The organism is Acinetobacter sp. ANC_7588 (genome assembly GCF_056783995.1).
The window spans coordinates 1-57671 of record NZ_JBWYIU010000013.1 but is presented as its reverse complement, the minus strand read 5'-3'; the positions used below and the strand labels follow the sequence as shown (position 1 = coordinate 57671).

At 39.1% G+C, this 57671-nt stretch carries 55 protein-coding genes and 2 pseudogenes (1 of these 57 running past the window's edge); 24 read left to right on the top strand and 33 right to left on the bottom strand.

Features of this window, described 5'->3' with window-relative positions; all coding sequences use genetic code 11:
* From AC1M9J_RS12390 to AC1M9J_RS12365, 6 genes are all read left to right on the top strand, one after another.
* Positions 1–508: the 3' portion of a PLP-dependent transferase gene (locus AC1M9J_RS12390; protein ID WP_481952407.1), read on the top strand. 695 nt of this gene lie to the left of the window's left edge; 508 of the gene's 1203 nt are visible here — the last part of the coding sequence; the start codon falls outside the window, past its left edge; the stop codon is at positions 506–508.
* 12 nt (positions 509–520) lie between these two features.
* Positions 521–2104 (top strand): helicase HerA-like domain-containing protein, encoded by a 1584-nt coding sequence (locus tag AC1M9J_RS12385; protein ID WP_481952406.1) that lies wholly within the window; start codon positions 521–523, stop codon positions 2102–2104.
* Between the two features lie 149 nt (positions 2105–2253).
* Positions 2254–3015, top strand: a complete 762-nt coding sequence (locus tag AC1M9J_RS12380) for a globin domain-containing protein (protein ID WP_481593800.1) — start codon at positions 2254–2256, stop codon at positions 3013–3015.
* 106 nt (positions 3016–3121) lie between these two features.
* On the top strand, positions 3122–3568 hold the full coding sequence (locus tag AC1M9J_RS12375; RefSeq protein WP_179999260.1) for an RrF2 family transcriptional regulator: 447 nt from the start codon (positions 3122–3124) through the stop codon (positions 3566–3568).
* Positions 3569–3654: 86 nt separating this feature from the next.
* A complete protein-coding gene (gene yihA / locus AC1M9J_RS12370) occupies positions 3655–4509 on the top strand; it encodes a ribosome biogenesis GTP-binding protein YihA/YsxC (RefSeq protein WP_481952405.1) in 855 nt (284 codons plus the stop codon).
* 132 nt (positions 4510–4641) lie between these two features.
* Complete coding sequence (locus AC1M9J_RS12365) at positions 4642–5586, top strand: metal-dependent hydrolase (protein WP_481952404.1); 945 nt, start codon at positions 4642–4644, stop codon at positions 5584–5586.
* Between the two features lie 55 nt (positions 5587–5641).
* Here AC1M9J_RS12365 and AC1M9J_RS12360 read toward each other — a convergent pair whose 3' ends face one another.
* Both AC1M9J_RS12360 and AC1M9J_RS12355 read right to left on the bottom strand, forming a co-directional pair.
* Positions 5642–6895, bottom strand: a complete 1254-nt coding sequence (locus tag AC1M9J_RS12360) for a dicarboxylate/amino acid:cation symporter (protein WP_481952403.1) — start codon at positions 6893–6895, stop codon at positions 5642–5644.
* Positions 6896–7063: 168 nt separating this feature from the next.
* The gene (locus AC1M9J_RS12355; RefSeq protein WP_481952402.1) at positions 7064–7936 is read right to left on the bottom strand and encodes an acyl-CoA thioesterase; all 873 of its coding nucleotides are present in this window, start codon (positions 7934–7936) and stop codon (positions 7064–7066) included.
* 301 nt (positions 7937–8237) lie between these two features.
* Here AC1M9J_RS12355 and plsB point away from each other — a divergent pair, with 301 nt between their 5' ends.
* Entirely contained in the window at positions 8238–10811 is a 2574-nt protein-coding gene (gene plsB, locus AC1M9J_RS12350) for a glycerol-3-phosphate 1-O-acyltransferase PlsB (protein WP_035265057.1), read from the top strand.
* Between the two features lie 36 nt (positions 10812–10847).
* Here plsB and AC1M9J_RS12345 read toward each other — a convergent pair whose 3' ends face one another.
* Entirely contained in the window at positions 10848–11645 is a 798-nt protein-coding gene (locus AC1M9J_RS12345; protein ID WP_481952401.1) for a Rossmann-fold NAD(P)-binding domain-containing protein, read from the bottom strand.
* Positions 11646–11698: 53 nt separating this feature from the next.
* On the opposite strand from AC1M9J_RS12345, the gene recG reads away from it, so the two are divergent.
* Together recG and AC1M9J_RS12335 are read left to right on the top strand one after the other, a co-directional pair.
* Positions 11699–13744, top strand: a complete 2046-nt coding sequence (gene recG / locus AC1M9J_RS12340; protein ID WP_481952400.1) for an ATP-dependent DNA helicase RecG — start codon at positions 11699–11701, stop codon at positions 13742–13744.
* A gap of 67 nt (positions 13745–13811) precedes the next feature.
* The gene (locus AC1M9J_RS12335; protein WP_481586779.1) at positions 13812–14444 is read left to right on the top strand and encodes a ComF family protein; all 633 of its coding nucleotides are present in this window, start codon (positions 13812–13814) and stop codon (positions 14442–14444) included.
* Positions 14445–14461: 17 nt separating this feature from the next.
* Here AC1M9J_RS12335 and AC1M9J_RS12330 read toward each other — a convergent pair whose 3' ends face one another.
* Both AC1M9J_RS12330 and AC1M9J_RS12325 read right to left on the bottom strand, forming a co-directional pair.
* Positions 14462–14863: an NUDIX hydrolase gene (locus AC1M9J_RS12330; RefSeq protein WP_481586778.1), complete on the bottom strand. Its 402-nt coding sequence runs from the start codon at positions 14861–14863 to the stop codon at positions 14462–14464.
* The gene (locus tag AC1M9J_RS12325) at positions 14860–15459 is read right to left on the bottom strand and encodes an LOG family protein (protein ID WP_481952399.1); all 600 of its coding nucleotides are present in this window, start codon (positions 15457–15459) and stop codon (positions 14860–14862) included. Before AC1M9J_RS12325 ends, AC1M9J_RS12330 begins: the two co-directional genes overlap by 4 nt.
* 155 nt (positions 15460–15614) lie before the next feature.
* On the opposite strand from AC1M9J_RS12325, the gene AC1M9J_RS12320 reads away from it, so the two are divergent.
* Complete coding sequence (locus AC1M9J_RS12320; protein ID WP_035265042.1) at positions 15615–16628, top strand: CorA family divalent cation transporter; 1014 nt, start codon at positions 15615–15617, stop codon at positions 16626–16628.
* Between the two features lie 110 nt (positions 16629–16738).
* Here AC1M9J_RS12320 and AC1M9J_RS12315 read toward each other — a convergent pair whose 3' ends face one another.
* The 8 genes from AC1M9J_RS12315 to dxs form a co-directional block, all read right to left on the bottom strand.
* A complete protein-coding gene (locus tag AC1M9J_RS12315; RefSeq protein WP_481592050.1) occupies positions 16739–17026 on the bottom strand; it encodes an STAS domain-containing protein in 288 nt (95 codons plus the stop codon).
* Positions 17027–17038: 12 nt separating this feature from the next.
* A complete protein-coding gene (locus AC1M9J_RS12310) occupies positions 17039–17671 on the bottom strand; it encodes an MlaC/ttg2D family ABC transporter substrate-binding protein (RefSeq protein ID WP_035265038.1) in 633 nt (210 codons plus the stop codon).
* A gap of 19 nt (positions 17672–17690) precedes the next feature.
* Complete coding sequence (gene mlaD, locus AC1M9J_RS12305; RefSeq protein ID WP_180028249.1) at positions 17691–18371, bottom strand: outer membrane lipid asymmetry maintenance protein MlaD; 681 nt, start codon at positions 18369–18371, stop codon at positions 17691–17693.
* Entirely contained in the window at positions 18371–19150 is a 780-nt protein-coding gene (gene mlaE / locus AC1M9J_RS12300; protein ID WP_481592051.1) for a lipid asymmetry maintenance ABC transporter permease subunit MlaE, read from the bottom strand. The genes mlaD and mlaE overlap by 1 nt, the downstream gene beginning before the upstream one ends.
* Complete coding sequence (locus AC1M9J_RS12295) at positions 19147–19965, bottom strand: ABC transporter ATP-binding protein (RefSeq protein WP_035265033.1); 819 nt, start codon at positions 19963–19965, stop codon at positions 19147–19149. The genes mlaE and AC1M9J_RS12295 overlap by 4 nt, the downstream gene beginning before the upstream one ends.
* A gap of 424 nt (positions 19966–20389) precedes the next feature.
* The gene (locus AC1M9J_RS12290; protein WP_481596539.1) at positions 20390–22204 is read right to left on the bottom strand and encodes a DEAD/DEAH box helicase; all 1815 of its coding nucleotides are present in this window, start codon (positions 22202–22204) and stop codon (positions 20390–20392) included.
* A 408-nt stretch (positions 22205–22612) separates the two neighbouring features.
* Positions 22613–23443, bottom strand: coding sequence for an inositol monophosphatase family protein (locus AC1M9J_RS12285; protein WP_035265030.1), 831 nt, complete (start codon positions 23441–23443; stop codon positions 22613–22615).
* A 118-nt stretch (positions 23444–23561) separates the two neighbouring features.
* Positions 23562–25466, bottom strand: a complete 1905-nt coding sequence (gene dxs, locus AC1M9J_RS12280) for a 1-deoxy-D-xylulose-5-phosphate synthase (protein ID WP_481952398.1) — start codon at positions 25464–25466, stop codon at positions 23562–23564.
* A 317-nt stretch (positions 25467–25783) separates the two neighbouring features.
* Here dxs and ribA point away from each other — a divergent pair, with 317 nt between their 5' ends.
* Entirely contained in the window at positions 25784–26386 is a 603-nt protein-coding gene (gene ribA / locus AC1M9J_RS12275) for a GTP cyclohydrolase II (protein WP_180028265.1), read from the top strand.
* An 86-nt stretch (positions 26387–26472) separates the two neighbouring features.
* Here the strand turns inward: ribA and hemN are convergent, their stop codons facing one another.
* Positions 26473–27843 (bottom strand): oxygen-independent coproporphyrinogen III oxidase, encoded by a 1371-nt coding sequence (hemN, locus tag AC1M9J_RS12270; RefSeq protein WP_481596516.1) that lies wholly within the window; start codon positions 27841–27843, stop codon positions 26473–26475.
* Positions 27844–28088: 245 nt separating this feature from the next.
* Here hemN and hemF point away from each other — a divergent pair, with 245 nt between their 5' ends.
* The 5 genes from hemF to AC1M9J_RS12245 all read left to right on the top strand — a co-directional run bounded on the left by hemF (position 28089) and on the right by AC1M9J_RS12245 (position 33340).
* Positions 28089–29030, top strand: a complete 942-nt coding sequence (gene hemF / locus AC1M9J_RS12265; RefSeq protein ID WP_035265021.1) for an oxygen-dependent coproporphyrinogen oxidase — start codon at positions 28089–28091, stop codon at positions 29028–29030.
* A gap of 242 nt (positions 29031–29272) precedes the next feature.
* The gene (locus AC1M9J_RS12260; protein ID WP_481596517.1) at positions 29273–29485 is read left to right on the top strand and encodes a hypothetical protein; all 213 of its coding nucleotides are present in this window, start codon (positions 29273–29275) and stop codon (positions 29483–29485) included.
* A gap of 84 nt (positions 29486–29569) precedes the next feature.
* Entirely contained in the window at positions 29570–30358 is a 789-nt protein-coding gene (aroE, locus tag AC1M9J_RS12255; protein ID WP_481596518.1) for a shikimate dehydrogenase, read from the top strand.
* A 380-nt stretch (positions 30359–30738) separates the two neighbouring features.
* Positions 30739–32562, top strand: coding sequence for an acyl-CoA dehydrogenase C-terminal domain-containing protein (locus tag AC1M9J_RS12250; protein ID WP_481952397.1), 1824 nt, complete (start codon positions 30739–30741; stop codon positions 32560–32562).
* A gap of 172 nt (positions 32563–32734) precedes the next feature.
* Positions 32735–33340, top strand: a complete 606-nt coding sequence (locus AC1M9J_RS12245) for an SRPBCC family protein (RefSeq protein ID WP_481596520.1) — start codon at positions 32735–32737, stop codon at positions 33338–33340.
* Positions 33341–33399: 59 nt separating this feature from the next.
* Here AC1M9J_RS12245 and AC1M9J_RS12240 read toward each other — a convergent pair whose 3' ends face one another.
* Complete coding sequence (locus AC1M9J_RS12240; RefSeq protein WP_481596521.1) at positions 33400–33735, bottom strand: hypothetical protein; 336 nt, start codon at positions 33733–33735, stop codon at positions 33400–33402.
* A 205-nt stretch (positions 33736–33940) separates the two neighbouring features.
* Positions 33941–35095: a radical SAM family heme chaperone HemW gene (hemW, locus tag AC1M9J_RS12235; RefSeq protein ID WP_481596522.1), complete on the bottom strand. Its 1155-nt coding sequence runs from the start codon at positions 35093–35095 to the stop codon at positions 33941–33943.
* Positions 35096–35207: 112 nt separating this feature from the next.
* Here hemW and AC1M9J_RS12230 point away from each other — a divergent pair, with 112 nt between their 5' ends.
* From AC1M9J_RS12230 to AC1M9J_RS12215, 4 genes are all read left to right on the top strand, one after another.
* Positions 35208–35669: a DMT family transporter gene (locus AC1M9J_RS12230; RefSeq protein ID WP_035264998.1), complete on the top strand. Its 462-nt coding sequence runs from the start codon at positions 35208–35210 to the stop codon at positions 35667–35669.
* A gap of 99 nt (positions 35670–35768) precedes the next feature.
* Positions 35769–37073 (top strand): MATE family efflux transporter, encoded by a 1305-nt coding sequence (locus AC1M9J_RS12225; RefSeq protein ID WP_481952420.1) that lies wholly within the window; start codon positions 35769–35771, stop codon positions 37071–37073.
* Between the two features lie 144 nt (positions 37074–37217).
* The gene (locus AC1M9J_RS12220) at positions 37218–38510 is read left to right on the top strand and encodes an ABC1 kinase family protein (RefSeq protein WP_481952419.1); all 1293 of its coding nucleotides are present in this window, start codon (positions 37218–37220) and stop codon (positions 38508–38510) included.
* Between the two features lie 77 nt (positions 38511–38587).
* Positions 38588–38839, top strand: coding sequence for a type B 50S ribosomal protein L31 (locus AC1M9J_RS12215; RefSeq protein ID WP_035264993.1), 252 nt, complete (start codon positions 38588–38590; stop codon positions 38837–38839).
* Positions 38840–38912: 73 nt separating this feature from the next.
* On the opposite strand, the gene crcB is transcribed toward AC1M9J_RS12215, so the two are convergent.
* The gene (gene crcB / locus AC1M9J_RS12210) at positions 38913–39293 is read right to left on the bottom strand and encodes a fluoride efflux transporter CrcB (protein WP_481596525.1); all 381 of its coding nucleotides are present in this window, start codon (positions 39291–39293) and stop codon (positions 38913–38915) included.
* 119 nt (positions 39294–39412) lie between these two features.
* On the opposite strand from crcB, the gene AC1M9J_RS12205 reads away from it, so the two are divergent.
* Positions 39413–39745, top strand: coding sequence for a HopJ type III effector protein (locus tag AC1M9J_RS12205; RefSeq protein ID WP_035264987.1), 333 nt, complete (start codon positions 39413–39415; stop codon positions 39743–39745).
* A 24-nt stretch (positions 39746–39769) separates the two neighbouring features.
* On the opposite strand, the gene AC1M9J_RS12200 is transcribed toward AC1M9J_RS12205, so the two are convergent.
* Both AC1M9J_RS12200 and AC1M9J_RS12195 read right to left on the bottom strand, forming a co-directional pair.
* Positions 39770–40996, bottom strand: coding sequence for a TIGR03862 family flavoprotein (locus AC1M9J_RS12200; RefSeq protein WP_481596526.1), 1227 nt, complete (start codon positions 40994–40996; stop codon positions 39770–39772).
* Positions 40993–41658, bottom strand: a complete 666-nt coding sequence (locus AC1M9J_RS12195; protein ID WP_481596541.1) for a class I SAM-dependent methyltransferase — start codon at positions 41656–41658, stop codon at positions 40993–40995. The genes AC1M9J_RS12200 and AC1M9J_RS12195 overlap by 4 nt, the downstream gene beginning before the upstream one ends.
* Positions 41659–41742: 84 nt before the next feature.
* Here AC1M9J_RS12195 and AC1M9J_RS12190 point away from each other — a divergent pair, with 84 nt between their 5' ends.
* Complete coding sequence (locus AC1M9J_RS12190; protein WP_035264978.1) at positions 41743–41922, top strand: DNA gyrase inhibitor YacG; 180 nt, start codon at positions 41743–41745, stop codon at positions 41920–41922.
* 350 nt (positions 41923–42272) lie between these two features.
* On the opposite strand, the gene AC1M9J_RS12185 is transcribed toward AC1M9J_RS12190, so the two are convergent.
* The 5 genes from AC1M9J_RS12185 to AC1M9J_RS12165 form a co-directional block, all read right to left on the bottom strand.
* Positions 42273–42917, bottom strand: coding sequence for an MBL fold metallo-hydrolase (locus AC1M9J_RS12185; RefSeq protein WP_092768141.1), 645 nt, complete (start codon positions 42915–42917; stop codon positions 42273–42275).
* 14 nt (positions 42918–42931) lie between these two features.
* A complete protein-coding gene (gene hemH, locus AC1M9J_RS12180) occupies positions 42932–43948 on the bottom strand; it encodes a ferrochelatase (RefSeq protein ID WP_481596527.1) in 1017 nt (338 codons plus the stop codon).
* Between the two features lie 125 nt (positions 43949–44073).
* Entirely contained in the window at positions 44074–45036 is a 963-nt protein-coding gene (locus AC1M9J_RS12175) for a DUF4062 domain-containing protein (protein ID WP_481586764.1), read from the bottom strand.
* 72 nt (positions 45037–45108) lie between these two features.
* A complete protein-coding gene (gene murI, locus AC1M9J_RS12170; protein WP_481592062.1) occupies positions 45109–45993 on the bottom strand; it encodes a glutamate racemase in 885 nt (294 codons plus the stop codon).
* A gap of 49 nt (positions 45994–46042) precedes the next feature.
* The gene (locus tag AC1M9J_RS12165; RefSeq protein WP_035264966.1) at positions 46043–46654 is read right to left on the bottom strand and encodes a DUF1285 domain-containing protein; all 612 of its coding nucleotides are present in this window, start codon (positions 46652–46654) and stop codon (positions 46043–46045) included.
* A 183-nt stretch (positions 46655–46837) separates the two neighbouring features.
* Between AC1M9J_RS12165 and AC1M9J_RS12160 the strand changes: the two genes are divergently transcribed.
* Positions 46838–48550 (top strand): electron transfer flavoprotein-ubiquinone oxidoreductase, encoded by a 1713-nt coding sequence (locus AC1M9J_RS12160; RefSeq protein WP_481592064.1) that lies wholly within the window; start codon positions 46838–46840, stop codon positions 48548–48550.
* A gap of 87 nt (positions 48551–48637) precedes the next feature.
* On the opposite strand, the gene AC1M9J_RS12155 is transcribed toward AC1M9J_RS12160, so the two are convergent.
* The 3 genes and pseudogenes from AC1M9J_RS12155 to AC1M9J_RS12145 form a co-directional block, all read right to left on the bottom strand.
* Positions 48638–49705 carry a PoNe immunity protein domain-containing protein gene (locus AC1M9J_RS12155; protein ID WP_481596529.1) on the bottom strand — a complete coding sequence of 356 codons (1068 nt, stop codon included), beginning with the start codon at positions 49703–49705 and terminating at the stop codon, positions 48638–48640.
* A 4-nt stretch (positions 49706–49709) separates the two neighbouring features.
* Positions 49710–49826, bottom strand: a pseudogene (locus tag AC1M9J_RS12150) (hypothetical protein); the annotation flags it as partial.
* Between the two features lie 87 nt (positions 49827–49913).
* Positions 49914–50999, bottom strand: coding sequence for an Imm72 family immunity protein (locus AC1M9J_RS12145; protein ID WP_481614228.1), 1086 nt, complete (start codon positions 50997–50999; stop codon positions 49914–49916).
* A gap of 364 nt (positions 51000–51363) precedes the next feature.
* Between AC1M9J_RS12145 and AC1M9J_RS12140 the strand changes: the two genes are divergently transcribed.
* Positions 51364–51645 (top strand): helix-turn-helix domain-containing protein, encoded by a 282-nt coding sequence (locus tag AC1M9J_RS12140; RefSeq protein ID WP_481594913.1) that lies wholly within the window; start codon positions 51364–51366, stop codon positions 51643–51645.
* Positions 51646–51776: 131 nt separating this feature from the next.
* Here the strand turns inward: AC1M9J_RS12140 and AC1M9J_RS12135 are convergent, their stop codons facing one another.
* The 6 genes and pseudogenes from AC1M9J_RS12135 to AC1M9J_RS12110 form a co-directional block, all read right to left on the bottom strand.
* Positions 51777–52565, bottom strand: a complete 789-nt coding sequence (locus AC1M9J_RS12135; protein ID WP_481952396.1) for a hypothetical protein — start codon at positions 52563–52565, stop codon at positions 51777–51779.
* A gap of 428 nt (positions 52566–52993) precedes the next feature.
* Positions 52994–54061 (bottom strand): PoNe immunity protein domain-containing protein, encoded by a 1068-nt coding sequence (locus AC1M9J_RS12130; protein ID WP_481952395.1) that lies wholly within the window; start codon positions 54059–54061, stop codon positions 52994–52996.
* A gap of 4 nt (positions 54062–54065) precedes the next feature.
* Positions 54066–54179 (bottom strand): annotated as a pseudogene (locus AC1M9J_RS12125) (hypothetical protein); the annotation flags it as partial.
* 90 nt (positions 54180–54269) lie between these two features.
* Positions 54270–55337, bottom strand: a complete 1068-nt coding sequence (locus AC1M9J_RS12120) for a PoNe immunity protein domain-containing protein (protein WP_481952394.1) — start codon at positions 55335–55337, stop codon at positions 54270–54272.
* Between the two features lie 5 nt (positions 55338–55342).
* Positions 55343–56806: a hypothetical protein gene (locus AC1M9J_RS12115; protein ID WP_481596534.1), complete on the bottom strand. Its 1464-nt coding sequence runs from the start codon at positions 56804–56806 to the stop codon at positions 55343–55345.
* Positions 56803–57671 (bottom strand): DUF2345 domain-containing protein (locus AC1M9J_RS12110; protein ID WP_481952393.1); only part of this gene is annotated, 869 nt, incomplete at its 5' end. The genes AC1M9J_RS12115 and AC1M9J_RS12110, both read right to left, overlap by 4 nt.

Below are 57671 nucleotides of genomic sequence, written 5' to 3'. Positions count from 1 at the left end.
GCTATTTCGTATGCATGCAATTCAAGGGATTTCAATATCAGGCGATGATACTGCACAGATTCAGCGCAGCCTATCTTCAATGGAACTCCGTTATACGCACCAATCTAAATCAGCGCTAACTTTATTGAGCTGGCTTCAACAGCAAAATGAGTTTGCACAAGTGTTACACCCTGCCAATCCAAAATCTGCAGGTCATACTTTTTGGAAGGAAGTTTGCATATCAGAATTAAGTGCAGGTTTAATCAGTGTAATTTTTGATAAAAAATATAATCTTCAAGATATACGCCATTTTTGTGATGCTCTCCACCTGTTTAAATTAGGTTTTAGCTGGGGTGGCCCAGTGAGTTTAGTAATGCTCTATCAAATTGATCAAATGCGTGAGCTTGCACATCCACATTTACAAGAAGGAATATTGGTTCGTTTTTGTATAGGACTGGAACATCCTCACGATTTGATAGAAGATATTCAACAAGCACTCAAAATAATGCAACAACAAAAGATCGAATAAAAAGGAATAATTATGGGCACACCAATTGTCATCGCAAAAAAAACCTCAGATACATCCCAAGAGATTGTTTTACATTCGCAACTGGCAAACCGACATGGCTTGATTGCCGGCGCAACAGGAACAGGAAAAACAGTCACTTTAAAGGTCTTGGCAGAGAGCTTTTCTCGTATTGGTGTGCCGGTATTTTTAGCCGATGCAAAAGGTGATGTCTCTAGCCTTGCCAAAGCAGGTGAAAATAATTCAAAATTTGATGAACGCATCAAGAGCCTCAATATTGAATCAATCCCATTTAGCGCATCACCTGTGGTTTTTTGGGATTTATTTGGCGAACAAGGTCATCCGATTCGGACTACAGTATCAGAAATTGGTCCATTGCTTTTAGCCCGAATGCTGAATTTGAATGACACCCAAGAAGGTGTGCTTTCTGCGATTTTCCGCATCGCGGATGATCAAGGTTTATTACTGATCGACTTTAAAGACCTCAAGGCGATGATCACTTATGTGACTGAGCATGCAGCTGACTTTAAAGCAGAATACGGCAATCTTTCTCCTGCTAGCTTGGGTGCAATCCAACGTAATTTGCTAGCACTAGCCGATCAAGGCGGTGATCAATTTTTTGGTGAGCCTGCATTAGACCTCATGGATTTTATCCAAACTGATACACAAGGACATGGCAATATTAATTTGCTCGCTGCCGACAAATTAATGAACACACCAAAGCTTTATGCGACTTTCTTACTGTGGATGCTTTCCGAACTGTTTGAACAATTACCTGAAGTCGGTGATATGGATAAACCGAAATTGGTATTTTTCTTCGATGAAGCTCATTTACTGTTTGACAATGCCAGCCCTGCTTTGCAAGAAAAGATCGAACAAGTGGTACGCTTAATCCGCTCTAAGGGAGTAGGTATTTATTTTGTCACCCAAAATCCGCTCGATTTACCTGAAAGTGTTTTAGGACAACTGGGCAACCGTGTTCAACATGCACTTCGTGCCTTCACACCAAAAGATCAAAAAGCAGTAAAAACTGCAGCTGATACTTTTAGACCCAATCCTGCATTCAAAGTACAGGACGCCATTACGGAGTTGGCAGTTGGTGAAGCGCTAATTAGCTGTCTAGATGAGAAAGGCACGCCACAAAGGGTTGAACGCGGCTGGGTCATGCCCCCATATTCATCTTTTACACCTATCACGCTTGAAGAGCGTAAGACGCTCATGACAAACAGTGTGGTTGCAGGTGTTTATGAGCAAGTACTTGATCGAGAAAGTGCTTTTGAAATGCTGCAAAACAAAGTAGTTCAGCGTCAACAACAATCCGAACAAGAAGCGTTAGCAAAACAACAAGCTAAGGAACAAGAGGCCTACGCGAAGCAAATTGCTAAAGAGCAAGAAGCTTTCGCAAAACAGCAAGCCAAAGAACAAGAACGCCTTGCCCGTGAACAACAAAAAGAAGCAGAACGTGCAGCCAAACAACGCGAAAAACTCACCCAAGATATTGTCGGTACGTTTGCTAAAAGTGCTGCACGAAGCCTCGGCGGAAGCACTGGGCAAAAAATCGTACGCGGTCTACTGGGCTCATTATTTGGAAAAAAATAGCCCTCCCTTTACTCATCATTTTTAACTTCATTATGGGATATCTCAATATCCCATAATTATTTTAAGGTTTTCTATGCAAGTCATATTGCAGCTCGACCCTAAAAGATGTATTTTAAATATATCTTTTAATAAAACTAAAGTTGAAGCTCATGACGCCACAACATATTGAACTTGTAAAAGCGACTGTTCCCGTCCTGCGTGAGAATGGTGTTGCCCTTACAACCTATTTCTATAATCGCATGCTGAACAACAACCCCGAGTTAAAAAATACATTTAACATGGATCATCAAAGTACTGGTCGTCAGCCACGTGCTTTAGCTGCTGCTGTTTTGGCATATGCTGAAAATATTGAAAATCCTACAGTTTTGGCAAAAGCGATTGAGCGAATTACCACTAAACACGTAAGTTTAGACATTCAAGCGGATCAATACTCGATTGTGGGTGAAAACCTTCTGCATTCAATCAGCGAAGTATTAGATGTGCCAATGGACTCTGATCTGATTGCTGCTTGGAAAGCCGCGTATATGCAATTGGCAGACATTTTAATCGGTGTCGAAAAATCAAAATATGAAGCTTTGACTGCACAAAATGGCGGTTGGGCTGGCTGGCGTGAATTTAAAATTACAGCGATTGAAGCTGAAGCTAACACCAAAACCTTAACTTTAGCTGCCAAAGACGGTCACACCATTGCGACGGCTGAAGCAGGTGAATATATTTCGGTACGAGTCCAAGTACCGGGGCAAGAGATGCGCCAACCACAACAATTTAGCTTTGATGCTGCACAAGCTGACCAGTATCAAATCACAGTAAAAGCGGTAGATGAAGCAACTGAATATTCTGTGGCAAATATCTTATTAAACCACTATCAAGTAGGTGATGTGGTTGAGGTGTCTGCACCACTAAAAAATTAATTCATCTAAATCTTTAACCGAAATAAGATTTTAAGAGATCATTGAAAGCTCCGTTCATGGGGCTTTCAATGTTAAGATAGAAATAAGCTATCTTTTATGACGATCTATGCAACTGAATAAATTTACCGACTATGCCCTGCGTATATTGATGTATGTCGCACAACCTCGTGACTTGCCTTATACCATTGCAGAACTGGCAAACCAATTGCAGGTCTCAGAAAACCACGCCATGAAAATCGTTCACTTTATGGCAAAACAAAATTGGCTAATGACCACTCGAGGCAAAGGTGGCGGTATACGTCTAGCCCCTCAAACTCTGAATATCTCATTAGGGACTTTAGTGAGAACACTTCAAGGCGATCAGCAAATTGTAGAGTGTCATAACCCACCATGCGTATTAAGAAGTGACTGTGGCTTAAAAGGCATTTTAGATCATGCAGTCAAACAGTTTTATCAGCATTTAGATCAATTTAAACTGAAGGATGTTATACCCACCTCAGGTATAAAATTCAATTCAGATTCACCCATTCCTTTCATTCAAGTTACACCATAGATTGACTCAATTCGATTGAGTATTCGCTTGCATGCGCGACTTCCTTTATAATAGCTGATTGTAAATTGAGTTATTGAAGTTGAGCTATGCATCACAGCAGAGGAAAGTCGAAAAACAGTAAGGCGTCAAATGCCCCAAAGCAAAAGATCAGCTATGAGAAAAAAGCCGATCCAGCGATTACTGAATATTCGGTTCAAGCGCTCAACTGGTTGCGCAAAGCCGAATTCTTAATGAGTGCACCAAAACTGAATTTATGTGTAGAAGACACAGGTTATGAGATTGCTTTTGCAGGTCGCTCGAATGCTGGTAAATCGAGTGCGATTAATGCATTAACCAATCAAAAACAACTTGCACGTGCGTCTAAAAAACCTGGTCGCACACAAATGATTAACTTTTTTAGCATGGGCAATGCCGAACAAAGATTAGTTGACCTTCCTGGATATGGCTATGCTGCTGTACCTGAAAGCATGAAAATCATTTGGCAAAAAGAGCTTGAAAACTACCTCATTCATCGTGAAAGTTTACAAGGGCTTGTACTGTTAATGGACATACGACACCCTTTACAACATTTCGATGTTATGATGTTAGAATGGGCTTATTCACGTAAATTATTTGTCCATGTTTTATTAACAAAATCAGATAAGTTAAATCGTGGTCCAGCTTCCAAAGCATTGCAAGAAGTCAAAGCTCAATTAAAGAAAATGAAGCTTAACTTCTCTATCCAATTGTTCTCATCCCTCAATAAGCATGGTCTTGAAGAACTCGCAAGCGTTATTGCTGGTCGTTTAAATTTTACGCTTGAGCAGCCTAACGGATTTGATCTAAGTGCAATTCCTGAAGTAAGTGAATCAGACATCGATGAAGATTTTGATCATGTTATTCAAGAAGATGATGAATCACCAAGCGAAACAACCGAACTAAAATCCAACAAAGCCGAATAGTATCTACCCTACCGAATGGTTAAATCATTACATTCACTAATTGATATATCAATGTCCTCAAATGCTAAGGTTATTTGAGGGCATTTTTTTATACTGAAAATGATAATCACAACAAAAATTCAGGAAAGTGTGATGAAATTATTGTCTCGATTAAGAAATAGTAAGATTGGATCTTCTATTGAGTATCACATCAAACCTCGTAAAGTTAAATTTGAGTGGGCGGATACACCAGTAGATTGGGTTCCAAATCAGCCTTTCGTTAGTTATTTTATCAATGAAATTAATAACATCTTACCAGCAGGCGAATTTTGGTTTTGTCGTCTGTACAACAAAGTTTTGCCCAAAATTACTGATGAAAAACTTGCAGAAGATGTGAAAGCTTTTATTCGCCAAGAAGCGATGCACGCTCAAGCACATAATTCAGCAAATAAAGAATATCTCAGCGCACGTCATATCGATATTCAACGTAACCTCGATATCATGGACTTTCTTTTTGGAAAACTTTTAGCGGATAAACCTTTAGGTCTAAACATCCCAAAAGCCTTAGATCATCAGTGGGATTTATTCAGATTAGGTATTATTGCTACTGTTGAACATATGACTTGTGTCCTCGGCAAATATGCCTTGTACAACAAAACATGGGGAGAATTGGGCGCTGATGCCAATATGCTCGATCTCGTAAAATGGCATGGAGCTGAAGAAATTGAACACCGTACCGTTGCATTTGACTTATATCGTCATCTCGGCGGTGGTTATATTTCTCGCTATTATCAAAGTGTAGTTGTGATTGCTGCTGTATTAGGTTTATGGGTTGATGGGGCTGCTCATATTATGGGTCAAGACCCTCGCTTTAAATCAATTAAACCAGCTGTTTACAAACCTTGGATTTGGCGTGAATGGGCACGAATTGCCCAAAAAGACAATGGTTTACTCCCTCACCCATTCTGGCTTGTTTCTCAACAACTCGGCTATTTAATGCCTTGGTATGACCCTGTTCATGAAGCAAAAACTGAAGATGCGATTAACTATCTAAATCAATCACCAGCAGCAGAACGCGCAGCACTGAAAGTTGCATAATGTATTTAATAAAAAAGCAGGGTGATCCCTGCTTTTTTATATCTGATCCAATCTTTTAAGCTGTATTTTTTTCAATGGGTTCATGATCAGGATTCATGTAACGATCTACAACAACACTAATCATCATATCCCCCTGCACATTAACCACTGTTCTGACAGTATCTAACAAACGGTCAATCGGCAATAATATCGCGATTGCTTCTGCTGGAAGTCCAACTGATTGTAAAACCATAATCATGGTAACCATACCTGCGCTAGGTATACCTGGTGCCCCTAAAGATGCAATCATTGCTGTCGCACACACAATCAATTGTTGTCCTAACGTTAAGTCAAGCCCCATTAAATTCGCAATAAACAGCGCCGCCGCAGCCTCATATAATGCCGTCCCATCCATATTCAACTGTGTCCCGAGCGGGATCACAAATCCTGCAGTCTGGGGTCTTACTCCTAAATTTTCCTGAGCACACTTCATTGATAACGGCATGGTTGCGGAACTTGAGCTGGTAGCAAACGCCGTAATCAAGGCTACTCGTGTTCCCTTAAAAAATGTAATTGGATTCATTCTCCCGAAAATCCAGAGCAACAAAGGCAAAACAACAAGACCATGAAAGATGGTCGTTCCCGTGACTACTGCTGCGAATTCTGCTAATCGACTCAGAACGGATAGGTCCTCCGTCGCGATTAACTTTGCCAGTAACGCAAAAATCCCTATTGGTGCGAGCTTCATCACCCAACCAATCATCAACATCATGATTTCAAAAAATTGCTGACTCAACGCTTTCACTGTTTTAAATTTTTCACCACCTTTAACGAGAGCCACCCCAATTAAAAGTGCAAAAACGACAATGGCTAACACATTACCTTCAGCAAATGCTTTAAACGGGTTTATTAGTGTATTTTGGATAAAGTTGGTAAAAAAACTCGAGGGCGTCAAAGTATCAGGCGTCTGATGCTGATTCATGGTCTCTTGAAAAATGGTGATGTCTACACCCTTCCCGACCTCGAAAAGATGCGCACACGCAAGCCCCAAAATCAGTGCCAAAGTTGTGGTTGTGACACAACAAGCGAGGGTAATTTTCCAAGTTCTACCAAGTTGGCCACCAGTCTGTAGATTGGAAACTCCGACAACAATAGAACTAAAAATGAGAGGAATCAGTAATAGTTTCAGTAGGCCGATAAAGATACTACTGGCAATCCCTAAGCCATATAAACTTCCGTTAAAAAATGCTGTATCAGGGAATACATTTAACAAGAAGCCAAAAGCCACACCTAAAATTGCAGCAATTAAAATTTGCGTATTTAGACTCATGTCATGTGCTTTTCATTTTGATTTATTAGTCGCACTATGCCATGAGCGCCCTCAAGAATCGATCATTTTTTCTTGTTAGCTTTGCAACCGAAACGAATAATTTATAAATACAAATATGAAGTAAAAAGCCAAATCTGAAGATTTGGCTTGAAGCATGGATCAATTATCTTATTGCGTTTCGATTTCACGAATTCGAATTAGACCTTCTTGCACTGTACTACAGACCAATTGTCCATTTTGCCACATTCGTCCAAAGTTCAATCCTCTAGAACTTGCACTAATCGTTGCTTCCATGTCATAGAGCATCCAATCATCTACACGAAATGGTTTATGAAAGTACATGGTATGGTCAATGCTGGCACATTGTAAACTCGGTGAAATATAACTGAGTCCGTGTGGTCGTAGTGCAGTTGTCATCAAAGTAAAGTCTGAATAAAAAGCAGCGATCGCCTGATGTAATGCATTTTCATCTACATCATCAGCCAAACGATCGTGTGTACGAATATAGTGCGCGTAAGACGGCGCTTCAGGTTGTGGTTGGAATGGATTGACTGGCATTACAGGCTTAATTTCAACATGACGATCACGCATAAAGCTGGCACGCACATTCTCTGGTACGAAATCGACAATCATTTTCTTGAGTTCAGCTTCAGATTTTAGCTCATCTACTGGCGGGTATTCTGGTTCAGCAACTTGATAATTGAGACCCTCTTCTTGGTCTGCAAAAGATACCATACACATGAATATCGTCTTGCCATGTTGAATCGCACGAACTTGGCGACTCACGAAACTACGTCCATCACGGATTCGATCTACTTCATAAATAATGGGTGCATTAACATCCCCACCAAATAAGAAATATGCATGCAATGAGTGTGCAGGGCGATCAGTTGTATATGAAGCAGCACGTAACGCTTGACCTAGAACTTGCCCACCAAAGACACGTTTGCCAACCAAATTTTGGCTTTTGCCTCTAAAAATGTTTTCTTCAAGTCTTTCTAGCGTGAGTAAATCTACGAGTTCTTGCGTGAGCTGATTCATATCGGACCTATATATTTCATTGCTACGACATTAAATTGGGCCTGTTGAATTTAAACAGATTTTCCAATTTAATGACTCAATCTTTATATTGCCATAATTTCCGAGTAAACAACTAAACTTTGCTTGACTATATTGTCATAAAACAAATTTGATATTTTGGCTAAAAATACGATTATTAACGAAAATTCATCCAAATTCTGTGCATTTTGTTAGAAAATGACATATTGTTTTGATCACAGATTTAAGAAAATAATTGCCTTCATTCGCGTCATGCGAAATTCGTCTTTGGCTAGGAGTATGTATGTCCAAGAATGGCTTTGGTCAAATGTATCGTCGACTTTCCAGTAAGTTGCTTGACCTCGTAGTAACACCGCATGTTCTTGGAGAGGTTCCTACTGAAACCCAACCTTCAACACCACCCACTGAAAATAATACGACTCACAAAAAAGTGGTGTGCTATGTATTACAAAATTACTCGCGTAGTAATGCGTTAGTGGTTGACGGCGAAACTCGTCGATTAAATCTCGCGCCAGCACTTGACCCACTCATGATCGGGGACCATAAAGAGAAAGCTGCTGTATTATTTTTACAACACCAAGATGAAACAAACTTACTTAATCCGCCACCCCATGCATTTCCGCCTCGTCTCCTCAGATTGATCGAGATATTGGATAAGCATCCAGATACTGACATTGAACTTATACCTGTGACTGTATTGTGGGGCCGCTCACCGGACAAAGAAGATTCATTATTTAAATTGCTATTTACGGACACTTGGGCAACGCCAAGTACTGTTAAACAACTGATGAATATTGGTTTACATGGTCGCCAATCTTTTCTTGAATTCCATGAACCAAAATCACTGCGCGAATTGGTAGATTACGCACGTGTAACACATCCAAACTTGTCTCCTGCAACATATATCGTCAATCAACTCAATGATTATCTAGATCGTCAGCGTGAAGTTGTATTAGGTCCAGATTTGTCAGATCGTCGAAACGTGATGCAATCATTGATTAAATCTCAAGATGTTCAGGACGGAATTCGCAAAGAAAGTATTCGCTCTAAAATCAGTTTGATTGAAGCTGAGCGCCGTGCGATCGGCTACGTGAATGAAATTGCATCAGACTATTCTCATGCAACCGTACGTTTTGCAGAACAAGCCCTGACGCGTCTTTGGACTCAACTCTATGACGGCGTAGAAGTACATAATTTCAATACAGTTCGTGAATTAGCGAAAGACTACGAAATTATTTATACACCTTGTCATCGTAGCCATATTGACTACCTATTACTCTCTTATGTGATTTATAAGCGTGGGATGATGGTACCGTACATTGCTGCAGGTGATAACCTGAATATGCCATTCGTTGGACAGCTTTTACGTGGTGGCGGTGCATTCTTTATACGTCGAACCTTCCGTGGAAATGCGTTATACACCACTGTATTCAAAGAATATCTATACAGTATCCTATCGCGCAACACGCCATTAGAATACTTTATTGAAGGTGGACGTTCACGTACTGGACGTTTATTACCGCCGAAAACAGGTATGTTGGCAATGACTGTGCATAGTCATTTGCGTGGTCGTGCTAAACCTATTGTATTTGTCCCGACCTATTTTGGTTATGAACGCCTGATGGAAGGTGCAACTTACGTCGGTGAAATGAATGGTAAGCCTAAAGAGGCCGAATCTATCTTTGGTATTTTACAAACCTTAAGAAAGATTGAACGCATCTTCGGTAAAGTACACGTAAACTTTGGTGAACCCGTCTTCCTTGATGAGATTTTGAAACAGCATGGTGCTGAACATATCAAAATTGAGAAGAATGATGACCCGATTCCTCAAGAAGTTTCTGATGCAGTCAACACCTCAGCAAATGCAATTCTTGAAAATATTAACCGTGCTGCTGTTATCAACCCAGTTTCGTTATTGTCACTTATTCTTCTATCGACTTCCAAGCACACGCTTGATGAAGAGATTTGTATTAAACAGTTAGATACCTATCGCAATCTTCTAACAGCTTTACCTTATGATCATCGAGTTCAAATCACACCACTGTCTGGTAAAGAAATCATTGCTTATGGTTTAAAACTCAAGTTGATTAAGCGTGTAAAACATGTCCTTGGCGACATCATTGCGATTGAAGATGGTCAAGCAGTATTACTGACATATTTCCGCAATAATATTTTGCATGCTTATGTCTTGCCATCACTGATTGCTGCGATGGTCGAGCACAATGGTAAAATTTCACAGGGCGATTTGATTAATGTCATTCGTACACTTTATCCATTCTTGAAAGCTGAACTTTTCCTTAAGTGGAATACGGATGAGCTTAAAGAACAGATCTGTAACTATGTTCAAGGTCTGGTAGAAGCACAGTTGATTACGATTGATGAACATGGAAATTTATGTAGCCCTGCACCTAACTCTGAACAACACAATCAGTTAGTCGTGCTTGCTGCTCCAGTGAAGCAAAGTATTGAACGCTACTACATGACACTTGCCCTAATTACTCAACGTGGCTCTGGAAATATTACGACCAAGCAGGTCGAAGATTTAAGCCATCTATTAGGTCAGCGTTTATCTGTACTTTATGAGTTCAACTCACCTGAATTCTTTGATAAAGCGCTCTTCCAAAGTTTTATCAAAGTTCTGACTCAACAAGGCTATATCAGTAATAACGAAGAAGGCGCAATAGTCTTTGATGCACAATTCAAAGAGGTTGCTCAATATGCCAACTTGGTACTAGATGATGTAACCTTACAAATGTTGCAACATATCACTTCATTTAACGATGAAGAGCTCAAAGAAGCTTTGGATGCAGTTGCTGATCAACAAGCCAAAAAACGCTTAAAACGCAAGAAAAAATAGTATCTAAAACCCTCCCCAGCGAGGGTTTTTTTATGCCTAAATGAGTTCTCGATAATCCTTAAAAAATTGATTATGTTTCAATTTAAAACCAGTGTTGAACATTCGAGAGGCATAAATTTTCTTTCCATGCTGTGCCTCACTCAATAATTTTAATGGAAGGATGTTTAACTGCTTTTGGAACCACAGAATAATTTCATGTAATGGAATGGGTTGATTATTACTACAAATATAAGTTTTTTCTGGATGTTCCACGTGAAGTAAATGGACAAGAAAACCCGCTAAATCTTCGATATGAATTCGATTCGACCAATGCACATTGGGATAGGTCATTGTATTTTGAGCAAGCTGCATCATTCTCTTCACGGATACGCCATAAATACCAGTGGGTCTCACAATGATACATTGCTGTGGGAAGGCTTCTTGCCAAAGTTTCTCCATTGTGGCTAACACTAATGCTTTCTCATCTTGCGGATTGATCTCTGTTTGGTCATCAATCTCCTCCCCTTGATCTTGTCCGTAAACGCGTGTTGATGAGACAACAATAATCTTTTGGATGGGATGCAATGCCAGCTGATTTCTCATATGTGGAATCGCATCTATGAAAGCAGCTTTATACCCGTCTAGTGATGGGTCTTTGGGTGCAATCAACACGTATACTGCATCAATAGGCGACAATGTCGATAAATCAAGTTGGTGTATATCTTGTTGAAGATGCATAGCACCTGCTTGATCTTTCCTGCTTAAACTGACTGTGGTAATTTGATGTCTGTGTTGAAATAATTGTTTAGCAACATGTTGCGATGTTTTACCATAACCGATAAATAGAATATGCATGTAAGACCTATTCTCTAGTTTTATAAATTCAATTTAAGCAAAGTTGAGGGGACATGACTGCAGTCCATCAGTTGCAAGGTGTAGGAAACGCCGCTGCCGCTTTACTCGAAAAATTAAATATCTGGAATACGGATGATCTTTTGTTTCATCTGCCTCGAGATTATGAAGATCGCAGTACTATTGTGCCCATGAATCACCTTCAAGTAGGTCGAAGCTATTTACTTGAAGGCACTGTCGCATCAATGGATATGCCGCCTGGTAAACGCAAATCCATGGCAATACTAATACAAGATGATTTTGGAAAAGTCACCTTACGTTTTTATCATATTTATAAAGCATTGATGGATCGCGCAAAGCCTGGAAATCGTTTAAGAGTGTTTGGTGAAGTACGAGTAGGCGCTCGTGGCCTAGAAATGTATCACCCAGAAATTCAATTGATTACGGATCATACACCACTTCCAAAAACGCAGCTAACCGCAATTTACCCATCAACGGAAGGACTCACTCAACCTAAACTGCGCGAATATATTAAACAAGCTTTAGCACAACATGCCCATGATTTACCAGAACTGATTCCTGCAAAATTTACCAATGGGTATGCTTTAAAAGAAGCACTAGAATATATTCATCACCCTCCCACCGATGCCAATATGTTGCAACTGGCTGAAGGACAGCATCCTGCGCAGCAACGTCTCATCTTTGAAGAATTAGTCAGTCATCAAATTAGTTTGTTGACTCGTCGTGCATACATTCAACAGATCTCCGCGCCTGCATTTTCAGCCAGTCGAACATTTGCCAAACAACTTCTCTCCACACTTCCCTTTGAAATGACGAATGCTCAAAAACGTGTTTCAAATGAAATTGTGAAAGATCTTAAACAAAACAAACCGATGCTCAGACTAGTGCAAGGTGATGTAGGTGCAGGCAAAACCTTAGTAGCAGGCATTGCGGCATGTCATCCACTCGAAGAGGGATGGCAAGTTGCTCTTATGGCACCGACTGAAATCCTCGCAGAACAACATTATTTAAATTTTAAAAAATGGTTCGAACCACTCGGCATCCAAGTTTCTTGGTTATCAGGCAAACAAAAAGGGAAAGCACGCGCTGCTGCAGAACAGCAGATTAGAGAAGGCTCTGCCCAATTGGTCGTCGGCACTCATGCACTATTTCAGGATAACGTCCAGTTTCATAAATTGGGTCTTGTCATCATTGATGAACAGCATCGATTTGGAGTTGACCAGCGTCTAGCATTACGAAATAAAGGGGCACAGGATACGACACCACATCAGTTGGTAATGACCGCCACGCCTATCCCACGTACTTTAGCAATGTCAGCGTACGGCGATTTAGATACTTCTGTGATTGATGAGTTACCCCCAGGGCGTACCCCAATCCAAACAGTCACTATTCCACTCGATCGTCGTGAAGAGGTCCTGCAGCGTATTGCGACAAACTGCGCTGAAGGTAAGCAGGCTTATTGGGTCTGTACATTAGTGGAACAATCAGAGACGTTAGATGCCCAAGCTGCTGAAGCGACTTATCAGGAGATTAAAGAACGCTTTCCGCACCTCAATATTGGTTTGGTTCATGGCAAAATGAAAGCTGATGAAAAACAAGCTGTCATGCAACAGTTCAAAGACAATCAATTACAACTGCTGATCGCAACAACTGTGATCGAAGTTGGAGTGGATGTACCAAATGCATCCATCATGGTCATTGAAAATGCGGAGCGACTGGGTCTATCTCAACTACATCAATTAAGGGGGCGTGTGGGTCGAGGTGCTAAAGCAAGTTTTTGCGCATTATTGTATAAAAGTCCTTTATCGCAGAATGGACAAGAGCGTTTACGCATTATGCGTGAAACCAATGATGGCTTTTTAATAGCAGAAAAAGATTTGGAAATCCGTGGCCCAGGCGAACTGTTAGGAACGAAACAAACTGGAGACATGGGCTTTCGCGTGGCTAAATTGGAACGTGATGACCATCTGTTAACTCAAGCGCACTATGTCGCGACTCAAATTTTAAAAGATTACCCACATCAAGCGGATGCTCTTCTTAAACGATGGTTACCAGAAGCACCTAGATATGCGTATGTTTAATATGTTCCTTAATCAACGAGCTCAGCTATAATCATAGGTACTCACAATAAAAATAACTTGAGCCATGATGCTGAGCCCTATTCATAACCTCTATCACACATTATTATCACGACGCGCTTGCCAATTATGTGGATTCTCTCCAACTCAAACCCACAGATTATGTGATGACTGTTGGACAATGCTCCCATGGAAAAGCCCTTCACTCATTCATCGACATGAAAGAAATATTTATGCTTGTTTCGACTATAGCTTTCCTATAGATCGCATTATTCACTTATTCAAATATGAACAACAACTTCATTATCAAACTTTTCTAGCACACACATTGCTAGAACTTAAACTGAAACGTTTTCAAGCGATTGTACCTATGCCTATTTCAAACGAGCGCTTGAAAGAGCGTGGTTATAATCAAATGATGGTCATCGGAAAAATTCTTTCCAAAAAACTGCAAATACCCATTTGGCAGCCAATTGAACGTTCAGCACAACACTCACAGAAAGGCTTAACACGTGTAGAAAGAATCGAGGATATTCAATCTCAATTCAAACCAATACGTTCAGAAAAAGGAAAGTTTAGAAATATCCTGATTATTGACGATGTCGTGACCACAGGGAGTTCAGTCAATGCGTTGGCCAATGCACTAGAAAAGCTCGGCTGTCAGAACGTTCAGATCGCATGCATTGCAGCCGCAGAATATTGACACAGTCACTTTAAGTTTTAATTGGCATTAAAATGCTGCCTACACCAAGGAATCACGATTTCTCGAGTTAACGGTGCTAAAGGCGTAGCATCATCATCTAAATCGATCCATTTCATTTCAGCAATTTCTGCATGAATATGAGGCTCTTGTTTAAGCTGAACTCGATAGAGATAACTAATCAACTGATGATCCGCTTCATTTGCAGCTTTGGTTTCAAAACGACCTATATATTGATCTATTACTGCCTCAGCGCCAATTTCTTCTTTAATTTCTCGCAGAATCGTGTCCTCAGAAGGCTCATTCTCCTCTAACTTCCCACCAACTTGCATGAAAAACTGGGTATTCTTTTTTCGAACCAACAACAACTGCTGATCCTCATTGGAAATAATCGCTGCTGCGACAGTAATGACTTTGCTCATGTATCTAGTTTCACCAAATCTTCTCGATCTTGGACACCCCATTTCGGTTGTGGTGCCTGATAAGACTCGAATTTTGACACAATATCCTCGATTGAAGTTGAATTGATTAATGCATTGGTAAAGCGAGCTCGAGTAAACTCTTGATCTGTCGTATGTTGAATGAATTGTAATAGAACATCATAAAACCCGTTAATGTTTAAAAATGCGCAAGGTTTAAGATGAATACCGAGTTGCGCCCATGTCCATTGTTCAAAAATTTCTTCAATTGTTCCTGCACCACCCGGTAAGGCAATAAAACCATCCGACAAATCTGCCATCAGCGTTTTACGCTCATGCATACTGGTAACAACGTGAAGTTTAGTCAAATTTGGATGTGCTAATTCACGATCCACCAATCCTTGTGGAATCACGCCAATGACCTTTCCACCAGCCTCTAATGCACTATCCGCAACAATCCCCATTAATCCTGAACGACCGCCACCATACACCAAGTTCTTGCCTTGTTGCGCTAAATATTTCCCTGTTTTCTTTGCTGCATCAGCATAAACAGGATCGGAACCTAATGTTGAACCACAAAATATTGCAATAGAATTCATTTAAAATTAGCCTTAAGTTTTTATAACAACAATTAAAATGATATGTTCTGTGTTTTTTAACCTAATTAATGATGGAATCAGTTTTTTTTCATGGCATCCTTGTCTAAAATACACCCATCGTTCACACACAAACTGCGCAAGGGAGAAAAGATAAAATGCTTGAAGCCTTTTATGCCACAGAGCGCGGTAGTCTAGAAGATGCAACGATCAATGGTGGGTTTGATTTACACCCTGAATTGGTTTGGATCGATTTAATTGCACCCTCTCAAGATGAGCAAGAATGGGTTTTAGATGCCTATAAACAAAATCTTCCAACACTAAAATCATTAGAAGATATTTCTTCATCTGCACGATTCTACCGTGATGATGATGGCATTTTACATATCAGTACGTATTTTTTAACGAAAAATAAAAACTACCAAGTCGATGGTGACCCTGAAGAGTCATCCAATATGCTAGGAACGGTTCAAACCGTTGCATTTATTTTACATAAAGATCGACTATTTACTTTACGTGGTGAAAAGCTCGTTGCTTTCCGTGCCTTTCGAGCACGTGCTCGCCGTAATGATTACGACATTGACTATAAAGATCCGACTTGGATACTTTTGGGTTTACTCGAAGCTAAACTCGATGAGCTTGCGGATATCTTAGAAGATATCCACAAGGATCTAGAACTCTACTCTACAGAAGTATTGAATGTTCGCCACCGTGAACAAATTCTTGATCTCGATGATATGATTACCCGTCTTGCTCAAAAAGAAGATATGTTGGGTAAAGCACAACTCTGTTTGATTGACTTACGCCGCGTTCTGACCTTCTTAGCAAGACCTCGTGCCTTAGGCAGTCATATTTATGATGCTGATATTCGAGAACTCAGTGAGGATGTTCGCTCATTAGTAGAACATGATGCATTCTTGTTCCAAAAGGTTCGATTCCTATTGGATACCACTTCGGGTTTCATTAATACTGAACAGAATGATACGATTCGTCGATTCTCGATTTTACCTAGCATGCTTGCTCCCCCGATGTTGGTGGCCAGTATTTATGGTATGAACACTGATGTACTGCCCTTTGCTCAAGGAACGACGAGCTTTGTTGTTGTCAGTCTGATTATCCTAGTATTCTTATTTGGACCACTGATTTATTTTAGATGGAAAAAATGGATTTGAGCACGCTTGGATGTTGTGTTTTTTAAACAACGTATGAAGTACCTTCTGTTGAGTAAATTACTATTTTAAAGCGATAAAAAAGCACCCTAAGGTGCTTTTTTATTTTTCAATCAAATCAATTTTAAATCATTTTCTAAATGGCAAGATTGAATGATTTTCATCATTTTTTCTGGCACAGATTTAAACTGTAAACTCGATATTCCAGGTGCTTGACGCAATAAACGCACTAAAACAGCTAGCGCCAGAGTACTACCATGTTCAAGACCTGATAAATTTACAGTAAGTGGAAACTGCTTTGCCTGCTGAATCAACATTAAACCTTGTTGATAATACTGTTCAGCATTGTCGAAACTAATTTTTCCAGAAACTATAATTTCTTGATCTTTGAGTGAAATCACAATTGTTCTCTGTTATTTTTTCTCAACTGCAGCTTCAGCATCAGGCTTAAAGTTTGCAATTGCTTTATTGATATCGCCACCATTACGCTTCACAGTAGCAGCAAACTGATTACGGAATTGCAAACCTAAGTCAATTCCAGAAACGTTGATATTGCGAATCTTCCACTGATCACCTTTATCAGCCAATTGGAACGATACAGGGATCTTCTCACCTTTGTTAATAAAATCAATCGTTACAACAGGGTTTTTAGTGTTAGATGCTTTATAGGGACGAATTGTATATGTCTGATTAGAGAACTTAGAGAAAGCACTACCATAGTTTTCAATCAATGTTTCACGGAAGTTCTTCTCAAACTGTGCGCGTTGAGCAGCATTACTATATTGATTCGTCGCATAAGTTCCCATCACGATACGAGTAAATGATTGCGAATCAATATATGGATCTAAATTTTGACGAACAATTGCGCGTACCGCAGCAGGATTATTTTGTAACTTAGCTTGGTCTGCTTTTAAACGTGAAATTAAGCCATCAGCTACTTTTTTGATAAATGCAGGAGGAGTCTCCGTAGGTGCAGCAAATGCTGTACTCGCAATCATCGTCGATAAAACGCTAACAGTCAGTGTTTGCTTTACGAACGTATTCATTTATTTTTCCTCTATTTAATCATTCAACAAAAGAAGCAGTTTCATCTGTGAATTCTACAGTTTCTGCATCTGATGAACCATTTGAATCTTTTTTCGCAGCTGAATCACCAGCACCACCAGTCACAAATTTAGACACTAAGTCTTCAATTTCCATTGTGCTTTGTGTGTTGCCAATTTGATCACCACGTTTTAAATAATTTAAACCACCACCTGGAACAATTTTGAGATACTTCTCGCCCAGTAAGCCATTTGTCGCTACCATAATGTAAGCATCTTCATCAATATTGGTGATGGAGTTCATGTTAGCGATCAGTTGCTTTTCCATTTCTTTTTGTTGCGATGGCGTAGCAGCTTCATAGTCACTGCTATAACGCAACTCTTCTAAAGCACCTTCTTGCACAGTTTTAAGTTGTTCATCATTGAAAGATGTCAGCTCACCATCTAAATTAATTTTCACTGTTGCAAGACGTGTTAACGGATCTAATGTGATTGACTCAACTTCACCAACTTTTACACCGCTCAGTGCAACTTTAGCACGTGGTTTAATACCATTCACATTATCAAAAGTTGCGGTCATGCTATAACTGTCTTTTAAATTTGTCCCAGCTAAACCACTTACTTTCATTGCCAAGAAAAATAATGCACAACCAAATAGAATCACGAATATTCCAACTGCGAGCTCACTCGTACGTGATTTCATTACACACCTCCAAACATGACCGCAGTCAAAACAAAATCAAATCCTAAAACACATAGTGATGAATACACTACCGTTCTTGTTGTTGCTGTCGCAATGCCTTCTGATGTAGGCTCGCATGAATATCCCTGATATACGGCAATCCACGTACAGATTAAAGCAAATACAAAGCTTTTGATGATCGTGCCATTAAAGACATCTTTATAAAATTGAACGGCACTTTCCATACCACTCCAATACGAACCTTCATCAGCACCTAAAAAATCCACACCGACCATTTTTCCGCCCATGATCCCCACAGCAGCAAAAATTACGGCAAGCATAGGCAAACTAAATATACCCGCCCATAAACGTGGTGAAATAATGCGTTTAAGTGGATCAACACCGATCATTTCCATACTAGACAATTGCTCAGTCGCTTTCATCAAACCAATTTCGGCGGTTAAAGCAGATCCTGCACGCCCCGCAAAAAGAAGTGCAGCAACCACTGGCGCAAGTTCACGCAACAAGGTCAACGAAACTGCTGCACCAAGCATCGCTTCACTGCCGAAAGTGACCAAAATGCTATACATCTGTAAACCCAAGACTGCACCTATAAACAGCCCTGACACCACAATGATAAGCAATGATAATACGCCAACACGATACATTTGATAGATAAAGAGTTTGACTCCAATCCAAGTCGGTATCGAAAATAAAATTTGAACTAGCATAATGGCTGCAACGCCAATACCTTGAACACGTTCTATAACGCGTCTACCTAGTGAGGCTATCGCATTCATGTACGCACCTCATCACTTAAATATGCTTGATGACTAAATTGATAATCCACAGGACCTTCGACCGAACCTGTTAAGAATTGACGGACGAAAGGCGAACTATGATTCTTTAACTGATCAGGTGTGCCCTCGCCTTGTACTTTACCTTCCGCAACCACATAAATGTAATCTGCGATCGATAATGTTTCAGCAACATCGTGAGACACGATAATGGTCGTTAGGTCTAACGCTTCTCGTAAAGAACGAATCAATCGGGTTAAAACCCCCATTACGATGGGATCCTGACCAGCAAATGGTTCATCGTACATAATCAAATCTGGATCTAGTGCGATTGCACGAGCTAACGCCACACGGCGATTCATCCCCCCTGAAAGCTCAGAAGGCATCATTTGCTCAGCGCCACGTAATCCCACAGATTCGAGTTTTAAAGCGACCAGTTCTGCAATCAAATGTTCAGGCAATTGAGTATGGGCGCGGATAGGGAAAGCTACATTTTCATAGACAGTCATATCAGTGAAAAGCGCACCACTCTGAAAGAGCATCCCCATACGAGCACGAGCTTTAAACAATTCCTGACGACTCATTTGGCTAATATTTTTACCATCCAACAAGACCTCGCCTGCATCAGGTACAAGTTGCCCCCCAATGAGTCTAAGAAGCGTGGTTTTCCCCGTCCCTGAAGGCCCCATAATGGCAGTAATTTGACCCTTACGAATCTTTAAATTGACTTGGTCGTAAATAACACGATCACCACGATTAAAGCTTAAATTTTTTACTTCGATCAACGCTTGCTCATCGATTTGTATTTGATTATTCATAGCTGAGCGTGTTCCTACAATTTTTCAGCTTGCATACTATACTCTGAAATAACTGAATTTAAATGTTATTTATAAAATACAAGGTTAAGCGGACATTGTAGCATTATTGATCATTTTTATTAATTTTGCTTATAGAAAGATGTGTTTTATTTATGAAACAATGATTTGAAATTATTCTTTTTTATAAATTTATAATGTGATACTAAAAAAGTAATAGGCAAGATTAAGTAATACCAATAAAAAGAACACGTACATCATGATTGCACCAACATTCATTTGCTTCGTCTCAATCATTATAATCTTATTATTCATATTTTACATTTACCATAAATAATGTGAACTTATTCACTTTTATTCTAACAGATTTTTTTATATGAGCAATAAAAAACCAGCCCGAAGGCTGGTTTTTATTTAGCTTTACCGATTAGTCGTTAAATTTACGACGTGGGCGATCGCTATTGAATTCACGCTTTGGACGGTCATCACCAAATGTACGTTTTGGACGATCAAAACCACCTTCACGACGTGCTGGACGGTCACCGAAATCACGTTTTGGGCGGTCACCAAAACTGTTTTCACGAGGTTTATAATCTACACGGTTACCACGATTGTCATCGTTAGAACGAGGGCGATCACCGAAATCACGCTTTGGACGATCATCAAATGAACGTTGCGGACGGTCACCGAAATCGCGACGTGGACGATCTTCGCCATTAAACTCACGACGTGGACGGTCATTGTTAAACTCGCGACGTGGACGATCTTCACTATTGAATTCACGACGTGGACGATCGTTGTTGAACTCGCGACGCGGACGATCTTCGCCATTAAATTCACGACGTGGACGGTCGTTGTTAAACTCGCGACGTGGACGATCCTCACCATTGAATTCACGACGTGGACGATCTTCACCAAACGAACGGCGTTCGCCATCACGGTTACCTTCGCGACGTTTGAAGTTTGATTCACCTTCAAAACGACGACCACCACCGAAACCACCACGGCCACGGCCTTCACCACCACGGCCACGACCGCGACCAGCGCCATCACGACTACCGCGTGCTGGAGGTGGAGATGGCTCAAGACCTTCAATTTCAGAAACTTCTAGACGTGCATCTAAGTAGTCTTCTAAAGCACGAATTTTACCACGTTCACGGTAAGTCGCTAATGTGATTGCTTTACCAGTACGACCTGCGCGACCTGTACGACCAATACGGTGTACATAATCTTCGTTCTTCATTGGAAGACCAAAGTTAATCACGTGTGAAATTGTTGGTACATCTAGACCACGTGCTGCAACATCAGTTGCAACTAAAATTTTTGCGCGACCTTCACGGATGCTGCGCAAACGACGGTTACGTACAGTCTGTGGCATTGCACCATGAAGTGCTACAACTGAAAGACCAGCTTCAGACAGTTCTTCTGCAAGCATATCTGTATCTTCTTGCGTAGAAGCAAATACAACAGCTTGATCAAGATCTTCTTCATTTAACCAATGTGTTAAAAGCTTTTTCTTGTGCTCAAAACCATCAGTCCAATGTAAAGTCTGAGTGATGTCAGTATTCGTCGTGTGACCAGTTTCAATCGCAATACGTTCTGGTTCATTCATCATACGTTCTGCCAACGTAATAATACGTGGTGCGAAAGTCGCAGAGAACATTAATGTTTGATCACGGTTACCCGCTAAATCACTGATCGCCTCTAAATCTTCAGAGAAACCAAGATCAAGCATACGGTCTGCTTCATCTACGATTAATGATTTAACTTTGTCCAATTTGATTTGTCGACGGTTTACAAGATCAAGTAAACGACCTGGAGTCGCTACAACAACTTGTGCACCTTTTAATTGTTGGATTTGTTTACCAAAAGGCATACCTCCCATAATCGCAGCAATACGAACACCTTTCATGTGACGTACAAATGCAATCGCATCTTGGCTGACCTGTTGAGCCAATTCACGTGTTGGGCAAAGTACTAAAATTGTAGGTGCAGTTACAGCACGCATACGCTCTTTGAAAGAAAGCAACGTATCTTCACTACCCGCTAAAGCGTGAAGTGTAGGCAATAAGAATGCAGCAGTTTTACCAGAACCTGTTTGGCTTGATACTAAAAGATCTTTACCATCTAAAGCAGCAGGAATTGATTGTTCCTGAACAGGAGTAGGCGATGTAAAGCCTAATGCTTGTAATGCTTGTTGAAGTGATTCGTGTAGTGGAAAATCAGCAAAAGTTTTGCTCATAGAGTTTTTCACCCGAAAATTGGGTGCTCCATTAAATAAAGTCTGATGGACATCGGCAAAAAGCGGTACAGCAATAATCGCTGAAAATATAGAATCAGCGGCGATCCGAGAACGACGATGCGTATAACGCACACATGATTACAGCCTGAACCTGAAGGAATCGCTTTTAGCGATTGGGTGGGGCGCGAAATAATGTCCTCTCTTTGGACCGGACGCGCATACACAATATAGAAGAGAAATGTTCAGGTAATGAACGAAATTTAGTGCGTGCGCGGAGTATAACAGATTTTTTTATAAAGTCATTAAGTTTAATTGCTTTTTGGTGCATTCAAGTACAAATATTCAAATTTATCATGTTTTGGACATAAAAAAGCTCCCAGTTAGGGAGCTTTCATAAATTTGATCTGCTTATTTAGCAGCAGCACCCCAAGCTGGGACAACTGCTTGCATCAATGGTTTCAATAATTTCATAGAACAAGCCAAGACTTGACCATTTTCCATTGAATTTGAACCACCGCGCGCATCAACTACTGTACCACCAGCCTCTTTAACAATTAGCTCACCCGCTGCGATATCCCATGGTTTCAAACCAAGTTCGAAATAACCATCGTAACGACCAGCAGCAACATAAGCTAAGTCAAGTGCTGCCGAACCTAAACGGCGGAATTGAGCACCTTGTTCAGATACAGCCAACAAAGAATCGAAGTGATTTTTTGCATAAGAAACTACTTCGCCATCGCGTTTAGCACGATATGCATGACCAACAGCCAAGAATGTACGATCTAAACTATCTTTTACATTCACACGAATACGACGTTGGTTCATCATTGCACCGCGACCGCGACTCGCAGAGAACAATTCATCTTTGATTGGGTCATACACAACACCGTGTTGAGTCACGCCTTTGTGTTGAACTGCAATAGAAATACAGAAGTGTGGGACACCATTAATGAAGTTTAAAGTACCATCTAAAGGATCGATCACCCAACACCAGTCAGCATCGTGACCTTTACCTTCTTGCATACCAAACTCTTCACCAAGGAAGCTGTGATTTTTATAGCTTTTGCGCAAGATATCGATCGTCAACTCTTCAACATAGCGATCAACGCGAGTCACAGGACCTTCGATACCTTTTTCTTCAACTTGCAGATCAAGTTTATGACGATTCTGATGCGCTTTTAAAAGCTCTTGACCAACTGTTTGAGCCGCACGCGCAGCCATCACCACCATAGGTTCCATTGAACACCCACTACAAATTTGAAGATACTGATAAAGAATAATGCATAAAAGCGCCGACATTTTATCAAATATCGACGCTTTTAGGTAAAAAATGTTTCTAAAATTTTATGACTTGTATTTAAACCACCTGTACAAGCTTTAACCAAGCTTGTTGAATTGAAGATTGAATACCTTCTGCATCTAATCCACAATCTTTAAGCATCTCAGCATGACTGGCTTGCGCTAAGAATTGATCAGGTAAACCTATGTTCAAAACTGGCTTAAGAATGTGATCGGCCATTATAAATTCATTCACAGCACTTCCAGCACCACCCATGACTGCATGCTCTTCAACCGTTACAAAAAGTTGGGTTTGATCTGCATATTGTCGAATGATTTGACCATCTAGGGGTTTAACAAAACGCATATTCACAACGCGTACTGCAACATCCAATTGATCAACTAAAAGCTGAGCAGCATGTTCTGCAACACTCACGCGGCTACCGAAAGCTAAAATAGTAATCACTTCTTCGGCTTTTACATTCAGCTCCAAAGTTAACTCAGCTTTACCAATTTCAAGCGCTGTCAGTTCTTTTTGAATTTCAACACCTAAACCATTTCCGCGTGGATAACGTACTGCAGCAGGACCCGGGTGCAAATAAGCGGTATGTAGCATTTGACGGCATTCATTTTCATCTTTGGGTGCCATAATCACGATATTCGGAACTGTACGCATAAATGCGTAATCATATGCACCAGCATGAGTTGGTCCATCCTCACCTACTAAACCTGCACGATCGATACCAAATGTGACATCAAGGTTTTGTAATGCCACATCATGAATGAGCTGATCATAACCACGCTGTAAGAAGGTTGAATAAATTGCCACTACTGGTTTTAAACCTTCACATGCCATACCAGCAGCTAAGGTCACTGCATGTTGTTCTGCAATTGCCACATCAAAGTAACGATCAGGATATTGTTTGGCGAATTGCACCATACCTGAACCTTCACACATGGCAGGTGTAATGGCTAACAACTTATCATCCAACTGGGCTTCATCACACAACCATTGCCCAAAAACATCAGAATATTTGGGTGCTTTTGTTGAAGCTGATGCAGCATTTAATTTAGCAATTGCGTGATATTTTATTTGATCTGCTTCAGCAGGTGCGAAGCCCTTACCTTTCTTGGTATAGATATGAATTAAGCGCGGCCCCTTACGTTTTTTTAAGGCACTAAATACATTAACAAGTTCATCGACATTATGACCATCGAATGGACCAAAATAGTCAAATCCAATCGCTTTAAATAAGTTATCTGCAGCCTCTGTAGCAGCACAATGTAAGCGTGAAGTGTAGTCCCACTCAGGATAATCCCGAATAAATGGATTACCCTGCTCATCAATGTGTACAGATTGCCCTTTTTCCCAAATCGCAGCCAAATGTTTTGCAAAACCACCCGTGCTACATGAAATCGACATATCATTATCGTTCAGTACCACCATGAGATCAGCATTATGTGCAACAGCATCATTCATGGCTTCGAATGCCATCCCTGCTGTCATTGCACCATCACCGATAATTGCAACCACTTCACAAGGATCTTTTTGATAACGACGAGCTAAAGCCATTCCCAAACCCGCTGAAATAGCAGTTGATGAGTGGCCCACACCAAAAGTATCAAACTCAGACTCTTCACGAGCGGGGAACGCCGCTAAGCCATTTTTTGCACGAATTGTTGTTAGTTGCTCACGACGTCCAGTCAAAGCTTTATGTGGATATGCTTGATGACCCACATCCCAAATAAGACGATCATGTGGTGTATTGAAACAATAATGCAAAGCAACAGTTAATTCGATTACACCCAGATTGGCACCGAAATGCCCACCACTTTGTCCAGCAGCATACAAAATAAATTGACGTAGCTCGTCCGACACTTGACTCAATTGTTCTTTGGCTAGTTGACGCAATTGCATTGGATGATCAATCGCATCCAACAAAGGCGTAACAGGACGTTGACTAGGTATTTCGGTATACAACATATGTGGCAATGCCTTCTAAAGCCTGGCAAATCCTAAGCTAGGTAAATGGGTTAGCTCGATTCTTCTTATTGATCGAGAAATCGAAAAAAAACACCTTAAATCAACCACATTTATATTGGTCCAGTGTTAAGCTTTCGCTAAACGGGCGTTGTTAGGTAGCTAGATTATCCTGAATATCGATGCTACTTATCAACTATTATCTTGTGCTTTGCAAAAAAAAGGAAATCTTCTGTGTAAATTTGCACAATGATACTCAACTATGGTCTGATCATTCAGCTATACTTTAGCCAAATTATGAACATGTAATGGAAGTCGCTGTGCCTATAGAGTTTGTTGCCACATCTAAATTACCCACTGCCTTTGGTGATTTTAAAATCACTGTTTTTCAAGATCCTAAAACAGGTGAAGAACACGTAGCATTGTCAAAAGGATTAGATACAGCACCCACCTCTCCTGTCTTGGTACGAATCCATTCCGAATGTTTAACAGGTGATGCTTTTGCTTCATTAAAATGTGATTGTGGCCCACAACTTCAAGCAACTCAAAAACTGATTAACGAAGCAGGACAAGGCGTAATTTTATATTTACGTCAAGAAGGTCGTGGTATTGGTTTAACCAATAAAATTCGTGCTTATGCCTTGCAAGATCAAGGACATGACACAGTGGATGCCAACCTGATGCTCAACTTACCCGCTGATGCGCGTAAATACGATATGTGCAGTATCATGCTGGATCACTTACAAGTGAAAAAAGTCAAACTGGTTACGAATAATCCTCTCAAAATTAAAGCTTTAACTGATTTAGGAATTGATGTGGTTGATCGTGTCCCGTTAACGGTCGGTTTGAATAAATTCAATGAAGAATACTTAAAAACCAAACATGAGCGCATGTCACATATGTATCAAAAGGATGATTTTTAACTACAGCATAATTTAATCGTTGTAAAAAATACCCCGATGCTTAGGGGTATTTTTTCACTTAGACTCAATCTAATTTGTGAAGATGACTATATCGTCATAGAAAATATCCGATTTTCAGGTTTGTTTCTTTTTAACCTTAAATCGAAAGCCATACAGATATTTCGTACAAATGGTTTTCCAGCTTCCGTTACCTTCAATCCATATTCACTCATCTTCACAAGTTGGTCATTTTGCATTTCAGCTAAATCTTCTAAAACTTGTGGTCGCTGTGCAAAATCCATGTCACCTTGCCAATTCGTCTCAAAGTGGCACATGAGATTTAAAATGTGTTTTCTGATTTTCAAATCTTCTTCTGTTAAAAGATGGCCTTTAAAAACTGGAATTTCATTTTGTTCTAATCGAGCATAATAATTTTCAAGCGTCTTTTCATTTTGGGCAAAACCTTGCCAACAATCGCCAATAGCTGACATCCCTAAGCCAATCATCACTTCTGTTTTTGAAACGGTATATCCCATAAAATTACGATGTAACTGTTGGGCTTGAAATACCTGATACATATCATCATGCTCAAGCGCAAAATGATCCATTCCTATTTCATGATATCCAGCAGACAATAATTTTTGTTTTCCTTGCTCATAACACTGTCTTTTCTCTTCATCGCGCGGAACATCATGGTCTTTAAAACCACGTTGCCCATTACCTTTGATCCATGGTACATGTGCATAACTGTAAAAGGCTAAACGATCTGGCTTAATTTGAATGGTTTGATCAATTGTGTTTAAAACATCATCTAAATATTGAAAGGGCAGCCCGTAGACCAAATCATGCGAAATAGACGTATAACCAATTTCACGCGCCCATTTTGTAACCTGCTTTACGTGTTCAATAGGTTGAATTCGGTGGATCGCTTTCTGCACGGTTTCATTATAATCCTGCACACCAAAACTAACGCGTCTAAAACCCAATTCAAACAGCGTCTTTAAATGTTCGTAGGAAGTATTATTAGGATGTCCTTCAAAACTAAATTGATGATCTTCAGCTACTGCTGATAACGCTAAAAGCCCATCAATCAACTGTTTAAGATGCTGAGGAGAAAAAAATGTAGGTGTCCCTCCGCCTAGATGTATCTCTTTAATCAAAGGACGCTCTACAAATAACTCACAATACAATTTCCATTCTTTTAACAGAGCCAAAATATAGGGCTGTTCCATTTCATGTTTTTTAGTGATTTTTTTATGACATCCACAAAAAGTACATAAGGACTCGCAAAAAGGTAAGTGAATGTAAAGGCTAATACCATGTTGGCTATTCGATTTATCAAAACGTATTTTTAGTTTTTGCTGCCATAGTACTCGATCAAAAGTCGACTGCTCCCAATACGGAACTGTGGGATAGCTCGTATATCGAGGACCTGGAACATTATATTTTTGCACCAGTGAAACAACGTTTTCGAACATATCCCCACCTTTAAAATCACCACATATTAAAAGCTTAACTGCTTTCAGTCGTCCTATTTTGAGGAGCTTATTGTTTTAATTCAACCTAGTATCTTGGTCAGGATTCATAAGCAAATTCAAATCACAAAGTACGTTTACCCTGACTAAACTTAAATCTCGATCTGCTATATCGATAAAATTACCTTAATCTTTCATACAATTTATGTTTTGATGTAGCTAGTTTTTCATTGCCCAAGAGGCTTGGTATGTCACACCCGACTTCTGCAGATATTCAACGTGTTCGTGAATTTTTACTCGACTTACAAACTCGAATTTGTGCTGCGCTTGAACAACAAGAACAACAAGGTGGCGGTAATGCCCAATTTGAGATCGATGATTGGGAACGTCCCGAAGGTGGTGGTGGCAGATCACGCGTATTGCAAGATGGTACAGTGATCGAAAAAGGTGGTGTGATGTTCTCGCACATCAATATCTCAAAGTTACCAGCATCTGCTACCGAACGGCACCCACATATAGCTGGCGCACAAGCACAAGCCATGGGGGTTTCTTTAGTGATCCATCCTAGAAATCCAAATGTGCCGACCTCACATGCCAACGTAAGACTATTTGTCGCAGAAAAAGAAGGACAAGATCCTATTTGGTGGTTTGGCGGCGGTTTTGATTTAACGCCATTTTATCCGAATGATGAAGATGTTAAATCATGGCATCAAACTGCGCACGATCTTTGTGCACCTTTTGGCGATCATGTCTACCAAGATCATAAAAAATGGTGTGACGATTATTTTTATTTGAAGCATCGTGATGAACAACGTGGTGTCGGTGGGTTATTTTTTGATGACTTAAATCAGTGGGATTTCGAAACTTGTTTTAAATACATGCAAGCTGTAGGCAATGGATATCTCAATGCGATTCTACCAATCTTCCAACGTAATCAAGATAAACCCTATAGTGAAGCTCAACGCGATTTCCAATTGTATCGTCGTGGGCGCTATGTGGAATATAACTTAGTTTACGATCGAGGGACGTTATTTGGATTACAAACTGGCGGTCGAATTGAGTCTATTTTAGTAAGTCTTCCTCCATTAACGGGTTGGAAATACAGACCTGAATGGGATGAAGGCTCTGCTGAAAAAAAATTAACCGACTACTATTTAAAACCGAGAGATTGGCTCGCTGAACTGCATTAAATGTAAATCACTCGCCCTGTTAAAACAGGGCTTTTTTGTTGAGCAATATATTCATCCCATTGTCTAACGAAATTGAATAATTCCATTACATTCTCTTAGAAAAAAAGGCACAATAGATAAAATTGATTAAATTTTGTCACACTTCTGACACAGCTCTTAAGTTTAATTTAAGCAAAGTACTGTACAATCAATTTTTACTTGTATTACTCATGGAAGTCTTTACTTCTGCATAAGGAATCGATATGCAACACAACTCTATTCGCGCACGTGTTGTCGTATTTTGGACACTGATTATTGCTCTTTTGAGTGCAATCAGTACCACTATATTTTCAGAAACACTACTCAATGATAGCTTTGGTTTTAGCTTGATGGTGTTTGCAGCTGTTGGTCTACTGCTCAACATTGCGCATATTTTACTTCATACCCTATTTGAAATTTGTAACCCAAGTCATTAATACACTTCATTAAAGATGTTCATATTGGGAACTTTCTGCATTTGACGTATATTGTTTGCCACTTCTTCATCAGGAATTAGAGCAATGCGCAAACAATTTGCCGTAATTGGAAATCCCATTGAACAATCTCGATCTCCAGAGCTTCATCATGCGTTCGCACAAAAGACTGGGGTGATCCTTGAATATAGCAAACGCCTTGCTCCTCTCGATGGTTTTACACAGAGTATCAATGAATTTTTTAAGGCTGGTGGTATTGGTCTGAATGTCACGGTGCCGTTTAAAGAACAAGCTTTTGCACAATGTGATGTACTCACTGAACGTGCCAAAATTGCAAAAGCAGTAAATACACTATGGATGAAAGATGGTGTATTGCATGGCGACAATACCGATGGCCAAGGACTTGTTGCAGCCATTCAACATTTAAATTGGCCTCTTGAGCAAGCAACCGTGCTTATTTTAGGCGCAGGTGGTGCAACACGTGGCGTGATTTATCCACTGCATAAAGCTGGTGTAAATAAAATCATGATTGCTAATCGAACGGTTGCTCGCGCAGAGCAATTGATTCAGGACTTACAACCTGCTGTCCCAGATCTAGAGCTAAACGCTTGTGGTCTTGATCACATAGCAGGTGAATTTGATATTGTTATTAATGCTACCTCGGCAAGCTTATCTGGCGATGCAATCAATCTACCTCAACAGTTAAAATTCAAATATGCCTATGAAATGGCCTATGGCAAACCTTCCACTTTCCTTGATCAAGCGAAACAGCGTGGAATTCCGACTGCAGAAGGATTTGGAATGCTCGTTGGACAAGCGATTGAATCTTTCGCGATTTGGAATGGTGTGCGTCCAGAATTAAAAGATTTTATTTAGTTTTTGCACACGTTTAGTGCCTTGTGAATAGTGCAATTTTTTAAATTGCACTTTTTTCTCTCTATAATATCGATTAAATCTCTTCGAATTGATTTTAGTGACATATTTTTAGTGCATATTCAAATTGAATAAATTCAAATTAAACATATGATCATCCACACAACAAAACCAACCTAAGCTTATGTATTAATAATATTATTTTTTCTAATAAACTCCTACTACAACAAATGAATTCAGTTTATATTCATTCATGAGCCTAAACACTAATTCGCAATTCTGACATTTATTTCCGTGACTTACATCAATGTTTTTTTAGTGTTGTAGGTCAATAATCGGATCATCTAACAAGTATTTTCTCTATTCAAATTAGGAAAAGTTCAATGCCTGCATATAAAGCGCCCGTACGTGATATTCGTTTCTTAATGAACGAGGTTTTTGATTATCCTGCGCACTATAAAACTCTAAGCAACGGCGAAGCTGCTGACTCTGATACTGTCGATATGATTATCGAAGGTGCTGCAGATTTCTGTGAAAATGTATTATCTCCACTTAATCAGTCTGGAGATGAAGAAGGCTGTCATTTTAAAGATGGCGAAGTCAAAACGCCTAAAGGTTTCAAAGAAGCTTACGAGCAGTTTGTACAAGGTGGCTGGCAAGGTCTTTCTTATCCTGAAGAGTTTGGTGGTCAAGCACTGCCTATGTCGCTGAACCTGATCAAATCAGAAATGATGGGTACAGCAAACTGGTCTTTCACGATGTATCCGGGCTTAAGTATGGGTTGTATGAATACCATCATGCAATTTGGTACTGAAGAACAGAAAAACACCTACATGCCTCACCTCACTGCTGGTACATGGTCAGGCACAATGTGTTTGACTGAACCACAATGTGGTACAGACTTGGGTCAAGTTAAAACTAAAGCTGAACCTAAAGGTGACGGTACTTATGCTATCACAGGTACTAAAATCTTTATTTCTGCGGGTGAACACGATTTAACTGAAAATATCATTCATATTGTGTTGGCACGTCTTCCAGACTCTCCAGCTGGTACGCGTGGTATTTCATTATTCATTGTTCCAAAATTCATCCCAACTGCTGATGGTGGTGTAGGCAAACGCAATCCTGTGACTTGCGGTTCTATTGAACACAAAATGGGGATCAGAGCATCTGCTACTGCCGTACTGAACTTTGATGCTGCAACGGGTTATCTGATTGGTGAAGTCAACAAAGGCTTACACGCAATGTTTACCTTCATGAATACGGCGCGTATCGGAACTGCTGTTCAAGGTTTAGCACATGCAGAACTTGCATTCCAAGGTGCATTACCTTATGCAAAAGAACGTATGTCAATGCGCGCACTCTCAGGTAAAAAAGAGCCTGAAAAAGTAGCTGACTCAATTATCCATCATGCTGATGTTCGCCGTATGCTTTTGACTCAAAAAGCGATTGCTGAAGGTGGCCGTGCAATGATCTATCATGCTGCACAGCTTGCTGACAAAATGACTGATGCTTTAGCTCAAGGTGATCAAGCGAAGTTTGATGATTACGATGATAAATTAGGTTTCTATACCCCAATTTTGAAAGGCTTCTTAACAGAGTTAGGTTTAGAAGCAGCAAACCACGGTATGCAAGTCTTTGGTGGCCATGGTTATATCAAAGAACATGGTATGGAGCAGATCGTTCGTGATGCGCGTATTTCAACGCTTTACGAAGGTACAACTGGTGTTCAAGCACTAGACTTAATCGGTCGTAAAGTACTGTTATCTTCTAAAGGTAAAGTCGTTCGTGACTATACAGCTGAAATCTTAAAATTCTGTGGCCAGCACGCACGCAATAAATACATGCGCCGTTTTGCTTGGGACTTAACTAAGATTTGTGCACAATGGAACGCATTAACTGTACGTATTATGCTTGCTGCACGCAAAGATCGCGACATCGTTTCAAGTGCTTCTGTGGATTACTTAATGTTCTCTGGTTATGCAATGATGGCATACTACTGGGCTCAACAAGCGGCAGTGGCATCAGCGAAGTTAGCATCAGGTGATGGTCAAGAAACTCCTGAGTTTTATAAAGCGAAAATCAAAGTTGCAGATTTCTACTTTGAGCGTTTACTTCCACGTGCCCAAGGTCATGCTGAATCTATGGTTAACCCTTCGAAAACTTTAATGTCTTTAGAAGCTGAACACTTCAGTTTTGATTACTAAGATTTCATAGAAAAAAAGACCGCCAAGGCGGTCTTTTTTTATTAATTCAATAAACCATTGTACTTTAAGAATACGAAATTACATTTAGAGCAAGAATACAACAGTGGTATCTTGATCAAGCGATATAAATATTCCAAATGAGCTTTTATCAATATACAAAAAGGAAAATAATATGCATAAGACATTGATCTCCTTCTCTTTACTCAGTGCAGTCTTTCTCGCTACAAATAGCTTCGCTGAATCGGATATTAAAAATCACCAAAAAACCACGACGTATTCAACAAAGAATTTGAATTACTCGACGAGTGGATCTGCTGAGGTCATTATTCATCGCCCTGTGAGTGAAGTCTTCAATATTTTAACCAATGTGAATCTTTGGCCAAAAATTAATGTGGGTGCAACTCAAGCCATTGAGCCTAAGAATATTCGTGTTCAAAAAGGTACGACTTTCAAAGAATTTATTAGCAGCCCTATTCAAGGCATAAAAGATTGGAGTAATGAATGGCATGTGATTGAGTTTGAGAAAGATAAGAAGTTTGTTATCGCAACCATAGAACAATTTGCTCAAGTCCCAATCCATTCAAAAATTACCTATGAATTTGATCGTATCAACGCCAATAGCACAGAATTTGAACGAACTATTGAAGTAACTTTAGACGATAAATTTATTCAAGACGCGACAAAACAAGAAGTTGAAGCCCTGTATCGTTTTATTGGTTCTCAGTGGGAAATGGCCAATCATTTAAAAAAATATGTTGAAGATCAACGCTCAAATTAAGGGATTAAAAAACACCTGATTGAACAACCAATCAGGTGTTGTAAATTAATGCATATATTTTAATGCTCTCGGTACTCTTTAATCTCTATTGGCTTATCTTTCACGAGTTCAACTGTTCCCTCATTCAAACCATTGAAATTTTTAAAATGAATTGAAACACCATCTCTATTTGCAAGTTTTACACCACTTGCAGCAACCGCGCTCTTCAAGTGATAAACCGCATCCGAGTTATCCCTGAGTTCTGCCGTCTGAAAATTGTCTTTTGTTTTTAGCTCTAATGTTAAATCCATTGGTCCAGTAAAATGGATCACCTGTTCACCTTCAGCACGAGCAACTTGATCAACAGGCGCTGAAGCTTCAGCATTTAAATGCGCTGGTCTCTCTTGTTCTGACATTTGCTCACTATTTTTGTTTTTTATCAGCACAACCAACGAATGCCAATCCCAAGATTGAAGCCACTAGAACTAATTTCATTTTTATTACCTATCTTGATGAAAACCATTAAAAAAACTCATCATTATTTTCACAGTAAAAAAGCGAAATAAATGTGGATTTAACAGTTTCACTGTTAAAAATTACATTGGAGTTTAACTATAAAACTTACAGAAACTCCTCAAGCAATGAGTTCAAATATAAATGTCCTTGAGCAGTGCATGACAAACGGTTTGGATCATCTACCATTAATTTTCTGTCAATCAATGATTGAACTTGATCTTGGATTGATTGCAAAGATAAACCTGTACGAGCTTCATAATGTGAAGTTGGTACACCTTGATTAAGTCGAAGTGCATTCATCATAAATTCGAATGGCATTTCATCAGCTTCAATTTTCTTAAACTGCAAATGCTCTGCAGGGACTTTCGCTAGATAATCTTTCGGTAATCGTGTTTTTTGGTAACGATATACACCATCACTTAGCGTCACTTTAGCATGCGCACCAGCACCAATCGCTAAGTAATCGCCAAATTGCCAATAATTTAAATTATGTGCTGAGGGTTTTTCTTTACGCCAAGCCGACACTTCGTAGTTAGTAAAACCATTTTCGATTAAATAGGCCTCACCCTGTACCTGAATTTCTTCTAATACATCATCGACAGGCAATATAGGTTGAGTTCGAAAAAATACGGTATTGGGCTCAATGGTTAACTGATACCACGAGATATGTGTAGCACCGTGCTCCACGGCAAGTTTTAAGTCAAGTAATGCTTGTTCAAGCGTTTGTTCAGGTAAGCCGTGCATTAAATCAACATTAATTCGCTTAAAGCCTGCATCCTTCACCAAACCAATTGCTGAAATTGCATCTTGGTTGGAATGAATACGCCCCAGTTTTTGAAGATGATTCGAGTTAAAACTTTGGACACCTAAAGACAATCGATTGATCCCCGCCTTTAAATAATCTGCAAATGGATCATGTTCTACCGTTCCCGGGTTGGCTTCTAAGGTAATTTCACAATCATCCTCAAACGGAATCAAAGCGCTTAGCTGAGCAAATAGCCATTGATACCCTTGAGCAGAAATGAGAGAAGGAGTACCTCCACCTATGAACACGCTATGAATTTGACGACCCTGAGCAAAATTTATCTGTGTTTTGAAATCCTCAACCAATGCTTGTAAATATTCTTTCTCCAACGTCATGGACAATGCCCCATTGGGTACTGCATGCGAATTAAAGTCGCAATATGGACATTTACGCACACACCACGGCATATGAATATAAAGTGACAATGGAATATCTTGTGGATTCAAAGTAGCCAAACGTACAGCTCAAAACTTAAAAAACTTATTTTAACATGACTACACCATAACGCTCAGAACTGATTCAGTTTTTACTTTACACTCAATATAAAACAAGGACGTGGGTGCATTTATGTTTAAAGTCGCGAGCCAATTTTTATTCTTTATCCCTTTAGCGCTGGGGATCGGAATCGCAATGACCTTCCAAACTGCGATTAACACACAATTACGTGAATATTTATATTCTCCATTACAAGCTGCACTTTTATCATTTTTGATTGGTACAATAGTTCTCGCAATACTGGTTTTTTTTCAACAGACTGAAAAACCACAATTGAGCGAAATTGTACAAATTCCTTGGCATCTTTGGCTTGGCGGTTTTTTAGGTGTTTATGCCATCAGTATTAGTATTTATTCCGCACCTAAATTAGGTTTCTTAACCTTATCGGCATTAATTATTTTTGGACAGATTGTTATGTCCATGATAGTCGACCATTTTGGAATTTTAGGTACAGAAAAAATTGCCATTAATTGGCAGCGCATTTTGGGTGGCGTGGTGATTTTTATAGGTGTGCTTCTCACTTTACAACGCTAAACCTTCATTCTAAGCACATAAAAACGATGAGTAATTTTTGTGTCTAATGTGACTGCAACCTCCAACATCAGTTATGAATTAAAAAAACTATTTCATCTCATGATCCCAATCTTGATTACGCAATTTTCGCAAGCAGGATTAGGACTGATTGATACCATTATGGCAGGACATTTATCTGCATTAGACTTAGCAGCAATCGCTGTCGGGGTAGGTCTTTGGATTCCTGTCATGTTGCTATTTAGCGGTATTATGATTGCAACAACGCCGTTGGTTGCTGAAGCAACCGGTGCGAGGACTCCAGAGAAAATTGCCACTATTACACGACAAGCATTATGGGTTGCTTTAGTTCTCGGGATTATTGCTGGTCTAGTCTTACAGATTCTCCCCTATACGCTTCCTCTTCTTGGCGTTCCAGAGTCACTTCACCCTAAAGCTGGCCTATTTTTACATGCGATTGGATTCGGTATGCCAGCGGTCACCATGTTTGCTGCACTACGAGGATACTCTGAGGCGATTGGTAATCCACGCCCAGTGACTGTGATCAGTTTAATGGCCTTAGTCGTACTTATTCCGCTTAATTTTGTGTTTATGTATGGTCTAGGTCCAATTCCTGCATTGGGAAGTGCTGGATGTGGATTTGCAACGGCAATTCTACAGTGGCTGATGCTGATCACGTTGGCATTGTATATCTTGAATAATCAGGCATATCAAAAAACCCAACCCTTTAGTCATTTTGAAAAAATTGATCGCTACTGGTTAAAACGCATCCTTGCTTTAGGTTTCCCAATTGGCTTGGCTATCTTCTTTGAAGTCAGTATTTTCAGTACTGCAGCAATTGTATTGAGTCCATTGGGTGAAATTACGGTAGCAGCGCATCAGATCGCCATCTCCATTACGTCACAATTATTTATGATCCCGATGTCTCTCGCGATCGCACTTACCATCCGAGTGGGAACGTATTATGGTGAAAAGGATTACCAATCTATGCGTAAAGTCCAATGGTTGGGTTTAGCAACAAGTACTGTACTGGCAGTAATGACCATGGTTTTATTGTGGGTCTTCCGCCATCAAATTGTCGCGTTGTATACCTCTGATGTATTGGTGACTCAAATTGCGGTTTACTTGGTGCTATTCGCTGTTGCTTACCAACTGATGGACGCTTGGCAAATCAGTGCTGCAGGTTGTCTAAGAGGCATGCAAGATACAAAGGGTCCTATGTGGATTACTATGCTTGCCTATTGGGTGATTGCATTCCCTGTAGGCGTATATCTCTCTAGATTTACCAACATTGGCCCTGCGGGTGTATGGATTGGATTGATCGTGGGGTTAAGTATTGCCTGTGTACTCATACTCGGACGTTTATATATGAATAATCAGCGACTTGAGCGTAGTCAATCATCATGAACAATAAATCCCGGATGCTCGGGATTTATTTTTTTATGCCAATCATTTACTTACAACTCATTAACAATTTCAAATATGCATCTTTTGATTTGTCGCCTATGATCAAATCAGAAGATGAAAATAATGAATCGAGGTTCTCAACTCATGGCAAACAAAGCGAGCTCTCCCGGCCGTCGTTTCATGAAACTCGCAGGTATGACTGCAAGTATTGCTACTAAAACCGTGTCCAACTCTATCCGCACCTTTAATGCAGATGATGATAAAAAAAACGAAGCACGCAGTAAGCTATTTCAAGACATTGGTGTTCAAATTGCAGATACCCTTGGGGAAATGAAAGGTGCTGTAATGAAAGTTGGTCAAATTGCATCACAATATAAAGATATTTTCCCGCCTGAAGTCGCGAAGGCTATTGCTAAATTACAACGTCAAGCCCCTGCGATGCCCTTCCAACAAATCAAGCAACAAGTAGAAAAAGAACTTGGTCAGCCACTGTTAGAGGTTTTTAAAACATTCGATGAACAACCTTTTGCAGCAGCTTCGATTGGGCAAGTTCATAAAGCAACCTTAAAAAATGGCCAAGAAGTCGTTGTGAAAGTACAGTACCCAGGCGTAGATGAAGCATGCGAAAGCGATCTAAAACAAGTTCGCTTGGCTTTACGTTTGATGGGTGTATTAAAAGTCGATAAAAAATTACAAGATCGATTATTTGCAGAAATTCAAGACAGCTTACACGAAGAGCTCAACTATGAAATTGAAGCGCAAAATTTAGAGGTATTTAGAACCTTCCATCAAGCATTGGATTCTAAAATTATTATCCCACAAGTTTTCAAAGATTATTCCAGCAGACGAGTTCTTACATTGAGCTTAGAAGCAGGTGACAATATTGAAACCGCAAGCACTTGGCCGCTTGCAACACGTAACGAAATTGGTCGTCGACTAATTCAGGCTCTTGGCCATCAGATTTTCTATCTAAAACGCTTTCATTGTGATCCGCATCCTGGCAATTTTGCTTTCCGCTCAGATGGTAGTGTCATCATCTATGATTTTGGTGGTGTTAAAACCTTATCTGCTGAACTGGTGGATCGATTTAAAAAATTAGTTCGCGCTGGTCGTGCTGAAAATATCCAAGAGATTGAACAACATCTATTCGCGTTGGATGCTCTTGCTGAAACAGGAAAATTCCCTGAGGAACTTTACAAACAATGGTTAGAAGTGTTGCTCAGACCCCTTACCACTCAATACAATTTTGCTGAAAACTCATCTCATCATGATGGCGTCATTTTAGTGAAAAAATCACTTAAGTATTGGGATACATTTAAGCCCTCTCCAGACACATTAATGGTCAATCGTACGATTTCTGGACACTATTGGAATCTGATTAACTTAAAAGTCGATGACAATCTCAATGATTTGTTTGAAACGCTCGTTCCTAATTGAAAAATTAACAAGACCTTACAATGCTCATTGTTGTTATGTTATATTATAACAAAATATAAATAATTAGGAGTGTTTCCATGCGTCCCAATATTCATCCTGAATACCATGAAGTACTGTTTCATGATACCAACGCAGATCAGTATTTCATCATCGGTAGTACGATTCAGTCAAAGCAAACCAAAGAATATCAAGGGAAAACTTACCCCTATGTCACGCTAGATATTTCAAGTGCTTCGCACCCTTTCTATACTGGTGAAGTCCGTCAAGCTAATAATGAAGGACGTGTGGCAAGTTTCAATAAGCGTTTCGGTCGCTTTAAACGTAAATAATAAAATTTTCGACTCTCACTATTTTAAAGCCTAAATTTACTCCTCCAATTTAGGCTTTTTTTTATTCTTATCGTTATTTATGGGTTAAATAAAATTGAGTAAAGGAAAAACTCAAAACCAATCCCAAGAGTCCAATCATGATACTACTCACAACATACATCAGTGCCAAATTGTATTGCCCAGATTTTATGAATTGAAAAGTTTCCAAGCCAAAACTTGAGAATGTGGTAAAACCACCTAATATGCCAACCATAAAAAATAGGCGAGCTTCTTGTTGTAATACAGGATATTGTAAACTGAATGCAAAAAATCCCCCTGCTAGAACACAGCCCAAGATATTCACAATCCAAGTTGCCCATGGAAATTGATCTGCATTTTGCATGAACCACATACTGGTCATATATCGAAGTGTTGCACCAATCGCTCCACCACATGCTACCCATAACCAACTCATATTATGTCCGTTCTCGTGTATTGATCATATTTTTACCTTAAAAAGTAACGAATTATTGTCTTGGATTCACGCGTTTTTTCGTTAAGATGTAGCAAATTTAAACGTGTAAGGACTCAATTATGGCTCAAGCATTATTGGAACAATTAAAAAATGGCGAAGCAAAATTTGCCGACGTAATTTCATTTATTGAAGCAGGTTATACACATACGCCAACCGCATTTAGTAATGGTCAACAATATAATGCCAGTAATGAAAATCAAGGGAGTGCTAAAGTTTTTTCCTTTGCCAAATTAAATGGTCTTTCTCAAGAACAAACATTACAGCTTTTTGCAGAACACTACGCTTCTGTTCTGGCGACACCTGAAGCATCAGATCATCAAAATATCCGTCAATTCATGATTCATGGATGGGATGGCATTAAATTTGAAGGAAATGCACTCACTGCGAAATAATCATAAATAAAGACTAGCGCTTGGCTAGTCTTTTTCAACAGTTTTATTTAGGTATTCAATTACACCTAATCCTGCTGCTCGACCTGTTGCAAAACATGCTGTAAGTAAATAACCACCTGTCGGGGCATCCCAATCCAACATCTCTCCACAGCAGAAAACAATTGGATTACTTTTCAACTGTAACTGTTTAGTCAAGGCAATTTCCCGTACACCACCTGCGCAGCTAATGGCTTCTTCAATGGGTCTAAAACCATCTAGTTTGATAGATAAATGTTTAATATGCTGAGCCATTTTCTCTGCAATCGCCCAATCATGCTTTGGGGTCAATTCACGTAATAAATTTGACTTTGCAGTGTCTAATCCCAATTTTCGCCAAATATTATTAATACTTTGCTTCTTAGCATTCTTAAGTTTAGAGATGATTTCATGCTCAGATAATTCTGGCAGTAAATCTAAATTTAAAACCATGGAATCTTGATATTGCAATTGTGTTCGAAGTGCCCGACCATGCTTATAGACCAACCCACTCTCCAAACCATAATGGGTGATCACGATATCCCCCTTAGCTTTGGGCTGATGATCCACCCAAGCTTCAACTCGTTTGAGTGGCGAGCCAAATATAGGTTCCATATACGAAGACCAAGCTCTGACTACACCAGCATTACTCGGGGAAAACGCTTTTAACTCTTCTTTAGCCAACCATGACTGCCAAGCCCCATCACTACCCAACTGCGCCCATGACACAGCGCCACACGCCAATACAATCGCATCAAATTGCTCAGTTCGTATTGAATTGGATTGAGTATCAAAAACTGTCAGTTCATTTTGATTAAGCGCGGTAATTTGATGCCGATAATGAAAATTGACCTTGGTATCTACTAAACTTTTTAACCAAGCACGCAGTAATGGAGCTGCTTTCATTTCATTGGGAAATATACGACCAGAGCTTCCAACATAGGATTCAATCCCTAGGTTTTTCATCCAATTTCGAATCCAACGCGCATCCCATTTTTTTACCCAAGGTGCAAGCCATTCGGCATGATCATAACGACCAATAAATTGATCGATAGGTTCGGCATGAGAAATATTTAAACCTGTTTTACCTGCCATCAAAAATTTACGTGCAGCTGAAGGCTTTTGTTCAAAAATATGAACTTCAAATGCAGGATGAGCAGATAAAACTTCAGCAGCCATTAAACCTGCTGGACCTGCGCCTACGATTGCGATTCGCTTTGAATATTCCAAATTCATAGATTATTCGTTTGTTGATTTTCAGAAGAGATCGGCATTTGCCCTTGCAGAGGCATAAAGTGATCGAAGCGAGTTTGGTACGCTTCAGGTTTTTGAATAATCAACTGCTGGCATAATTCACCACGCTCTAGATACTTTACTTCAAAATGCGTTCTTGCCGAAGTTGAAGAGATTCGTTCTTTAACATAAGAAAGGTTCCAAACATTAAGCAGTTGTTCCTCTGCCTCGTCAATATATTCAGGAATATTGCTGGCTAAAGTGATCGTACCATTCGGTTGCAATCGAGACAGTAAAAATTCAAAAAAAGGCATATTCAACCAACGTTGCGCTGGATTATGAGGTTCAGGATTCGGATATAAAATAAAAAAATCTTCAACTTGCTGTGGAAATAGCGCATGTACGATCCAAGGGATTGCATCTGCATGTACAGGTCGCAAATTGGTTTGTCCCTCTAGTTGATGCTGTTTTTGCATCGCTAGAAATTTTTCTCTAGTTCGTTCAATCGCGATTAGTTGTCTTTGCGGATTTTGTTGCGCAAACAATAAAGCATGTTTACCTTTACCCGCCCCAATCTCAACACATAGTGGTTCAGCTAGAATCGGTTGAAAGTCGCGTGGCGCATGCATACGCTGTGCTTGAAATTGACGAATCGGCATAATCAGATCAAACTTATGAAAACGCGACAAGTCTAGCAACTCTAGATGCTTTTGCCTATTTTAGCTGTTTTATTTTACTAGGATTGATTTATGCCAAAAACATTTCCGTGCCCACGCTGTGGACAGCCTAGTCAATGGACTGGCAATGAATTTCGTCCATTTTGTTCTGAACGATGCAAACTTATCGATTTAGGGGCTTGGGCAAATGATGAATATCGCCTTCCGACACAGGATTCTCCTCAAGCTGATCAAGGGGAATATCATGAATAATGCCAACTTTGCTCAATATTAAAAGAATAATTCAATTATATTTACACAAACAAAAAATTAGCTTTTTTAAGAAAACTCAATAAATGTGATTTTATTTAAGTTTATGTTGTGATATTGTGATGATAATCACATTAAAACAACAATTCTACCTTCATAAATACATGAGACTTTATAAATTCACATTCACACTCAGTATAATTTTATCTTGCCTAGGCCTCCTTTTTGCAGGTCTAGGCATTTATCAACATGATTTCGTCTTGATTTTAATCTCTGCACTATTTGTGTTAGCCGCTGCCCTTCTCTTTTGGGAATTGAATGACATCAATCGAGATCACTTTTTTCGTTTTTAATTAACCAGCTTTACCTGCCACAAACGGGTTAAACTTTTTCTCATAGCCAATGGTACTGATTGGACCATGCCCTGAAATAAACTGTGTTTCATCTGGCAAACTAAAACATTCTCTCTCAATCGAATCCAGCAACTGTTGATGATTTCCCTTGGGAAAATCTGTTCGACCAATTGAACCCTTGAAAAGAACATCGCCAGTCCATAACAAGCCATAGTTAGCATTATAGAACATGACGTGGCCAGGCGTATGACCGGGAGCGAATCGAACCTCAAAGGACTCATCCCCCAATTTTAAAGTTTCACCACCTTCAAGCCACTGATCAACCACAACAGGTTCAGGTATCGGAAACCCATATCGTGCTGAAACTTCCTGAATCATATCTAACCAAAATGCATCTTCTTTATGAGGACCAATTACTGGAATACCCCACTCTCGCGCCAATGCTCCGACCGCACCAGCATGATCAAGATGACCATGAGTTAACCATAGCTCCTTCACGGTTAAGTCTAACTCTTGCACAACTTGCATAATTTTTTCAGGCTCACCTCCAGCATCAATTAACACAGCTTCTTTGGTCTCTTGATCCCAAACCAAGGAACAATTTTGCTGAAATGCTGTCACAGGAATAATTTTAACTTGAAGCATAGGAACCTTTAAATTTATGCAGAATGTTGAAGGGTAATCTTGAGTGCATCCAGTTGAGCTTCTACTAAATCGACCAACAAATCAATATGTGCTGCATCAGTGTTTAATGCTGGAATATAGACATAATCTTTCCCGCCCGCCGTTTTAAAGGTTTCGGCATTTTCCACAGCCAACTCTTCTAAAGTCTCTAAGCAATCTGCTGAAAAAGCAGGGCTGAGCACATGGACAGATTGAACTCCTTGTTGTCCCCATTCAGTCAGCAACGCATCTGTATATGGCTTGACCCACTCCTGTTTACCGAATCGTGATTGGAAACTGATAGCCCATTCATCGTCACGTAATCCCAGAGCCTCTGCGACTTTTTTCGCTGTAACTCTACAACGGTCGGCATATGGATCACCTTTATCTGCATAAGGCTGAGGAATCCCATGGAAAGACATTAATAATTTTTCCGCTTTACCGTGTTGCGCCTGAAAAACCTGAACACTCTTTGCCAAAGCCTGAATAAATTTTGGATGTTGATAATAATCGCGTATTAAACTTAAGCCAGGTAAATTTCTCTGCGTTAAAACCCATTTCGCCAATGCATCATACAAAGGTGCTGTAGATGTCGCTGAATATTGAGGAAAAAGTGGAAATAAAATGACGTGATCTTGCGGTGTCTGAGAGAGTTTTTTTAGAACATCATGAATACTAGGATGACCATAAGTCATCGCAGGAACGACCTGAACCTCAAAATCTGGATAATCTTGAATAACTTTTTGACGGATTAAATCTGTTTGCTTTAACAGAATTTCACGCATAGGTGAATCTTCATTCCACACCTGCGCATATGCTTCAGAAACATGCTTTGGTCGAAATGGTAAAACAAAACAATGTAAGATAATTTTCCACAAAAACGATGGAATCTCAATCACACGCTGATCAGATAAAAACTGTTTTAGAAAAGTTCGTACCGCAGGCACTGTAGGGGCATCTGGTGTTCCCAAGTTGGCAATAATTACGGTGATTTTCGGCTTTAACTCAGACATCTGATCCACATCAATTCACTGTTTAATTAAGAAATACTTTATCAGAGTCTAAGTAAATTCGGCGTGATTTTATGATTGCTTTTTAAAATGTGAATGAAAGAGAAAAACTATCATATGAACTTGATCTATTTATTCATGCATTTCCATAACATCCGCTGACGATCATCTCGTCCTACAGGAACGATCCATTCATTATTACGCATTTGTTGCTTGATGGTATGCAATGCACGTACATTAATCTGTGCTCTAGATACCATATGTGCCTTAGGAAGTTGCAATTGAGCATCGACCAGCCCCGTATCAGTCAAATACTGATTCAACACTTTAGAATAAAAATCTTCTGGTGTTGCTTGGGAAAATTGAGACTCAAGAACAGTATAAATTTCATGCCATCGCATGGAACGTATACAAATAATTTCTTTAAAATGACTATCAACATAGGCATGCATACGATAATCAAAACTGAATTGATCATCCCACTCTATTCTAGGCAAAGATAGAAAAGGATCGACTTCAGATTTGGCTTGTTCCATTTTTGCTTGTGCCAGCTGAGCTCTTAATCGATCAATCTCATCTTGTTTTGCTTGAATGCTTTGTGGTCTTACCCAACCCAAAACAGGGTAACGTTCAAGCATTTGAGGCATATGAGACCTGAGTGCTAGCTCTAATTCACGAGCACTTTTAAAAAATACGACCTGATCAACTTCTCGAATGATCTGTTGACGGAAATTTTGAAAGCGCTGTTGAAGATCCACTTCATGCTCTCGTAAATGCTCCTCACGCGATTCTGGCTGTTCATGCATAAATACAATAATGGGCTTTTGCTTAGTCACGGCATAGATATATTCCAAGTGCATGTAACTAATACCAGAGACAGATTGCTCACCATACTGGCTTCCTAAAAGCAGAAGTACATAATCACAATCATCAATTTGACGGCGTGCAAAAGCGGTTGTTACAGGTGTTCTTTGTTCTAAACCCCATGAAAAAAAACCCATACCGATCAGCGTTTGAGACACAACCATACGCTCTGGCTGCATCTCTTTACCAGAAGTTGTAATAAACACTTGGTAACGCTTATCTAGCATGCCTTAATCCAATCCTGCATCTAGGTAAAAATGCCTTACTCATAAGGCTTAAAATATATAGCTTGATATTGATCATTCTTCTTCGAATGTATCAGTTAAATTTTCAATTGACCATAGTATTTCATGCCCGATCATATTTTGAAGTACAGGCTGAAGTTCAAGCGCATTTCCGCCACTGACGACACAACGCAACTGCACTGATTTGTCATATGGTTGAGTAGCATTGAATTTATTTTTGATAAGGACTCTTGCTGTTTGGCGTGCAACAGCAAATCCTGAATCAACCAAAGTCAGTCGCTCTGTATAAAGATGCTCAATTGCTGATTTTAAAAATGGATAATGCGTACAACCCAACACCAAATAATCGGCTTGATCTTGCATGACGGGATCAAGTATCCGTTGTAATGTTGCAATACAGGCTTGCGAATTTTGTTGCCCTGCTTCCACGAAAGGAACCAAATCCAAACTGGTGACTTGATGAACTTTAACACCTAAAGGATCTGCAAAATTCTGCATTACATCCTTGATTAACTGGCCTCTAAAAGTCGCTGGAGTCGCCAATACAGCCACCACTTTAGACTGTGTCTGTAACACTGCAGGTTTTAACGCAGGAACCAACCCAATGATCGGAAATCGCTCACCATAATGTGTCCTTAAGTAATCCAGACTAAAAGCTGATGCCGTATTACACGCAACAACCGCAACTTTACATCCTTGACGATACAACCACTCAATTGCATGTGCTGTGAGCTGACGAATATCTTGATCTTCGCGCGGACCATAAGGGACATGAGCTGTATCTGCATAGTAAAGGATATGCTCATTGGGTAAATATTTTGCTATTTCCAATGCAACTGATAAACCACCAATCCCCGAGTCGAAAATCCCAATAGGGGCATGTTCAAGTGCATGAGGCATAGGCTCATTAGAGCTCGGTTGGGGTAAAATTGCAGACATCTCAACGACTACTTTTATAATGCTTAAATGAATGGGCTAAGCTTAAACCTCAAGTCCCTAATTGCAATAGCAGATTACCACTTTTTAAATTCAAAACTGATTCACCTTGCTCATTTTCGCTCAACTCCCCCATTTCAACTAAATGAAAAAAAGTTGATCGTTGTATCAATGCGTTGATGCCGAAACGCACATGCACGTAAGGACGCATCTCTCCTTGAAAATCACGCATAAAGATTGGATGATCTTGATCCACAATAATGAGATCTTGAGTGGTCGTTGTTAGCTGTAGATAAGAAAGCCCTTGAATCTCGACTTGATCTACCTGATTGACCAATAAAGGTTCATCTTCGACTTCAATTTCGATTTGCTCAACGGGTGTTTTTAAGTAAAATTTGTTGTCTTCTTTCCACAGTACTGTCGAGAATAGGTCAATGAGGCTTTGTCTTTTAATCAATTGACCTTCGTGCCACCATTCACCATTCGCTTTTACTTTCAAATCCATTGAGCCACAATGCTTTGGGTTCCATTGTTCAAGAGGTGGGATTGACCTTTTGTGACTTGACTGTGCATCTTTTAGATATTGTACGATATTGATTAAGTTTTTATCATCAGGTACAAGTGAATCAGGCTGTGCTGTTATAGAATCATTTTGTTTTACCATGGTTTATGCCCTGCTGACGGAAAATAAAGCGACTCAGCCAATTGGCTTGATCAAGGTTTGAACCTATACTAGCGCAAAATATATAAAAGGTACGAGAGCAAAATTGTACCTGCAACTAAGAACACTCATGGCAGCACCGTCGGAATTATCGGTTGCCACCCTTTACTTTATGAGGAGTCCTTTATGGAACACATCGAACGTGAATCGATGGAGTTTGACGTTGTAATCGTTGGAGCGGGCCCTGCGGGTCTTTCAGCTGCGATCAAAATCCGTCAACTTGCAATTGAAAACAACCTCAACGATTTATCTGTATGTGTCGTTGAAAAAGGCTCTGAAGTAGGTGCGCATATTCTTTCTGGTGCTGTGCTTGAACCACGCGCTATTAATGAATTGTTCCCAAATTGGAAAGAAGAAGGTGCGCCTTTAAACGTACCTGTTACAGAAGATGAAACGTACTTCCTTCTTTCAGATCAAAAATCTCAAAAAATGCCTCATGCTTTTGTGCCTAAAACAATGCACAACGACGGTAACTATGTCATCTCTCTTGGTAACGTCGTACGCTGGTTAGGACAAAAAGCTGAAGAGCTTGAAGTATCCATTTTCCCGGGCTTCGCAGCAGCGGAAATTCTGTATCATGCTGATGGTACTGTAAAAGGTATCCAAACAGGTGATATGGGTATTGGTAAAGATGGTGAGCCAACACATAACTTTACCCCAGGCTATGAGCTCCATGCGAAATACACGTTATTCGCTGAAGGCTGCCGTGGTCATTTAGGTAAACGCCTAATCGCTCAATTCGGCTTAGATAAAGACGCTGATCCCCAACATTACGGTATCGGTATTAAAGAACTTTGGGAAATCGATCCAGCGAAGCACAAACCAGGTAAAGTCATGCACGGTGCGGGTTGGCCTTTAACTGAAACTGGTTCATCTGGTGGTTGGTGGTTATATCACGCTGAAAATAACCAAGTATCATTGGGTATGATTGTCGACTTATCTTACCAAAACCCTCATATGTATCCATTCATGGAAATGCAACGTTGGAAAACACATCCATTAATTAAAGATGTATTGGAAGGCGGTAAACGTATTTCTTACGGTGCACGTGCAGTGGTTAAAGGTGGTTTTAACTCTCTTCCTAAATTCACCTTCCCAGGTGGAAGCTTAATTGGTGATGATGCTGGCTTCTTGAACTTTGCAAAAATTAAAGGTTCACACACTGCTATGAAATCAGGCATGTTATGTGGTGAAGCTGTATTTGAAGCAATTAAAGCTGGTGTAGAAAAAGGCGGCGACCTTGCAATTGCTCGTGTGACAGAAGGCGAAGATTTCTTTGCTAAAGAGTTAACGTCATATACAGAGAAATTTAACAACAGTTGGTTAAAAGAAGAGTTATATAATGCTCGTAACTTTGGCCCTGCAATGCATAAGTTTGGTACATTCTTCGGTGGTGCATTCAACTTTATCGATCAAAATGTATTTAAAGTTCCGTTCACTTTACGTGATTTGACACCTGATTACAGTGCTTTAAAAACTGTTGATGCTGTGAACTTCAAACCAAACTATCCAAAACCAGATGGTAAGCTTACATTTGACCGTTTATCTTCAGTGTTTGTTTCGAATACAGTACACGAAGAAAATCAGCCAGCGCATTTAAAATTAACTGATCCATCAATTCCAGTAAACGTTAACCTTCCTCAATGGGATGAGCCTGCTCAGCGCTACTGTCCTGCTGGCGTATACGAAATCATGGAAAATGATGATGGTTCTAAGCGTTTCCAAATTAATGCTGCGAACTGTGTTCACTGTAAGACTTGTGATATTAAAGATCCGTCACAAAATATTACTTGGGTTGTACCTGAGGGTGCGGGTGGTCCGAACTATCCGAATATGTAATCTCGTTTGAGATCAAAAAACCCGCGTAAGCGGGTTTTTTATTAAGCTTCTATCAATGCGAAAGTTTTCACCTTGAGCGATATAGTTTTATTCTTCTCCATCAAAATACCAATATACTTCACCCCAGTCTTGTTCTGAAAGCATTGGTAAAATGTCATCTCTATCAAAATATTGACGCTCATTTGGTTGGGCTGGAGTCGTCCAATAACCTGTTTGTGGACATTTATCTCCACCTTTGATTTTAATTTTTTCTATCGAATCTTGTGCCTGTACTTTTTCTGATTGTGCTTTAGCAAAATCAACTAAATCTTTCGGATAAAATTGATGCTCTCGATAAGTTGAATCATCAATATCTAATAGCCATGTCACAGCAGCTGCTTCCCATGACCAATAACCAAAATAACTGATGCCTGATCTAATATCAGGTTGTGGATGTTGATCATGATAAGGTTCATGATGACTTGTTTCATACCAATCTTCTAGGTATCGTAGTATTATTGCTGATCGGTTTTCGGGGGTTGCATCAAAAATTTTAAGGAGTCTACGATATGGAAAATGTCTACGAGCATATTTCGGTGGAGTACCACGATCTTCCACAAACGGTGCAACCAATCGCTCGATTAAGCCATCTTTTTCTTGCCCTTCAGGCGTTGCTTCGGTGTAGTCGATCATTGGCATAATCCGATTCATTTGATCTGCATAGCCTGTCAGTAAACCAAAGCATATCAATCGTAAAGCAATATACCAATAATCTTCAGTTCCCAAGGAAATATGCCAGACATAACGGCCACCTGCATCAGGGCTTAAATTATAAAGATGACTCGTTTCAGCATATTCTTCTGTCCAATGAAGAAGATACGGGTAAAGTTCTTTTATAAAATTTAAATCACCACCTGCTGAATATTGTAAGGACATCAAATCTAATGCATCAATAATCCGTCTTCTTCCAGAAGCAATATATCCACCAAATTTAGAATCATTTTTATAATGGCTAAATCCATCAACAACTGTATATAACCCATTAACAAATGTATCAAATCTTCTGTGATACATTTCTTGCTCAAGCAACTTATCTCTAAATAAACTTGCATCTTTTACTTCTAAACTCAACCATTTTTGCCAATCTATTTCTTGATCATTTACTTGTATTGACATACTTTCATCTCTCCAACATCTCGTTTGGTAAAACAAATTCTAATTTAATACCGTGTGCAGTTACTGTCCGTGTGCACTTAATTTTATTTAATTCTTTGCATTTCTCTTGATGATAAAATTTAGTTATGTCTAAACTTTTGTTATTTGAAATGTCTAACTGAGAATATTATTATAAATAAAAAATAATGCCCCGAAGGGCAAATTAAAATTATTCTTCACCATCAAACTGCCAGTACACCTCGCCCCAATCACTTTCAAAATCAGGAAAAATATCGCCTTTTTTAAAGTATTGCCGTGAATTTAATTTCGCTGTTGTATACCAATAGCCTGCTTTAGGGCTAACCTGCCCAGCCGCCATACTTAATTTTTCAGTTGATTCAGTTTCGGGTTGATTGGATTGTTTTCCTATATTTTCTATATCAAAAATATAATTCTTTTCTTCCTCGGGTATGGTTCCATCTATATAGCGATTGTCTTCCCAAATTAAACGCCATTTAACATCATACCAATCATCTGTGCCTTCTAATTTATATTGAGTAGCTTCCGAACCTTCCAAAAAATAATTTGGGCAACCAACATACACATTATATTCAGGGTCATTGGTTAATTTTTGATAGACGGATTTTTCAAACCAAGGTTCATATATACCTGAAATTTGGATCTCTTCACCTGAAAAAATTTCAATATCACTATTTATTTGATTATTGTCGAAAATTAATTCAACTTTAATACTGCGAATGAAACTCCAATACACGAACTTGTTAAATGATTCAAAATTCCATTTTTTATACAAAAAAGGATAATGAGGAATATAATATTCGTTATCAAAATCAGATAGGGTTATTTTTATAAATGCTGTAAACTCATTTGCAATACATATCTTTTTTATTTCATTTTCATGTAGATTTTCGAATATCCAACCAGAATCCCTTCCGACCATTCCTAATTTTTTATATAGAGGATCATTTTCAAGCCCGCGCTCATCACCATATCTTCCAAAAATTGTAGAGTGTATATTTTCAGATATAAAATCTGAATAGACTTCTTTTTTGAACTTACTTCCTAGAAAATCTAATAAAGTTTTTTCTTCAATATCTAGAACATAGAGATACATTAATAATTCTCTCTCATGTCTAGTTAATAATTCAAACTCTTCACTAGATTTTCTTAAAGCATTCTCAAAAGCAACAGTAAATTCCTTATTGAGATAGTAAATTTTTTTTAAAAAACTATAACTTGTAATCATTTTTAAAAAATTAATTACTCTAAATCTCAGTTTTTGATCAACTTTCATTATCTATCTGCTTTATTTGAACTACTCTCTCTTGAATTAGCACGACTAGTACTTGATGTCGCATGTAATATTTGTCCCTGCTGTACTGTTTTCTTTGAAGCTTCTCGATTTAATAGGTATTCAACAGTTTCGGTTGTATCCTTAGGTAAGATTGCATCCTTCCAATTTGTATTTTGAATTTTAATAACTTTATCAATAGATCTCTTTCATAAATCAAAAAACGATCTATCACTTGCTGACTATGTGTACCGAATAATTTTAAATATTCATGCATAATTTGCGAATGAAATACATCGACTAAAAAAAGCTTTCTGAAACACAGTTTAAGCGATATACAGGCATCTCATGGCCAACCTTTGATTTAATGGCTGAACAGCTAAAAATGCTTGTACCTGCTAAAGGTAAACCATCTAAGTTAAGTGTAGAAGATCAAATCCTTCTGAGCTTAAGTTATTGGCGTGAATATCGAACATTATTTCATGTCGCAACGAGTTATGGTGTGTCAGAGCCTACGGCTTCAAGAATCGTCCGCCACGTAGAGGCTTTCCTGATCAAGTCCAATCTATTTAATTTACCCAAGAGTTTGCCTGAAGGCGAAGGTATTGAGTCTGAAGATCGAAACAAATCGAAATATTTCCACGATTAATTAAAACTTTTTATTGTAATTAGGCCAGTTGGATGTCGAATAGATTTTAGGTGTGGGCTTACTCGTCTCAAAATTATATTGCTAAATTAAACCTAACAAACAACTTTGTGAAACAAAGCCGACCAAATATCCTATCTCATATATTGCCAAACATCAGGGTCTACATAGCTGCCATCAATATGATAGCCTTCCAGTTTAATTTTTTGTTCCTTAAATTTACGATCTTTTTCATTGTCTCTTCTTTCATCTAAAAAGGCTTGTTTTAACTGTTCTGCTGTCATTTCATCTGAGTTAGAAATAGCATTGAAACCACTATATCTAAAGTGCTCAAAACCATATCTAACAACATATTGTTCTTTTTTATCATCTTTATATGTTTTAGAAAGAGATATCGCCAAATTAATATTACTATTATATAAATTAAAATACATATGGCCATTAGTCAGATCCATCATTTCTTGCCACTCTTTAAAACTTAAAATATAGCTAGGGTCAATAACCTCTCCCATGTTTTGACTCATATATTTTAAATTATCTTTTTTATCTATACGTTCCGAATAAGGTAAAAAATATTGCTTCCAGTTTTTCTCACTCATTTGCTTCATAAGTTTTACATAAGCCTGATATGCATCTTCTCTAGTCGTATATTCATTAGCATGTAAACTAGCGGTTACATCCATAATCAAAACACCATCATTGCCCATTCGTGCAATTTGCGTCCCCATTACACTAATAACATTATCAATTTCAAAGTTACTTTGTTCAGTTACAATTTTAACCTGTCCCAGTTTGGGCGGTCTCCAATCTAGTGACAAAAAATTCATCCCCGCAGGTTGGCGGTCTATTGGCGCATAACTATATTGAATAAAATCTTTTAATCCTTGCTGTCCAAAATGTAAAATAGCACTTTGTGGTGGCATGATTTCATTTCCTTTACTTTTCGTATTTGGAGTACAAGCCAATAATAGGCAACATATCGAAAATCCAAAAATTAAACTCAGATAATTTTTCATATTGAAACTTTTGTTAAAAAAATCGTTATTTTTCCGTTCATTACTACTTGGATGTATTCCAAAGAGAAAGTTTGCTTTGCTCTGACTCCACCTCGTTATTAGTTTTAATTCCTGATGTAAAAAGACACGCCTTTATCATCCAACATTAAACGGTGATATTTTTCCGCAGCCAAATTAATCTTAACTAAAGATCCGTTATAAAAAATTACTTAGGTTATACATGAGGGTGCAGCTAGTATGAGCTATTCGAATATGTAATGTCTTTTAAAACCCTCGCTAAAGTTTTTTTATTAAACTTCGATAAATACGAAAGTTTCCCCTTGAGCGATATAGTTTTATTCTTCACCATCAAAATACCAATATACTTCACCCCAATCTTGTTCAGAAAGCGTTGGTAAAATCTCACCTTTACTAAAGTGCTGACGCTGATTTGGCTGGGCAGGAGTCGTCCAAAAACCAGTTTTAGAACATTTTTCACCGCCTCGTACTTTAATTTTTTCTACCGAATCTTGTGCTTGTACTTTTTCTGATTGTGCTTTAGCAAAATCGACTAAATCTTTCGGATAAAATTGATGCTCTCGATAAATGGCGTCATCAATATCTAATAGCCATGTCACAGCTGCGGCTTCCCATGACCAATAACCAAAATAACTTATACCTGATCTAATATCAGGTTGTGGATGTTGATCATGATAAGGTTCACGACGACTGGCTTCATACCAATCTTCTAAGTACTGCAACATCATCGCTGGACGTTTTTCAGGTGCAGCATCAAAAAGTTTAATGAGCTTACGATAAGGTAAATGACGACGTGCTTCATTTGGTGGTGTACCTCGATCTGTTACAAATGGTGCAATCAATCGCTCAATTAAGCCATCTTTTTCTTGCCCTTCAGGCGTTGCTTCGGTGTAGTCGATCATTGGCATAATCCGATTCATTTGATCTGCATAGCCTGTCAGTAAACCAAAGCATATCAATCGTAAAGCAATATACCAATAATCTTCAGTTCCCAAGGAAATATGCCAGACATAACGGCCACCTGCATCAGGGCTTAAATTATAAAGATGACTCGTTTCAGCATATTCTTCTGTCCAATGAAGAAGATACGGGTAAAGTTCTTTTATAAAATTTAAATCACCACCTGCTGAATATTGTAAGGACATCAAATCTAAAGCATCTCTAATTCTTTGGTGACCAGCTGCGATATATCCACTAAACTTAGAATCATTTTTATAATGACTAAATCCATCTACAACGGTATATAGTCCATTTATAAGTTCTTCAAAATTTTCATGATAATCTTGGGCATTTAAAAAATTATCTCTAAATTTTGTTTCATCATTAATCTCTAAAAATTGCCATTTTTGCCAATCTATTTCTTGATCACCTACTTGTATCGACATTCTTTTATCTCTCCAACATCTCATTGGGTAAAACAAATTCTAATTTAATCCCGTGTGCCGTAACTGTCCGTGTGCATTTGGGTTTATTTAAACCTTTACATTTTTCATGATGATAAAATTTAGTTATGTCTAAACTTTTGTTATTTGAAATGTCTAACTGAGAATATTATTATAAATAAAAAATAATGCCCCGAAGGGCAAATTAAAATTATTCTTCACCATCAAAATACCAATATACTTCACCCCAATCTGTCTCTGAAAGCATTGGTAAAATCTCACCTTTTTTGAAATATTGGCGTCCATTCGGTTGCGCAGGTGTCGTCCAAAAACCTGTTTTCGTGGATTGCTCTCCACCTTTGATTTTAATTTTTTCAATAGTTGTTTCAGCTGAAACCGATTCAGCTTGCGATCTAGCAAAATCAACTAAGTCTTTAGGATAAAATTGATGCTCTCGATAAATGGTGTCATCAATATCTAATAGCCATGTTACTGCTGCTGCTTCCCATGACCAATAGCCAAAAAATGAAAAACCCTCATTAATATCAGCCTGAGGATGTTGATCATAATAAGGTTCACGACGACTGGCTTCATACCAATCTTCTAAGTATTGCAACATCATTGCTGGACGTTTTTCAGGTGTAGCATCAAATACTTTAATGAGCTTACGATAAGGCAAATGACGACGTGCATCTTTAGGAGGTAATCCACGGTCTTCTACAAAGGGCGCAACCAATCGCTCAATTAAGCCATCTTTTTCCTGTCCTTCAGACGTTGCTTCCGTGTAATCAATAATTGGCATAATTCTCGTCATTTGATCTGCATTACCAGTCAATAATCCAAAACAAATTAAACGTAAAGCAATGTACCAATAATCTTCAGTCCCCATGGCAATATGCCAAACATAACGTCCGCCTGCATCTGGGCTTTGATGATATTGTGTATGAACATCTGCATATTCTTCTGTCCAATTTAATAAATAAGGATAAAGCTCTTGGATAAAAGCAATATCACCACCTGCTGAATATTGTAGTGACATTAAATCTAGTACATCAATTACTCTTCTTCGACCCGCTGCCATTTTCTTACTGGATTTAGCACCAGATTTATATTTCTGAAATCCATCAGTCACAGAGTAAATACCATTTAGAAAAATTGAATAGCGTTCATGATATATTTCTTCTGGTAATAGTTTTTCACGATAATAATTCGTATCATTTATTTCGAACTTAAACCATTGTTCCCAATTAATATCTATATCAGTTACTTGATTAGTCAATTTTATTACTCCGGTAACATATCATTAGGTAAAACAAATTCTAACTTAATACCATGTGCGGTTACTGTACGTGTACATTTTGGCTTATTTAAGCCTTTACATTTTTCATGATGATCAAATTTATCACCAGTAATGGTGACCAAACTGCGATCATATGGGCAACGTACTGCTACGGTTTGACCCTTTCCATTTACCATGACCCTTTCAGAAGCAGGTTTAAACTCAACACGCTCCCATGCATCAATTGCACTTTCTAAACTACGTCGGTGAGTTATTGTTAAACCTGAACTTTTAATTTTCCGAGAAATCCATAAATGTGACATTTGTACGCCATCACTCACCGTTGTTCCAACGGAGCGTTTCACTTTATCATCTTGGTCTGATGCCATATAAACATCGAGACCCATTTTCAATGCCATCATGGCTGCCTTTGGTGTCATCAGTGTTCGATGACTCAGTGCATTGGTCGCTTTACTGTCTGTAATACGATACTTATGTGCTAGTCGAGCACTATGCCATACATGATCAAGTCCGTTATGACCCGTATCGTGATATTCGTACAGCACGCCATTATTATTAATTTTAGAGCGACTTTTCATGCGTTTTACATAGTAATAATCCGTAATGTGCTCACCACCTGAACCAAGTTCTTGATTCGATCTTCTTTTTCGCTGTAATTGTTGACGTCGTGTTGAAGTATTTTGACGACCTGGGCTTACATTATTTCCTCCAGTATTTCTTGATACATTGCCATTTTGCTGAGTGCGTGGGGCTGGATTTTGATTTGGTCTACTGGTTGTTGTCGGTGTTCGAGTCGTAATTGGAGCTCTAGCTGTAGTGTTAGGATAAGGAGTTGCTAGTGCCTTTTTATGGGCTGCTTGCATTTCTTTCATAACCATATCAATTTTTTGATTGGCAACTTTCTTCATTTGCTGAAGCTGAGTTACTAATGTTTTTAACTTAGCATTGCCAAGAACAGCTCGTGTCATCCAACTATCAAAAACGCCAATTAAACCATCAATAATTTTATTACTAGTTGTTTGCAGCTCTCTTGTGTATGTATTCCAATTTAAGGTTCTAAACCATTTATCTACATCACCACGTAATGTTTTGCTTGGTATTGCATCCAAAATAGCTCCCATAGCTTTACCTGAACGCAATTGTTTAAAAACAATTTTTAATCCATCACCAGCAATTGGAACAAATGCAACAAGATTAAATACCAAATCAAACCAATTCTCTTTATTATCTGGCTTTTCTGATATTTTAACGACTGAGACAATCACATTCCCGACATCAACGCCTTGACCAACAAAGGGTATACAACCTATCACAACTGCAACAATAATTTGAGCGGGACTGGAGCCACTACCATCAAGTACACCTTTAATCCATTGAGCCGCCGATTCTTCCCCTTTAGCTGTTACTCTTACAGCTTGCGTTGAACCCTTGGCTACGGCAGTATTCATTGTTTATCTCCTAGGTCTAATCTAGAAGTAGAATCATCTGTAAGTAAAATTTCTTCTAAATCATCTGCTATTGCATCATCTACATTATTTTGTTGTGGTATTAATTGTTCTTCATAATCGCTTACATGATCATCGTATTCGATATTATTCGACATGAGCATGTCTTCAATTTCATCAGGGAAATATTCATCTAATAATGCATCTAATTCTTGTTGGTTGTATTGCTCAATAAGTTGTTCAGCTTCACTAACACTCATCACTTTTTGATCTTTAAAAGGATTATCAATTTTTTCTCTATCTGGTTTCGCCTCAACACTACTAAAGCCATAGTAGACTTTAGGTTGAGTTTTATCACTAGGAATAGTGACTTTGGCATAACCTTCGGCATCTAATACACCTTCTTGGGCAGAACCATCAGCAAAAATCAGTTTAAATGGAGCTTGTGCAACAGGTTTTAAGTCATCATAAATGTATTTTAATTCCACTTTATTAGGTAATAATTTAAAGGTAGGTAAAGCTGGAAATTTTGCTGATACATTCTTTCCATTCACAAACTGATGCTGCCCTGCCTTAACCTCAAACTTACTTGCAGTCGTAGGAAATACCCCTGAAGCATTTATTTTTAGCTGTGAACCGCCTGCGGTCAGTACGATTTCTTTCGCACTCGTGATGTCGACATTTGCCTCCGTCGAAATAATCTGCACACCCTTTCTTGCAATCAGATCAGCACCATCCCCTTGAGCTTGAATCTCGATCTTGCCTTTGCCTGCATAGAGTCGTGCCCCTTCTTGCGCTGCAAATAAGCTGATCTTTTTACTGGCATGTCCGATGATGCTGTCTTGCGTGCTGGTGTTAATGCTTCCTT

What these genes read in the sequence shown, in the direction of transcription:
- AC1M9J_RS12385 (WP_481952406.1), top strand. Translation starts at nt 521, where the DNA reads ATGGGCACACCAATTGTCATCGCAAAAAAAACCTCAGATACATCCCAA.
- AC1M9J_RS12380 (WP_481593800.1), top strand. Translation starts at nt 2,254, where the DNA reads ATGACGCCACAACATATTGAACTTGTAAAAGCGACTGTTCCCGTCCTG.
- AC1M9J_RS12375 (WP_179999260.1), top strand. Translation starts at nt 3,122, where the DNA reads ATGCAACTGAATAAATTTACCGACTATGCCCTGCGTATATTGATGTAT.
- yihA (WP_481952405.1), top strand. Translation starts at nt 3,655, where the DNA reads ATGCATCACAGCAGAGGAAAGTCGAAAAACAGTAAGGCGTCAAATGCC.
- AC1M9J_RS12365 (WP_481952404.1), top strand. Translation starts at nt 4,642, where the DNA reads ATGAAATTATTGTCTCGATTAAGAAATAGTAAGATTGGATCTTCTATT.
- AC1M9J_RS12360 (WP_481952403.1), bottom strand. Translation starts at nt 6,895, where the DNA reads ATGAGTCTAAATACGCAAATTTTAATTGCTGCAATTTTAGGTGTGGCT.
- AC1M9J_RS12355 (WP_481952402.1), bottom strand. Translation starts at nt 7,936, where the DNA reads ATGAATCAGCTCACGCAAGAACTCGTAGATTTACTCACGCTAGAAAGA.
- plsB (WP_035265057.1), top strand. Translation starts at nt 8,238, where the DNA reads ATGTCCAAGAATGGCTTTGGTCAAATGTATCGTCGACTTTCCAGTAAG.
- AC1M9J_RS12345 (WP_481952401.1), bottom strand. Translation starts at nt 11,645, where the DNA reads ATGCATATTCTATTTATCGGTTATGGTAAAACATCGCAACATGTTGCT.
- recG (WP_481952400.1), top strand. Translation starts at nt 11,699, where the DNA reads ATGACTGCAGTCCATCAGTTGCAAGGTGTAGGAAACGCCGCTGCCGCT.
- AC1M9J_RS12335 (WP_481586779.1), top strand. Translation starts at nt 13,812, where the DNA reads ATGCTGAGCCCTATTCATAACCTCTATCACACATTATTATCACGACGC.
- AC1M9J_RS12330 (WP_481586778.1), bottom strand. Translation starts at nt 14,863, where the DNA reads ATGAGCAAAGTCATTACTGTCGCAGCAGCGATTATTTCCAATGAGGAT.
- AC1M9J_RS12325 (WP_481952399.1), bottom strand. Translation starts at nt 15,459, where the DNA reads ATGAATTCTATTGCAATATTTTGTGGTTCAACATTAGGTTCCGATCCT.
- AC1M9J_RS12320 (WP_035265042.1), top strand. Translation starts at nt 15,615, where the DNA reads ATGCTTGAAGCCTTTTATGCCACAGAGCGCGGTAGTCTAGAAGATGCA.
- AC1M9J_RS12310 (WP_035265038.1), bottom strand. Translation starts at nt 17,671, where the DNA reads ATGAATACGTTCGTAAAGCAAACACTGACTGTTAGCGTTTTATCGACG.
- mlaD (WP_180028249.1), bottom strand. Translation starts at nt 18,371, where the DNA reads ATGAAATCACGTACGAGTGAGCTCGCAGTTGGAATATTCGTGATTCTA.
- mlaE (WP_481592051.1), bottom strand. Translation starts at nt 19,150, where the DNA reads ATGAATGCGATAGCCTCACTAGGTAGACGCGTTATAGAACGTGTTCAA.
- AC1M9J_RS12295 (WP_035265033.1), bottom strand. Translation starts at nt 19,965, where the DNA reads ATGAATAATCAAATACAAATCGATGAGCAAGCGTTGATCGAAGTAAAA.
- AC1M9J_RS12290 (WP_481596539.1), bottom strand. Translation starts at nt 22,204, where the DNA reads ATGAGCAAAACTTTTGCTGATTTTCCACTACACGAATCACTTCAACAA.
- AC1M9J_RS12285 (WP_035265030.1), bottom strand. Translation starts at nt 23,443, where the DNA reads ATGGAACCTATGGTGGTGATGGCTGCGCGTGCGGCTCAAACAGTTGGT.
- dxs (WP_481952398.1), bottom strand. Translation starts at nt 25,466, where the DNA reads ATGTTGTATACCGAAATACCTAGTCAACGTCCTGTTACGCCTTTGTTG.
- hemN (WP_481596516.1), bottom strand. Translation starts at nt 27,843, where the DNA reads ATGTTCGAAAACGTTGTTTCACTGGTGCAAAAATATAATGTTCCAGGT.
- hemF (WP_035265021.1), top strand. Translation starts at nt 28,089, where the DNA reads ATGTCACACCCGACTTCTGCAGATATTCAACGTGTTCGTGAATTTTTA.
- AC1M9J_RS12260 (WP_481596517.1), top strand. Translation starts at nt 29,273, where the DNA reads ATGCAACACAACTCTATTCGCGCACGTGTTGTCGTATTTTGGACACTG.
- aroE (WP_481596518.1), top strand. Translation starts at nt 29,570, where the DNA reads ATGCGCAAACAATTTGCCGTAATTGGAAATCCCATTGAACAATCTCGA.
- AC1M9J_RS12250 (WP_481952397.1), top strand. Translation starts at nt 30,739, where the DNA reads ATGCCTGCATATAAAGCGCCCGTACGTGATATTCGTTTCTTAATGAAC.
- AC1M9J_RS12245 (WP_481596520.1), top strand. Translation starts at nt 32,735, where the DNA reads ATGCATAAGACATTGATCTCCTTCTCTTTACTCAGTGCAGTCTTTCTC.
- AC1M9J_RS12240 (WP_481596521.1), bottom strand. Translation starts at nt 33,735, where the DNA reads ATGTCAGAACAAGAGAGACCAGCGCATTTAAATGCTGAAGCTTCAGCG.
- AC1M9J_RS12230 (WP_035264998.1), top strand. Translation starts at nt 35,208, where the DNA reads ATGTTTAAAGTCGCGAGCCAATTTTTATTCTTTATCCCTTTAGCGCTG.
- AC1M9J_RS12225 (WP_481952420.1), top strand. Translation starts at nt 35,769, where the DNA reads ATGATCCCAATCTTGATTACGCAATTTTCGCAAGCAGGATTAGGACTG.
- AC1M9J_RS12220 (WP_481952419.1), top strand. Translation starts at nt 37,218, where the DNA reads ATGGCAAACAAAGCGAGCTCTCCCGGCCGTCGTTTCATGAAACTCGCA.
- AC1M9J_RS12215 (WP_035264993.1), top strand. Translation starts at nt 38,588, where the DNA reads ATGCGTCCCAATATTCATCCTGAATACCATGAAGTACTGTTTCATGAT.
- crcB (WP_481596525.1), bottom strand. Translation starts at nt 39,293, where the DNA reads ATGAGTTGGTTATGGGTAGCATGTGGTGGAGCGATTGGTGCAACACTT.
- AC1M9J_RS12205 (WP_035264987.1), top strand. Translation starts at nt 39,413, where the DNA reads ATGGCTCAAGCATTATTGGAACAATTAAAAAATGGCGAAGCAAAATTT.
- AC1M9J_RS12200 (WP_481596526.1), bottom strand. Translation starts at nt 40,996, where the DNA reads ATGAATTTGGAATATTCAAAGCGAATCGCAATCGTAGGCGCAGGTCCA.
- AC1M9J_RS12190 (WP_035264978.1), top strand. Translation starts at nt 41,743, where the DNA reads ATGCCAAAAACATTTCCGTGCCCACGCTGTGGACAGCCTAGTCAATGG.
- AC1M9J_RS12185 (WP_092768141.1), bottom strand. Translation starts at nt 42,917, where the DNA reads ATGCTTCAAGTTAAAATTATTCCTGTGACAGCATTTCAGCAAAATTGT.
- hemH (WP_481596527.1), bottom strand. Translation starts at nt 43,948, where the DNA reads ATGTCTGAGTTAAAGCCGAAAATCACCGTAATTATTGCCAACTTGGGA.
- AC1M9J_RS12175 (WP_481586764.1), bottom strand. Translation starts at nt 45,036, where the DNA reads ATGCTAGATAAGCGTTACCAAGTGTTTATTACAACTTCTGGTAAAGAG.
- murI (WP_481592062.1), bottom strand. Translation starts at nt 45,993, where the DNA reads ATGTCTGCAATTTTACCCCAACCGAGCTCTAATGAGCCTATGCCTCAT.
- AC1M9J_RS12165 (WP_035264966.1), bottom strand. Translation starts at nt 46,654, where the DNA reads ATGGTAAAACAAAATGATTCTATAACAGCACAGCCTGATTCACTTGTA.
- AC1M9J_RS12160 (WP_481592064.1), top strand. Translation starts at nt 46,838, where the DNA reads ATGGAACACATCGAACGTGAATCGATGGAGTTTGACGTTGTAATCGTT.
- AC1M9J_RS12155 (WP_481596529.1), bottom strand. Translation starts at nt 49,705, where the DNA reads ATGTCAATACAAGTAAATGATCAAGAAATAGATTGGCAAAAATGGTTG.
- AC1M9J_RS12145 (WP_481614228.1), bottom strand. Translation starts at nt 50,999, where the DNA reads ATGAAAGTTGATCAAAAACTGAGATTTAGAGTAATTAATTTTTTAAAA.
- AC1M9J_RS12140 (WP_481594913.1), top strand. Translation starts at nt 51,364, where the DNA reads ATGGCTGAACAGCTAAAAATGCTTGTACCTGCTAAAGGTAAACCATCT.
- AC1M9J_RS12135 (WP_481952396.1), bottom strand. Translation starts at nt 52,565, where the DNA reads ATGCCACCACAAAGTGCTATTTTACATTTTGGACAGCAAGGATTAAAA.
- AC1M9J_RS12130 (WP_481952395.1), bottom strand. Translation starts at nt 54,061, where the DNA reads ATGTCGATACAAGTAGGTGATCAAGAAATAGATTGGCAAAAATGGCAA.
- AC1M9J_RS12115 (WP_481596534.1), bottom strand. Translation starts at nt 56,806, where the DNA reads ATGAATACTGCCGTAGCCAAGGGTTCAACGCAAGCTGTAAGAGTAACA.